Annotated in this window: 47 protein-coding genes and 1 tRNA gene (2 of these 48 only partly in view); 9 read left to right on the forward strand and 39 right to left on the reverse strand. The window is 67.7% G+C overall.

The features are described from left to right. Both AC1C2R_RS17215 and AC1C2R_RS17220 read right to left on the reverse strand, forming a co-directional pair. Window positions 1-199, reverse strand: partial view of an endonuclease domain-containing protein gene (locus AC1C2R_RS17215; protein WP_495380736.1) — the 5' portion only. The gene continues 395 nt to the left of window position 1, outside the view; 199 of the gene's 594 nt are visible here — the first part of the coding sequence; it begins with the start codon at window positions 197-199; its stop codon lies off the left edge, out of view. Window positions 200-629: 430 nt separating this feature from the next. After that, a complete protein-coding gene (locus AC1C2R_RS17220; RefSeq protein ID WP_495353870.1) occupies window positions 630-1,550 on the reverse strand; it encodes a heme o synthase in 921 nt (306 codons plus the stop codon). A 324-nt stretch (window positions 1,551-1,874) separates the two neighbouring features. Here AC1C2R_RS17220 and tkt point away from each other — a divergent pair, with 324 nt between their 5' ends. From tkt to pgl, 6 genes are read left to right on the forward strand one after another with little or no spacing between them, the layout of a single operon-like run. Then, on the forward strand, window positions 1,875-3,968 hold the full coding sequence (gene tkt / locus AC1C2R_RS17225) for a transketolase (protein WP_495380737.1): 2,094 nt from the start codon (window positions 1,875-1,877) through the stop codon (window positions 3,966-3,968). 26 nt (window positions 3,969-3,994) lie between these two features. Then, complete coding sequence (gene tal / locus AC1C2R_RS17230) at window positions 3,995-5,104, forward strand: transaldolase (protein WP_495353868.1); 1,110 nt, start codon at window positions 3,995-3,997, stop codon at window positions 5,102-5,104. Then, window positions 5,101-6,705: a phosphoglucose isomerase-related protein gene (locus tag AC1C2R_RS17235; RefSeq protein ID WP_495380738.1), complete on the forward strand. Its 1,605-nt coding sequence runs from the start codon at window positions 5,101-5,103 to the stop codon at window positions 6,703-6,705. The genes tal and AC1C2R_RS17235 overlap by 4 nt, the downstream gene beginning before the upstream one ends. Before the next feature lie 15 nt (window positions 6,706-6,720). Next, window positions 6,721-8,262 (forward strand): glucose-6-phosphate dehydrogenase, encoded by a 1,542-nt coding sequence (gene zwf, locus AC1C2R_RS17240; protein WP_495353866.1) that lies wholly within the window; start codon window positions 6,721-6,723, stop codon window positions 8,260-8,262. Continuing rightward, window positions 8,259-9,218, forward strand: a complete 960-nt coding sequence (locus tag AC1C2R_RS17245) for a glucose-6-phosphate dehydrogenase assembly protein OpcA (RefSeq protein WP_495353865.1) — start codon at window positions 8,259-8,261, stop codon at window positions 9,216-9,218. Before zwf ends, AC1C2R_RS17245 begins: the two co-directional genes overlap by 4 nt. After that, a complete protein-coding gene (gene pgl / locus AC1C2R_RS17250) occupies window positions 9,215-9,985 on the forward strand; it encodes a 6-phosphogluconolactonase (protein ID WP_495380739.1) in 771 nt (256 codons plus the stop codon). The genes AC1C2R_RS17245 and pgl overlap by 4 nt, the downstream gene beginning before the upstream one ends. Before the next feature lie 61 nt (window positions 9,986-10,046). On the opposite strand, the gene AC1C2R_RS17255 is transcribed toward pgl, so the two are convergent. The 12 genes from AC1C2R_RS17255 to coaE form a co-directional block, all read right to left on the reverse strand. Further along, on the reverse strand, window positions 10,047-10,412 hold the full coding sequence (locus AC1C2R_RS17255; protein WP_495353863.1) for an RNA polymerase-binding protein RbpA: 366 nt from the start codon (window positions 10,410-10,412) through the stop codon (window positions 10,047-10,049). A gap of 13 nt (window positions 10,413-10,425) precedes the next feature. Then, window positions 10,426-10,677 (reverse strand): preprotein translocase subunit SecG, encoded by a 252-nt coding sequence (secG, locus tag AC1C2R_RS17260; protein ID WP_108595410.1) that lies wholly within the window; start codon window positions 10,675-10,677, stop codon window positions 10,426-10,428. A gap of 103 nt (window positions 10,678-10,780) precedes the next feature. After that, window positions 10,781-11,569, reverse strand: a complete 789-nt coding sequence (gene tpiA, locus AC1C2R_RS17265; protein WP_495353862.1) for a triose-phosphate isomerase — start codon at window positions 11,567-11,569, stop codon at window positions 10,781-10,783. Then, on the reverse strand, window positions 11,560-12,774 hold the full coding sequence (locus AC1C2R_RS17270) for a phosphoglycerate kinase (protein ID WP_495380740.1): 1,215 nt from the start codon (window positions 12,772-12,774) through the stop codon (window positions 11,560-11,562). Before AC1C2R_RS17270 ends, tpiA begins: the two co-directional genes overlap by 10 nt. Before the next feature lie 11 nt (window positions 12,775-12,785). Next, window positions 12,786-13,790: a type I glyceraldehyde-3-phosphate dehydrogenase gene (gap, locus tag AC1C2R_RS17275; protein ID WP_495353860.1), complete on the reverse strand. Its 1,005-nt coding sequence runs from the start codon at window positions 13,788-13,790 to the stop codon at window positions 12,786-12,788. A gap of 96 nt (window positions 13,791-13,886) precedes the next feature. Then, complete coding sequence (locus AC1C2R_RS17280) at window positions 13,887-14,513, reverse strand: superoxide dismutase (RefSeq protein WP_495353859.1); 627 nt, start codon at window positions 14,511-14,513, stop codon at window positions 13,887-13,889. A 103-nt stretch (window positions 14,514-14,616) separates the two neighbouring features. Beyond that, window positions 14,617-15,597 (reverse strand): DNA-binding protein WhiA, encoded by a 981-nt coding sequence (gene whiA / locus AC1C2R_RS17285; protein ID WP_495353858.1) that lies wholly within the window; start codon window positions 15,595-15,597, stop codon window positions 14,617-14,619. Between the two features lie 38 nt (window positions 15,598-15,635). Further along, window positions 15,636-16,511, reverse strand: coding sequence for an RNase adapter RapZ (gene rapZ, locus AC1C2R_RS17290; protein WP_495353857.1), 876 nt, complete (start codon window positions 16,509-16,511; stop codon window positions 15,636-15,638). Between the two features lie 37 nt (window positions 16,512-16,548). After that, window positions 16,549-18,507 carry an excinuclease ABC subunit UvrC gene (uvrC, locus tag AC1C2R_RS17295; RefSeq protein ID WP_495380741.1) on the reverse strand — a complete coding sequence of 653 codons (1,959 nt, stop codon included), beginning with the start codon at window positions 18,505-18,507 and terminating at the stop codon, window positions 16,549-16,551. 4 nt (window positions 18,508-18,511) lie between these two features. Further along, window positions 18,512-21,403 (reverse strand): excinuclease ABC subunit UvrA, encoded by a 2,892-nt coding sequence (gene uvrA / locus AC1C2R_RS17300; protein ID WP_495380742.1) that lies wholly within the window; start codon window positions 21,401-21,403, stop codon window positions 18,512-18,514. A gap of 150 nt (window positions 21,404-21,553) precedes the next feature. Next, window positions 21,554-23,620, reverse strand: a complete 2,067-nt coding sequence (gene uvrB / locus AC1C2R_RS17305) for an excinuclease ABC subunit UvrB (RefSeq protein ID WP_495353854.1) — start codon at window positions 23,618-23,620, stop codon at window positions 21,554-21,556. Window positions 23,621-23,683: 63 nt separating this feature from the next. Continuing rightward, complete coding sequence (gene coaE, locus AC1C2R_RS17310; protein ID WP_495380743.1) at window positions 23,684-24,298, reverse strand: dephospho-CoA kinase; 615 nt, start codon at window positions 24,296-24,298, stop codon at window positions 23,684-23,686. A 51-nt stretch (window positions 24,299-24,349) separates the two neighbouring features. Between coaE and AC1C2R_RS17315 the strand changes: the two genes are divergently transcribed. Beyond that, window positions 24,350-24,952 (forward strand): DUF4126 domain-containing protein, encoded by a 603-nt coding sequence (locus tag AC1C2R_RS17315; protein WP_495380744.1) that lies wholly within the window; start codon window positions 24,350-24,352, stop codon window positions 24,950-24,952. A 53-nt stretch (window positions 24,953-25,005) separates the two neighbouring features. Here the strand turns inward: AC1C2R_RS17315 and rpsA are convergent, their stop codons facing one another. From rpsA to polA, 4 genes are all read right to left on the reverse strand, one after another. Next, a complete protein-coding gene (rpsA, locus tag AC1C2R_RS17320) occupies window positions 25,006-26,457 on the reverse strand; it encodes a 30S ribosomal protein S1 (RefSeq protein ID WP_495353850.1) in 1,452 nt (483 codons plus the stop codon). Between the two features lie 153 nt (window positions 26,458-26,610). Then, entirely contained in the window at window positions 26,611-27,603 is a 993-nt protein-coding gene (locus tag AC1C2R_RS17325) for an epimerase (RefSeq protein ID WP_495380745.1), read from the reverse strand. Between the two features lie 26 nt (window positions 27,604-27,629). Next, window positions 27,630-29,303, reverse strand: a complete 1,674-nt coding sequence (locus tag AC1C2R_RS17330) for a DUF885 domain-containing protein (protein WP_495380746.1) — start codon at window positions 29,301-29,303, stop codon at window positions 27,630-27,632. Between the two features lie 145 nt (window positions 29,304-29,448). Further along, the gene (polA, locus tag AC1C2R_RS17335; RefSeq protein WP_495380747.1) at window positions 29,449-32,145 is read right to left on the reverse strand and encodes a DNA polymerase I; all 2,697 of its coding nucleotides are present in this window, start codon (window positions 32,143-32,145) and stop codon (window positions 29,449-29,451) included. A 57-nt stretch (window positions 32,146-32,202) separates the two neighbouring features. Between polA and AC1C2R_RS17340 the strand changes: the two genes are divergently transcribed. Then, window positions 32,203-32,622, forward strand: coding sequence for a hotdog fold thioesterase (locus tag AC1C2R_RS17340; RefSeq protein ID WP_495353846.1), 420 nt, complete (start codon window positions 32,203-32,205; stop codon window positions 32,620-32,622). Window positions 32,623-32,689: 67 nt separating this feature from the next. Here the strand turns inward: AC1C2R_RS17340 and AC1C2R_RS17345 are convergent, their stop codons facing one another. Further along, window positions 32,690-33,295, reverse strand: coding sequence for an ANTAR domain-containing response regulator (locus tag AC1C2R_RS17345; RefSeq protein ID WP_495353845.1), 606 nt, complete (start codon window positions 33,293-33,295; stop codon window positions 32,690-32,692). A 36-nt stretch (window positions 33,296-33,331) separates the two neighbouring features. Here AC1C2R_RS17345 and AC1C2R_RS17350 point away from each other — a divergent pair. Next, window positions 33,332-33,417, forward strand: a tRNA-Leu gene (locus AC1C2R_RS17350). Between the two features lie 602 nt (window positions 33,418-34,019). On the opposite strand, the gene AC1C2R_RS17355 is transcribed toward AC1C2R_RS17350, so the two are convergent. From AC1C2R_RS17355 to metK, 20 genes are all read right to left on the reverse strand, one after another. Then, on the reverse strand, window positions 34,020-35,063 hold the full coding sequence (locus tag AC1C2R_RS17355) for a DUF2776 family protein (RefSeq protein WP_495353843.1): 1,044 nt from the start codon (window positions 35,061-35,063) through the stop codon (window positions 34,020-34,022). 184 nt (window positions 35,064-35,247) lie between these two features. Further along, entirely contained in the window at window positions 35,248-36,663 is a 1,416-nt protein-coding gene (gene pyk, locus AC1C2R_RS17360) for a pyruvate kinase (RefSeq protein ID WP_495353842.1), read from the reverse strand. A gap of 75 nt (window positions 36,664-36,738) precedes the next feature. After that, a complete protein-coding gene (locus AC1C2R_RS17365) occupies window positions 36,739-38,196 on the reverse strand; it encodes a glutamate synthase subunit beta (protein WP_495380748.1) in 1,458 nt (485 codons plus the stop codon). A 175-nt stretch (window positions 38,197-38,371) separates the two neighbouring features. Beyond that, complete coding sequence (gltB, locus tag AC1C2R_RS17370) at window positions 38,372-42,964, reverse strand: glutamate synthase large subunit (protein ID WP_495380749.1); 4,593 nt, start codon at window positions 42,962-42,964, stop codon at window positions 38,372-38,374. A 99-nt stretch (window positions 42,965-43,063) separates the two neighbouring features. Further along, a complete protein-coding gene (gene lgt / locus AC1C2R_RS17375; RefSeq protein ID WP_495353839.1) occupies window positions 43,064-44,053 on the reverse strand; it encodes a prolipoprotein diacylglyceryl transferase in 990 nt (329 codons plus the stop codon). 57 nt (window positions 44,054-44,110) lie between these two features. Continuing rightward, on the reverse strand, window positions 44,111-44,896 hold the full coding sequence (gene trpA / locus AC1C2R_RS17380; RefSeq protein WP_495380750.1) for a tryptophan synthase subunit alpha: 786 nt from the start codon (window positions 44,894-44,896) through the stop codon (window positions 44,111-44,113). Next, window positions 44,893-46,101, reverse strand: a complete 1,209-nt coding sequence (gene trpB / locus AC1C2R_RS17385; protein ID WP_495380751.1) for a tryptophan synthase subunit beta — start codon at window positions 46,099-46,101, stop codon at window positions 44,893-44,895. The genes trpA and trpB overlap by 4 nt, the downstream gene beginning before the upstream one ends. A gap of 1 nt (window position 46,102) precedes the next feature. Beyond that, window positions 46,103-46,876, reverse strand: a complete 774-nt coding sequence (gene trpC, locus AC1C2R_RS17390) for an indole-3-glycerol phosphate synthase TrpC (RefSeq protein WP_495353836.1) — start codon at window positions 46,874-46,876, stop codon at window positions 46,103-46,105. Beyond that, window positions 46,876-47,106: a DUF6704 family protein gene (locus AC1C2R_RS17395; RefSeq protein ID WP_495353835.1), complete on the reverse strand. Its 231-nt coding sequence runs from the start codon at window positions 47,104-47,106 to the stop codon at window positions 46,876-46,878. Before AC1C2R_RS17395 ends, trpC begins: the two co-directional genes overlap by 1 nt. A 34-nt stretch (window positions 47,107-47,140) precedes the next feature. After that, window positions 47,141-47,839: a Trp biosynthesis-associated membrane protein gene (locus tag AC1C2R_RS17400; RefSeq protein WP_495353834.1), complete on the reverse strand. Its 699-nt coding sequence runs from the start codon at window positions 47,837-47,839 to the stop codon at window positions 47,141-47,143. 11 nt (window positions 47,840-47,850) lie between these two features. Continuing rightward, complete coding sequence (locus AC1C2R_RS17405) at window positions 47,851-49,377, reverse strand: anthranilate synthase component I (RefSeq protein ID WP_495353833.1); 1,527 nt, start codon at window positions 49,375-49,377, stop codon at window positions 47,851-47,853. A 15-nt stretch (window positions 49,378-49,392) separates the two neighbouring features. Beyond that, window positions 49,393-49,764, reverse strand: a complete 372-nt coding sequence (hisI, locus tag AC1C2R_RS17410; RefSeq protein ID WP_495380752.1) for a phosphoribosyl-AMP cyclohydrolase — start codon at window positions 49,762-49,764, stop codon at window positions 49,393-49,395. After that, the gene (hisF, locus tag AC1C2R_RS17415) at window positions 49,761-50,522 is read right to left on the reverse strand and encodes an imidazole glycerol phosphate synthase subunit HisF (protein ID WP_495353831.1); all 762 of its coding nucleotides are present in this window, start codon (window positions 50,520-50,522) and stop codon (window positions 49,761-49,763) included. The genes hisI and hisF overlap by 4 nt, the downstream gene beginning before the upstream one ends. Before the next feature lie 7 nt (window positions 50,523-50,529). After that, window positions 50,530-51,369 carry an ATP phosphoribosyltransferase gene (gene hisG / locus AC1C2R_RS17420; RefSeq protein WP_495353830.1) on the reverse strand — a complete coding sequence of 280 codons (840 nt, stop codon included), beginning with the start codon at window positions 51,367-51,369 and terminating at the stop codon, window positions 50,530-50,532. Window positions 51,370-51,430: 61 nt separating this feature from the next. Next, on the reverse strand, window positions 51,431-51,694 hold the full coding sequence (locus AC1C2R_RS17425) for a phosphoribosyl-ATP diphosphatase (RefSeq protein ID WP_495353829.1): 264 nt from the start codon (window positions 51,692-51,694) through the stop codon (window positions 51,431-51,433). Between the two features lie 9 nt (window positions 51,695-51,703). Next, the gene (rpe, locus tag AC1C2R_RS17430) at window positions 51,704-52,375 is read right to left on the reverse strand and encodes a ribulose-phosphate 3-epimerase (RefSeq protein ID WP_495380753.1); all 672 of its coding nucleotides are present in this window, start codon (window positions 52,373-52,375) and stop codon (window positions 51,704-51,706) included. A 9-nt stretch (window positions 52,376-52,384) separates the two neighbouring features. Next, on the reverse strand, window positions 52,385-53,830 hold the full coding sequence (locus tag AC1C2R_RS17435) for an RsmB/NOP family class I SAM-dependent RNA methyltransferase (RefSeq protein WP_495380754.1): 1,446 nt from the start codon (window positions 53,828-53,830) through the stop codon (window positions 52,385-52,387). After that, the gene (gene fmt, locus AC1C2R_RS17440; protein WP_495380755.1) at window positions 53,827-54,762 is read right to left on the reverse strand and encodes a methionyl-tRNA formyltransferase; all 936 of its coding nucleotides are present in this window, start codon (window positions 54,760-54,762) and stop codon (window positions 53,827-53,829) included. Before fmt ends, AC1C2R_RS17435 begins: the two co-directional genes overlap by 4 nt. A 248-nt stretch (window positions 54,763-55,010) precedes the next feature. After that, window positions 55,011-56,969, reverse strand: a complete 1,959-nt coding sequence (locus AC1C2R_RS17445) for a primosomal protein N' family DNA-binding protein (RefSeq protein WP_495380756.1) — start codon at window positions 56,967-56,969, stop codon at window positions 55,011-55,013. 1 nt (window position 56,970) lies between these two features. Continuing rightward, on the reverse strand, window positions 56,971-57,671 hold the 3' portion of the coding sequence (metK, locus tag AC1C2R_RS17450; RefSeq protein WP_495380757.1) for a methionine adenosyltransferase. It continues 493 nt past the right edge of the window; only the last 701 of its 1,194 coding nucleotides appear in the window; its start codon lies beyond the right edge, outside the window — the gene reads right to left on this strand; the stop codon is at window positions 56,971-56,973.

Here is a 57,671-nt window from a genome sequence, read left to right on the forward strand (position 1 = left end):
TCAGGGACGACTCCCACACGGCCAGCGCTGCCTCGAACGGCTGGCACGCGGCGACGAGTGCAAGCGTGTTCTCGATCGGATCCATCAACGAGTCGGGATGTCTCGGCAGCAGCGGCTTCGCCCAATGCACGGTGCCGTGGATCGCCGGCACCGCGGCATGCGGATCGGCCGCGACGTGGATGTGCGGGTGCGAGAGCACCCATAGTCCGAGGCGCCGCGCCTGCGTGATGCAGGTGAGTACGACCCCTGCCTTCGCGGCCGCGATGAGCGGCGTCGGGTAGAGCCAACCAGTTTCGCCTCACCCGAACGACGCGACCTCGATCGATGGCGATTCGGAGGTGATGCCGTGAGAATCCAGCGGCCTGGAGGCTCGTCGCCCTGGCCACTCCTCCGTGACGTCGCAACTGCTGTTCGAGATCATGCATGACGTCGACGATGCCGTCGCCTCGCCTGGCGATGCGCCGTGTGCGCCGAGCTGTGGCGTACCGGCCGGGATCACGCATGTGGAGGAGGAGTCGCCCACGCGCCCAACTTCGGAGATCTGCGCCGGATCGGCCGCAGATCACCGGATCACACCGCTCGGCCGCGATTGTCCGAAATTGCGGCGAGGGTCCGCGCGTCGCGACGGGTCAGAACGGCAGCAGCGGGTCGACGCCGATCGCGAGGAACAGCAGCGACAGGTACGCGATCGAGCCGTGGAAGACGCGCATCGGCGAGACCTGCTCGTGCCGGATCGCCAAGCTGTAGAGACGGTGCGTCTCGTAGATGAACCAGACGCCGGTGACCACTGCGACCGTCGAGTAGACGAGCCCCATGTCGGCGATCGGAATGAGCAGCAGCGAGCAGGCGACGGTGGCCCACGCGTAGAGGATGACCTGGAGACCCACCTGCGCTCGGCCGCGCACGACGGCGAGCATCGGCACGCCGGCGGCGGCGTAGTCGTCTCTGTACTTCATCGAGAGGGGCCAGTAGTGCGGCGGCGTCCAGAGGAAGATGATGAGGAAGAGGATGAACGGCGGCCAGCTGAGATCGCCGGTCACCGCTGCCCATCCGATGAGCACCGGCATGCAGCCGGCCACGCCGCCCCACACGATGTTCTGCGAGGTGCGGCGCTTCAGGATGAGGCTGTAGAACACGACGTAGAGCAGGATGGCGCCGAGCGAGAGCGCAGCCGCCAGCCAGTTGGTGAAGACCCAGAGCCAGACGATCGACGCGAGTCCGAGACCGTAGGCGAAGACGAGCGCTTCACGGTCGGTCAGTTCGCCTGTGACGAGCGGACGTCCCTGGGTGCGCTTCATGACGCGATCGATGTCGCGGTCGATGTAACAGTTGAACGCCCCGGCGGATCCGGCGCTCATGGCGCCGCCGATGAGCGTGGCGATCAGCAGCCAGAGGCCCGGCAACCCCTGCTCTGCAAGGATCATGGTCGGTGCCGTCACGACGAGCAGCAACTCGATGACCCGCGGCTTCGTCAGCGCAACGTACGCGGCGAGCTTGCGTCGTACGGTCATCGCCGGTCGGGTGTCTCGGGTCTGTACGGCTGCCTGCATCGTTCCTCTTCCGGCGCGCGGGCGCGCATCTGCCGCCACGCCCGAGTCCGATTCTATGACAACATGTGTCGCAGGGTTGGGTAAGCGCTTTCCTGCGCCATGCGGCCTCACTTCATCCTCCGAGGCCGGTGATCCTCCCGACACGTTCACGAAACGCGAGGAGTCCATATACTGGCAATGCGCGCCCGACGGCGCGGATTCGAATTGCCGTCCGGTGCGACGACCAACGGGTCATCCGCCGGACAACTCGCGCCGTAGCGAATTCCGCGGTGACGGGACATCGGTTCCCGGCGCCGTCCAATGACCGGAAGGAACGTACACCTCGTGGCAACTCTGCAGTGGGAACCCATCGACGACCAGGCGGTCGACACCGCCCGCGTACTCGCGGCCGACGCCGTCGAGAAGGTCGGCAACGGGCATCCCGGCACCGCGATGAGCCTCGCGCCCGCCGCCTACCTCCTCTTCCAGAAGATCATGCGACGCGACCCGTCCGACCACGCCTGGCTCGGCCGAGACCGCTTCATCCTCTCCGCAGGTCACTCCTCGCTCACCCAATACGTGCAGCTCTATTTCGCCGGTGACGGCCTCGAGCTCTCCGACCTCGAGGCGCTGCGCACCTGGGGCTCGAAGACACCCGGCCACCCCGAGTACGGCCACACCGCCGGCGTCGAGATCACCACCGGACCGCTCGGCCAGGGTCTCGCATCCGCCGTCGGCTTCGCCTACGCGGCGCGCTTCGAGCGCGGCCTCTTCGACCCCGAGGCCGCGGCGGGCACGAGCCCGTTCGACCACTTCGTGTACGTCATCGCGGGTGACGGCGACCTGCAGGAGGGCATCACGAGCGAGGCATCCTCACTCGCCGGCCACCAGCAGCTCGGCAACCTCGTCGTGATCTACGACTCCAACCAGATCTCCATCGAAGACGACACCAACATCGCCTTCACCGAGAACGTGGCCGAGCGCTACGAGGCCTACGGCTGGCACGTGCAGACGGTCGACTGGAAGAAGACCGGCCAGTACGTCGAAGACGTCGCCGAGCTGAACGCGGCCATCCAGGCTGCGAAGGGCGAGTCCTCGAAGCCGTCGATCATCATCCTGAAGACGATCATCGGCTGGCCCTCCCCGGGTAAGCAGAACTCCGGCAAGATCCACGGCTCGGCACTCGGCGCCGCCGAGCTCGCCGCGACGAAAGAGGTACTCGGCTTCGACCCCGAGCAGAGCTTCGTCGTCGCCGCCGAGGTCATCGACCACACGCGACTCGCCATCGAGCGCGGCGCAGCCGAGCACGCCGAATGGCAGCTCGCCTTCGACGCCTGGGCAGCGGCGAACCCCGACCGCAAGGCACTGCTCGACCGGCTCGAGGCCGGCGAGCTCCCCGACGACATCGAATCGGTGCTTCCCGTCTTCGACGGTGGCACCGAGGTGTCCACCCGTGCAGCGTCCGGCAAGGTCATCAACGCCCTCGCCGGCGTGTTGCCCGAGCTCTGGGGCGGTTCGGCCGACCTCGCCGAGTCGAACCTGACCACGATCAATGGCGCGGCCTCATTCATCCCGACCGAGTGGTCGACGCACGAGTTCGCGGGCGACCCCTACGGTCGAGTGCTGCACTTCGGCATCCGCGAGCACGCGATGGGCGCCATCGTCAACGGCATCGTGCTGCACGGCAAGACGCGCGCCTTCGGCGGCACCTTCCTGATCTTCAGCGACTACATGCGACCTGCAGTGCGTCTCGCCGCACTCATGAAGGCGCCCTCGATCTTCGTCTGGACGCACGACTCGGTCGCCCTCGGCGAAGACGGCCCGACACACCAGCCGGTCGAGCAACTCGCAACCCTGCGGGCGATCCCGGGCCTCACGGTCGTGCGGCCCGCCGACGCGAATGAGGTCGCGCACGCCTGGCTCGAGCTCCTGAAGCGCAGTGACGCTCCGGCCGGCATCGCTCTCACCCGTCAGAACATCCCGGTGTTCGAGCGCGGCGACGGCGAGGCATCCGGTGACACCCTCGCCGCTGCGTCGAACGTCTCGAAGGGCGCATACGTGCTCGCAGAGGCGGCCTCGGGCACGCCCGACGTGATCATCATCGCAACCGGCTCCGAGGTGCAGCTCGCCGTGGCCGCACGCGCCACGCTCGCGGCAGAGGGCATCGGCGCTCGCGTCGTCTCGGCGCCATCGCTCGAGTGGTTCGAGGAGCAGTCGGCCGAGTACCGCGAACAGGTGCTGCCCGCGAGCGTGACTGCTCGCGTGTCGGTCGAGGCCGGCCTCGCCCTCTCATGGCAGCGCTACCTCGGCAACCAGGGCCGCGCAGTATCGATCGAGCACTTCGGCGCCTCCGCCGACTACAAGACCCTGTTCCGCGAGTTCGGCATCACGGCCGAGGCCGTCGTCGCCGCCGCGAAGGAATCGCTCGCGTCGGCCTGACGCGCGCCAGAAGAGGAGACACTCCCATGACCAGCTCCCCCACCGCAGCACTCTCAGAGGCGGGCGTCAGCATCTGGCTCGACGACCTCTCGCGTGAACGCATCGCCTCGGGCGACCTCGCACGGCTCATCGCCGAACGCGACGTCGTCGGCGTGACCACCAACCCGACGATCTTCGCCGGCGCCCTCGCCAAGGGCGAGCGCTACGCCGAACAGGTGCACGCCCTCGCTGCAGCCGGCGCCGACGTCGACACCGCAGTCTTCGAGATCACGACCGACGACGTGCGCGACGCCGCCGACGTCTTCCGTCCGGTGTACGACCGCTCCAAGGGCTTCGACGGCCGCGTTTCCATCGAGGTCGCGCCTGGACTCGCACGTGACACCGCCGGCACGATCACCGAAGCCAAAACCCTCTGGGCGAAGGTCGACCGCCCCAACGTCATGATCAAGATCCCGGCGACGGTTGAGGGCCTCGACGCCATCACCGAAGCCATCGGCTCCGGTATCAGCGTCAACGTCACGCTCATCTTCAGCCTCGACAGGTACCGCGAGGTCATCGAGGCATACCTCGCCGGCCTCGAGCAGGCCAAGGCAGCGGGCATCGACCTCTCGACCATCCACTCGGTCGCCTCCTTCTTCGTGTCGCGGGTCGACACCGAGATCGACAAGCGACTCGTGGGCATCGGCACCGACGAGGCGCTCGCCTTGAAAGGCAAGGCCGGCATCGCAAATGCCCGCCTCGCCTACGAGCTCTTCGAGCAGCTGTTCGCGACCGAGCGTGCCGCCGCGCTCCTCGCTGCCGGCGCCAACCGCCAGCGTCCGCTCTGGGCGTCGACCGGCGTGAAGGACCCAGCGCTTCCCGACACCCTCTACGTGACCGAGCTCGTCGCGCCGGGTGTCGTGAACACGATGCCCGAGAAGACCCTCGAGGCGACCTTCGACCACGGGGTCATCGCCGGCGACACCGTCACCGGCGCGTACGCCGAGGCCGGCGCTGTGCTCGACGCGCTCGCGGGCGTGGGCGTCGACTACGACGACGTGACGCTCGTGCTCGAGAACGAGGGCGTCGACAAGTTCATCGTCTCGTGGAACGAACTCCTCGACACCGTCCGCGCAGCGCTGGAGGCAGCACGATGAGCTTCCGCATCTCCGTCAGCGGCGCCGCTGCCGACGCAGTGCGCCGCACCGTTCCCGGGCTCGTCGCCGACTTCGTGGCGAGCGGCATCACCGGTCAGGATGCCGCGCTCTGGGGTGCGGCCGCTGAAGAGGAGTCGGCGAAACGACTCGGTTGGACCGAGGCCGTCGCGGTCTCCCGTCCTCTCGTTCCCGAGATCGAAGCCCTCCGCGAGGAGCTCGAGGCGGCAGGCGTCGACCACATCGTGCTCGCGGGCATGGGCGGTTCATCGCTCGCCCCCGAGGTCATCACGCGAACGACGAACGCCGACCTCACGGTGCTCGACTCGACCGAACCCGGACAGGTTCGCGCCGCCCTCGCCGATCGGCTCGCGACATCCGCCCTCGTCGTTTCATCGAAGTCGGGGTCGACCGTCGAGACCGACAGCCAGCGCCGCATCTACGAGCAGGCGTTCCGCGATGCGGGCATCGACCCCGCCTCGCGCATCATCGTCGTGACCGACCCGGGCTCGCCCCTCGACGAGTCGGCACGCGCCACCGGGTACCGGGTCTTCAACGCTGATCCCAACGTCGGTGGACGCTACTCGGCGCTCACGGCGTTCGGGCTCGTGCCCTCGGGCCTCGCGGGCGTCGACATCGCCGAGGTCCTCGACGAGGCCGAGACGATCGAGCTCTCGCTCGCGATCGACAGCCCCGAGAACCCCGGACTCGTGCTGGGCGCCGCGATCGCGGCCACTCAGCCACTGCGCGACAAGCTCGGCATCATCGCCGACGGCACCCACATCGTCGGCTTCGCCGACTGGGCTGAACAGCTCATCGCCGAATCCACCGGCAAAGAGGGCACAGGGCTGCTTCCCGTCGTCCTCGGCGTTGACGCCCCCGAACTCGGCGAAGACCTCTCCGACCTTCAGATCGTGCGCCTCGTCGACGACGCGGGCGACGAGATCTTCGGCGACGACGGCTCGGGCGAGATCCGGGTCTCGGGCACCCTCGGCGCGCAACTGCTCGTCTGGGAGTACGCGACGGCGGTCGCCGGGCGAATCCTCGGCATCAACCCCTTCGACCAGCCCGACGTCGAATCGGCGAAGATCGCATCACGTGGACTCCTCGACGCCCGCCCCGAACCCGCGCCCGCGGCATTCGTGGAACAGGGCATCGAGGTGCGCGGCACGCCAGAGGTCATCGGCGCCTCCAGCGATCTCGCCTCGGCGATCGACGTACTGCTCGAAGAGCTCCCTGCGAACGGATACCTCTCGATCCAGGCGTATGTCGATCGCGTCGCGCACCCCGAGCTCGAGCGACTCCGCGACCTCCTGGCCGCACGCGCGGGTCGCCCGGTCACGTTCGGCTGGGGTCCCCGGTTCCTGCACTCGACCGGGCAGTTCCACAAGGGCGGTCCCGCGGTCGGCGCATTCCTGCAGATCACGCAGACGCCGGCCAAAGATCTCGCGATCCCCGATCGGCCGTTCACGTTCGGTCAGCTGATCGCCGCGCAGGCTTCGGGCGACGCGAGTGTGCTCGCCGAGCACGGTCGCCCGGTGCTCACCTTGACCCTCACCAACCCGTCGGCTGACACGGCGACCCTGTTCGACGTCGTCGACTGACCTTCCGGAGGAACGATGCAACCGGCCGCGATCACCGCGCAGCACAACCCGCTCCGCTCCCCCAAAGATTATCGACTGAACCGCATCGCGGGTCCGTCGAGCCTGATCATCTTCGGTGTCACCGGCGACCTGTCGCGCAAGAAGTTGATGCCGGCGGTCTACGACCTCGCGAACCGCGGTCTACTGCCGCCGGGCTTCGCCCTCGTCGGGTTCGCCCGACGCGATTGGGACGACCAGGACTTCGAAGCCGTCGTGCACGACTCGGTGAAGCAGTACGCTCGCACCGAGTTCCGCGAAGACGTCTGGAAGCAGCTGGCCCGTGGCATCCGCTTCGTCCAGGGCGACTTCGACGACGACGCCGCATTCGACCGCCTCCGCACGGTCGTCGAAGGGCTCGACCGCGAACGCGGCACGATGGGCAATCATGCGTTCTACCTGTCGATTCCGCCGAAGTCGTTTCCGGTGGTCACCGAGCAGTTGAAGCGATCGGGTCTCACGGAGCAGCACGACAACCAGTGGCGCCGCGTCGTCATCGAGAAGCCCTTCGGCAGCGACCTGAAGACCGCGCGCGAGCTGAACGACGTCGTGGCGTCGGTGTTCCCGCCCGACTCGGTGTTCCGCATCGATCACTACCTCGGCAAGGAGACCGTCCAGAACATCCTGGCGCTCCGCTTCGCGAACCAGCTCTACGAGCCCATCTGGAATGCCAATTACGTCGACCACGTGCAGATCACGATGGCCGAAGACATCGGCGTCGGGGGCCGAGCCGGGTACTACGACGGCATCGGCGCGGCGCGCGACGTCATCCAGAACCACCTGCTGCAGCTGCTCGCCCTCACGGCGATGGAGGAGCCGATCTCCTTCGAGGCCGGCGACCTGCGCGCCGAGAAGGAGAAGATCCTCGCCGCCGTGCGCCTGCCCGACGACCTCGCATCGGGTACCGCCCGCGGCCAGTATTCGGGTGGCTGGCAGGGCGGTGAGAAGGTCATCGGATTCCTCGACGAAGACGGGATGAACCCCGAGTCGACCACCGAGACCTATGCGGCGATGAAGCTCACGATCGGCACCCGCCGTTGGGCCGGTGTTCCGTTCTACCTTCGTGCCGGAAAGCGGCTCGGTCGACGCGTCACCGAGATCGCCGTCGTGTTCAAGCGCGCACCGCAGCAGGTGTTCGCCGACAGCCAGACTTCGCAACTCGGCCAGAATGCGCTCGTGATCCGAGTGCAGCCCGATGAAGGCGTCACGATCCGCTTCGGCTCGAAAGTGCCGGGAGCCGGCATGCAGGTGCGCGATGTCACGATGGACTTCGGCTACGGCCACGCCTTCACCGAGGCGAGCCCCGAAGCCTACGAGCGTCTGATCCTCGACGTGCTGCTCGGCGATCCGCCGCTCTTCCCGCGCCAAGAAGAGGTCGAGCTGTCGTGGAAGATCCTCGATCCGATCGAGGAGTTCTGGGCAACACAGGGTCAACCCGAGCAGTATCGGCCCGGCACGTGGGGGCCTGCCTCCGCCGACGAACTGCTCGAACGCGACGGAAGAAGCTGGAGACGCCCATGATCGTCGATCTGCCCGACACGACGACGAGCAAAGTCTCGAAGACCCTCGTGAAGATTCGTGAAGAGGGAGGCGTCGTCGCCCTCGGCCGCGTGCTCACCCTCGTCATCGCGACGACTCCCGGGGCCGAAGAAGAGGCGATCGAGGCGGCGAACGACGCCTCACGCGAGCATCCGATGCGCGTCATCGTCGTCTCGACCGAGCCCGGCACCGAGAATTCGTCGGTCGCACCGCGGCTCGACGCAGAGATCCGTGTCGGCGGTGACGCCGGCGCGAGCGAGGTGATCGTGTTGCGCGCCTGCGGCGATGCGGCGCTCGACGAAGAGAGCCTCGTGATGGCGCTCCTGCTGCCCGACGCGCCCGTCGTCACCTGGTGGCCGGGTGCTGCACCCGAAGTTCCCGGGCGTTCAGCGCTCGGGCGCATCGCGCACCGAAGAATCACGGATGCTTCGGCGCAGCCCGACCCGCAGGCGGCGCTGCGTGCGTTGGCTTCGAGCTACACTCCGGGTGACGCCGACTTCGCCTGGACGCGACTGACCCTGTGGCGGGCTCAACTCGCCGCAGTGCTCGACCAACCGCCGTACGAGCCCGTCACGGCCGTAGAGGTCTCCGGGGCGATCGACTCGCCCTCGACCACGCTGCTCGCCGCATGGCTTCGGCTGGAGCTCAACGCCCCGACCGAGTACGACCTCACGGGCGTCGAAGCAGGATCCCATGGCATCCACGGCGTACGGCTGGTGCGCGACGGCGGTGCCATCGAACTGATCCGCGACATTCCCGGCATCGCGACGCTTCGTCAGCCGGGTCAACCGGTGCACGACCTGGCACTGCCTCGCCGCAGCCTCCGCGACTGTCTCGCCGACGAGCTTCGCCGGCTCGACCCCGATGAGTTGTACGGTGAAGTGATCACGAGCGGGCTCGAGCTCCTCGGCGCCGGCGACAAGGGAGACGTGGCATGACCAACGAACGACGCGTGCTCGTGCACCCCGACAAGGCCTCGCTGTCGGGCTCGGTCGCTGCCCGGTTCATCACGAAGCTCCTCGACATCCTCGACACGCAAGCGGTCGCCCACATCGTCCTCACCGGAGGATCGATGGGCGCGGCGGTGCTCGAGGCGGTCGGCGCGTCGCCTGCACACACTTCCATCGACTGGTCCCGGGTGCACTTCTGGTGGGGCGACGAGCGATGGGTTCCGGCGGGCGACACCGAACGCAACGATGAACAGGCGCGCGTCGCGCTCCTCGGCGAACTCGACCTGCCCGCCGAGAACCTGCACCCGTTCCCCGCCGCCGACTCCGGGCTCGAGCTCGACGTCGCAGCAGACGTGTATGCCGCGGAGCTCTCGTCGCACGGTGTCGACGGGCTGCTGCATCCGATCTTCGACATCACCTTCCTCGGGGTCGGTCCCGACGGCCACATCGCGTCGCTCTTTCCCCACCGCTCCGGCATCCAGGTGACCGATCGCACCGTGATCGCCGTTCGCAACTCGCCCAAGCCGCCGCCCGAGCGGCTGAGCCTGACGCGCCCGGTCATCAACGCCTCGCAGCGCGTCTGGCTCGTGCTCGCGGGCGCCGACAAGGCATCGGCCCTGGGGCTCGCTCTGGCCGGCGCGAGTCGTGATGAGGTTCCCGTGGCGGGCATCAAGGGCCGGCGCCGTACCGTCTTCTTCGTCGACGCCGACGCAGCATCCGAGGTTCCCGAGTCGCTCATCGCCCGCGACTACTGAACTCCAGCCATAAAGAAAGGCCGGCCCTGAGGCCGACCCCTTCTTCATGCTGCCTGTCGCGTCAGTCTTTCGGAGCCTGACCGCGACGCGTGCGAAGCTGGGTGAGTGCGTCGTCGAGGAGCGCGGCCGCCTCTTCGTCGGTGCGACGCTCTTTCACATAGGCGAGGTGGGTCTTGTACGGCTCGAGCTTCGAGACCGACGGCGGGTTCTCTCGGTCACGCCCCGCCGGCAGACCGGTCGACGGGCTGTCGATGGTCTCGGGGATCTCCTCTTCGGGCAGGCTTGCCGCGAAGTGCCGCACGGTCTCGTTGCCGTGCGCATCCCAGTAGCTGATCGCGACGCGATCGGCGTGGAACCCGCGGTCTTGTTCGCCCATTGGTCCCGCTCCGACGCGTGAACCGCGGATGGCGCTGTTTCCTGATGCCATGATCGTGCTCCCGTCAGATTCCGGCGTCGAACTTGGTGATGAGGCCCAGCACGACGATGCAGGTGACCCATACGAGCCCGAGGATGACCGTGATGCGGTTCAGGTTGCGCTCGGCAACCCCGGATGCACCGAGGCTCGACGTGACGCCGCCACCGAACATGTCGGACAGACCGCCGCCACGACCCTTGTGCAGCAGGATGAGCAGTGTCAGCAGGAGGCTCGTGAGACCGAGCAGCACCTGCAGGACGACCTGGAGAATCTCCACTGGTGAACCTTTCCGGGCACGACAGATGAGTCGGGCCGACAATCGAGTATAGCTGGAAGCGCCAGTGTGCCCGGGATCCCGAGCGACCCCGGGCACGGAGAGTTCAGGCGCCGACGTGCTTCTTGAACCGCACGATGCTCGAGAACTCGTCGATGTCGAGGCTCGCACCGCCGACGAGCGCGCCGTCGACATTCGGCTCGCGCAGGAAGGACGCGATGTTCGAGGCCTTCACGGAGCCGCCGTAGAGCACCCTCGTCGATTGCGCGACGTCTTCACCGACGAGCTCGACGAGGAGTGCACGGAGTGCGGCAGCCACCTGCTCGGCCTGTGCCGGAGTGGCGGCCTGGCCTGAACCGATCGCCCAGACCGGCTCGTACGCGACGACGAGGCCTTTCGCTCCGTCGACGCCCTCGAGAGCTGCGCGCAACTGCGCGACCGGGACTGCACTCGGACCGTGCGTCTCAAGGTCTTCGGCGGTCTCGCCGATGCAGACCACCGGCACGAGGCCGTGGCGGTGCGCGGCCTTCACCTTCGCGTTGACCTCGGCATCGGACTCAGCGTGCAACTGACGTCGCTCCGAATGCCCGATGATCACATAGCGGCAGTCGAGCTGCGCGAGGAACGCGCCCGAGATCTCGCCGGTGTACGCGCCGGAGTCATGCGCAGAGAGATCCTGCGCCCCGTATCCGATGGGCAGCGAGTCCGCCGCGACGAGCGTCTGCACCGAACGCAGATCGGTGAACGGCGGGAACACGGCGACCTCGGCATCGGCGAAGTCGTGCTTCGCGTCGGCGAGGGCCCACGCCAGCTTCTGCACGAATGCGATCGCCTGCAGGTGGTCGAGGTTCATCTTCCAGTTGCCTGCGATGAACGGGGTGCGCTTCACTGCCATCCGAGGACCTCCAGTCCGGGGAGCTTCTTGCCCTCGAGGAACTCGAGACTCGCGCCCCCGCCAGTTGAAATGTGACCGAACTGGTCATCGGCGAAGCCGAGTTGGCGAACGGCGGCTGCCGAATCACCACCGCCGACGACACTGAGTCCGTCGACCTGGGTGAGCGCCTCGGCGACCACACGGGTGCCCGCAGCGAACGGTTCGAGTTCGAACACGCCCATGGGGCCGTTCCAGAACACCGTCTTCGATGCGCGAATGTGTTCGGCGAACGCGGCGGCGGTCTCAGGCCCGATGTCGAGACCGAGTCCGGATGCCCCGAACGGCGTCTGTTCGATCGCATCGGCGGGTGCAATGACATGGTCGGCTTCCGCCGAGAACGATGCGGCCACCACGACGTCGGTCGGCAGCACGATGTCGACGCCGCGCTCGGCCGCCTCGGCGAGGTACCCCTTGACCGTGTCGATCTGGTCGGCTTCGAGCAGGCTCGAACCGACCTTGTGCCCTTGGGCGGCGAGGAAGGTGAAGAGCATGCCGCCGCCGATCAGCAGCGCATCGACCCGCGGAAGCAGGTGGGCGATGACGCCGAGCTTGTCGGAGACTTTGGAACCGCCGAGCACAACCGTGTACGGACGTTCCGGTGTCTCGGTGAGACGGTCGAGCACGTCGAGCTCGGCGGCGATCAGGAGACCGGCCGCGCTCGGGCGCAACTGCTCGAGCTCGTAAACGCTCGCCTGCTTTCGGTGCACCACGCCGAATCCGTCGGAGACGACGGCGTCGGCGAACTCCGCGAGTTTCCCGGCGAACGCCGTGCGCTCCCCCTCGTTCTTCGAGGTCTCCCCGGGGTTGAACCGCAGGTTCTCGAGTACGAGCACCTCGCCGTCGCCGAGGGCATCGACCTTCGCCGCGGCATCCGAACCGACCGTGTCGTTCGCGAAGGCCACCGGCGCTTCGATCAGCTCGCCGAGACGAGTCGCCACCGGTGCCAGGCTGTACTTCGGGTCGGGTGCGCCCTCTGGGCGCCCCAAGTGGGACACCACGATGACGCGGGCTCCCTGAGCGACGAGCGCCGTCAGGGTGGGGACCGATGCCCGCACACGGCCGTCGTCCGTGATGGCCCCGTCCCGCAGGGGGACGTTCAGGTCACAACGGACGACGACGCGCTTGCCGGCGAGCGGACCGAGGGAATCGATCGTTCGCAGGGTCACAGGGGCTCGATTCAGAGACGTTCGGCGACGTACTCGGTGAGGTCGACGAGACGGTTGGAGTAGCCCCACTCGTTGTCGTACCAGCTCGAGAGCTTCACCTGATCGCCCAGCACGCGAAGGAGACCGGCGTCGAAGATCGACGAGTGCGGGTCGCCGACGATGTCGCTCGAGACGATCTCGTCTTCGGTGTACTTGAGGATGCCCTTCATCGGCCCCTCGGCGGCCGCCTTGTACGCGGCCTTGACCTCGTCGACGGTCACCGGGCGCGAAGAGGTGACCGTGAGGTCGGTGATCGAGCCGGTGGGAACGGGCACGCGCAGTGCGAAACCGTCGAGCTTGCCGACGAGCTCGGGCAGCACGAGGCCGAGGGCCTTCGCTGCACCGGTCGAGGTCGGCACGATGTTGATCGCGGCGGCGCGGGCGCGGCGCAGGTCTTTGTGCGGGCCGTCTTGCAGGTTCTGGTCGGCGGTGTACGCGTGGACCGTCGTCATGAGACCGCGCTCGATGCCGAATGCGTCGTTGAACACCTTGGCGAGCGGTGCGAGGCAGTTCGTGGTGCAGGAGGCGTTCGAGATGATGTGGTGCTTCTCGGGGTCGTAGTCGTGCTCGTTCACGCCGATGACGAACGTCGCGTCTTCATCGGTCGCGGGCGCCGAGATGAGCACCTTCTTCGCGCCGGCCTCGATGTGCTTGCGCGCGTCGGTGGCTTTCGTGAAGAAACCGGTCGACTCGATGACGATGTCGACACCCAACTCGCCCCACGGCAAGTTGGCGGGGTCGCGCTCGGCGAACGCCTTGATCGCCTTGCCGTCGACGATGATGTGGTCGTCGTCGTAGTCGACCGTCGCGTCCAGTCGACCCGCGATGGAGTCGTACTTCAGAAGGTGAGCGAGCGTCTTGTTGTCGGTGAGGTCGTTCACGGCGACGATCTCGAGGTCGGCGCCCTGGGCGAGGGCGGCACGGAAGTAGTTGCGGCCGATGCGGCCGAAGCCGTTGATGCCGATCTTTACAGACACAGATGTCTCCTGATTGACGATGGCGCGAACGCGCTCTTTCACTGGTGAACTGGTCGGACGGCGGTGTCCTCGGACATGCCCGAGGACACCATCCGTTTACGACAGTAGCAGCAGCCCTGAGGTCTTCTCACCGGCGGTCTGGAACCGCTTCTGGACGTTCTCCCAGTTCGTGATGGCCCAGAACGCCTTCACATAGTCGGCACGCACGTTCTTGTAGTCGAGGTAGTAGGCGTGCTCCCAGACATCGAGCATGAGCAGCGGCACGATGCCGGCAGGCAGATTGCCCTGCTGGTCGAAGAACTGCGCGATGATCAGGCGTTCTCCGATCGAATCCCACGCGAGCACGGCCCAGCCGGAGCCTTGAACGCCAAGCGCCGTCGCGGTGAAGTGCGCCTGGAACTTATCGAACGATCCGAAGTGATCGTCGATCGCCGAGGCGAGCTCGCCCGTGGGCTTGTCGCCGCCGTCGGGTGAGAGGTTGGTCCAGAAGATCGAGTGGTTGACGTGGCCGCCGAGATTGAACGCCAGGTCTTTCTCGAGCTTGTTGACGTTCGCGAGATTGCCCGAGTCGCGGGCCTCTGCGAGCTGGGCGAGCGCAGTGTTGGCGCCCGTCACATACGCCTGGTGGTGCTTCGAGTGGTGCAGCTCCATGATCGTGGCGCTGATCGACGGCTCGAGCGCCGAGTAGTCGTAAGGCAGATCGGGCAGGGTGTAGTCGGCCATTGCTTCTCCTTGTCAGATGCGCCGGGCCTCCGGGCGACCCCCGAGGTTCCGCGGCTGCCTTTCGAGTCTATGCCCGTCGCGAGGCTCGCTGCCGGGGCATCCGTCACACCTCGTCGAGATCTGCAGGCAGGCTCGCTTCGGTACCGGGCACGCCGAGATCGGCGGCCCGCTTGTCGGCCATCGCGAGGAGGCGGCGGATGCGACCCGCGACGGCGTCTTTGGTCATCGGCGGGTCGGCGTAGTGGCCGAGCTCGTCGAGGCTCGCCTCACGGTGGGACAGGCGCAACTCACCCGCGTACTTCAGATGTTCGGGGATGCCGTCGCCCAGCAGTTCCATCGCCCGATCGACACGAGCACACGCCGCAACGGCAGCCTGTGCCGAACGGCGCAGATTGGCGTCGTCGAAGTTCACGAGGCGATTCGCCGTCGCCCGCACCTCTCGCCGCTGGCGCAACTCCTCCCAGTTGCGCACCGTGTCGGTGGCGCCCATCACGGCGAGCATCGCGCTGATCGCCTCGCCATCGCGAATCACGACACGATGCACACCGCGCACCTCCCGCGCCTTCGCCGAGATCCCGAGCCGACCAGCGGCGCCCACGAGGGCCATCGCGGCCTCGTTTCCGGGGCAGATGACCTCGAGCGCGGCCGAGCGGCCCGGATCGGTCAGGCTCCCCTTGGCGAGGAACGCGCCGCGCCAGATCGCCGCCACCTCGTCACGGGAACCGGTCGTCAGTTTGTTCGGCAACCCTCGAACCGGGCGCCGCCGAGCATCGAGCAGGCCGGTCTGGCGCGCGAGGGTCTCTCCGCCGTCGAGCACGCGCACGAGGTACTGGTTGGAGCGTCGCACGCCCGTCGGCGAGATCACCGAGACGTCGGGCCGAACACCGTAGATCTCAGCGAGATCCCGAGTCACACGTCGCACGAGCGTCGGCGAGTCGAGCTCGGCCTCGATCGCGATGCGGTTCGAGATGATGTGGAGCCCGCCCGCGAACCGCAGGATGGACGCCAGTTCTGCGACTCTGACGCCCGTTTTCGACACCTCGACACGCGCCAATTCTTCTTTCACGTCAGCGGTCAGTGCCACCTCAAGTCCCATCTCTCATCATGTCGCCTGGCCGTCGATCACTCGCGGCCGAGATCCCGGTCTTTCACGCTGACGACGACTCCGGGCAGCGCTGCGATGCGCGAGCTCAGTTCGCGCACCAGGGCGACCGAGCGGTGCTTGCCCCCGGTGCATCCGATTGCGATCGTGGCATGTCGTTTGTTCTCGCGCTGGTAGCCCGCGAGCACGGGCTCGAGCGCCTTCGCGTACGCGTCGAGGAACTCGCGCGCGCCGGGCTGGCTCAGCACGTACTCCGAAACTGCGGCGTCGTTGCCGGTGAGGTGGCGAAGCTCGGGGATCCAGAATGGATTGGGAAGGAACCTCGCATCGGCGACGAGATCGGCGTCGGCAGGCACCCCGTACTTGAATCCGAAACTCTGCATGGTGATGCGAAGCCCGGCGTGACCTTCTTCGGCGAATGTCTCGGTGACGAGGGTCGCGAGCTGGTGGATGTTGAGATCGGACGTGTCGACGACGATGTCGCTCGCTTCGCGCAACTCGGCCAGCCGCGCGCGCTCCGCGCCGATGCCGTCGAGAAGCGTGCCATTGCCCTGCAGCGGGTGCGGGCGACGCACCGACTCGAAGCGGCGCACGAGCACGGCGTCGGTCGCGTCGAGGAAGACGACGCGCACGCTGATGCCCGTGCGCAGCGCCTGGATGATCTCACGCAGCTCGGAGAAGAAGCCCCCGCCACGGATGTCGACGATCGCGGCGATGCGCGGCAGCGACGTGCCCGCCCGCTCGACGAGCTCCACGAGGGGGCGCAGCATCTGCGGTGGCAGGTTGTCGACCACATACCAGCCGAGGTCTTCGAGCGCATTGCCGACGGTCGAACGCCCCGCACCGGACATGCCCGTCACGATCAGCATCTCTTGTTGCTCGGAATCAGCGGTCATCACGTCGAGGCCCCCTTCCGCGTGTCGACACCCCAGCCTATCGGGGTGCGGGCGCGCCATCGGCGTGCAGGGCTCGGTGCACGGTCGCCGCGAGCGTCGGCCCGATGCCCTTCACCTCGGCGATCTCGGGCTCGGATGCCGCGCGCAACCGCGCGACCGATCCGAAGTGTCGCAGCAACTCCTTCACGCGCGACGGCCCGAGCCCGGCAATCTCGGAGAGCACGCTGCCGATGTCGCGCTTGCGGCGTTGCCGTTGGTGAGTGATCGCGAACCGGTGGGCCTCATCGCGCACCCGCTGGAAGAGGAAGAGCGCGTCGCTGTTTCGCGGCAGGATCACCGGGAAATCGCCATCAGGCGTCCAGATCTCTTCAAGACGCTTGGCGATTCCGCAGAGGTAGATGCCCTCGACACCGGACTCCTCGAGCGCTCGGGCGGCCGCTGCGACCTGCGGCTGCCCGCCGTCGACCACCAGCAGATTCGGCCGATAGGCGAATCTCTTCCGGCGCTCGGATGCCGCGGCATCCGTCTCGCCGTGGGCCTCCGCGTCTTCACGGGTCGCCGCCGAGTCCGGCTCGACCGGCGAACCGATCGAATCGGGCGTCTTCAGGTAGGCGAGGCGGCGCGTGAGCACCTGATGGATCGAGTCGGTGTCGTCGGTGGAGTGCGGAATCGTGAATCGGCGGTATTCGTCTTTGCGCGGAAGTCCGTCTTCGAAGACGACCATCGAGGCGACGATGTTGGTGCCGCTGAGGTGGCTGACGTCGTAGCATTCGATGCGCAGCGGGGCGTCGGCCATTCCGAGCGCCTCCTGGATGTCTTCGAGAGCGCGGGAACGGGTCGTGAAGTCCGCGCTCCGCCGTGTCTTGTAGAGCATCAGCGTCTGCTTGGCGTTCTGCGTCGCGGTCGCGAGCAGAGCCGCCTTGTCGCCGCGTTGCGCGGCGCGCAGTCGCACCTTTCGCCCGGAGAGGTCGCCGAGCCAGGTCTCGAGAGCCGGAGCATCGTCGGGAAGTTCGGGCACGACGACTTCGACCGGTGGTCGGCTCCCGTCACCGTAGGCGTTCTGCACCACCGAGTCGACGAGTTCGCCGAACGGCACATCGAGCTCTTTGTCGACGGTCCACGAACGGACACCGCGAATGCGACCGCCGCGAACGATGAACTGCTGCACGGCCGCAGCGAGCTCATCGTGGTCGATTCCGAACACGTCGATGTCGACCTTCTCGCCGAGCACCACCGCACTCTTCTCGAAGAACGACGTCGCGGCCTGCAGCCGGTCGCGCAGACGCGCAGCAGATTCGTAGTCTTGCGCTGCGGCGGCCGTACGCATGCGTTGCGTGAGCTCGCCGATGATGCGCCGGTCTTGGCTCGCCATGAAGGAGACGAAGCGGTCGACGTTCTCACGATGCTCTTCGATGCCCACGCGACCCGAGCACGGACCGAAACAGCGTCCGATCTGCCCGGCGAAACACGGCTTGCCGCTGGCCATTGCCCGGCGGTAGTCGGAGTCTTTGCACGTGCGGATGGGGAAGAGCTTGAGCAGGATCTCGAGTGTCTCGTTGACGGCCCAGACCTTGGGGTAGGGGCCGAAATAGCGGGCACCGCGAATGTTGCGGTTGCGGGTGACCAGCGCACGCGGCGCCTCGTCGGCGAGCGTCACTGCGAGGTACGGGTAGGACTTGTCATCTTTGAACTGCACGTTGAACGGCGGGTCGAACTCGTTGATCCACGTGAACTCGAGCTGCAGCGCCTCGACTTCGTTGGCGACGACCGTCCACTCCACCGAGGCCGCGGTGGTGACCATCCGGCGGGTGCGCTCGTGCAGGGTGCGAAGGGGTGCGAAGTAGTTCGACAGACGTGCGCGCAGATTCTTCGCCTTGCCGACGTACAGCACACGCCGATCGGCGTCACGGAATCGGTAGACGCCGGGAGTCGTCGGAATCTCGCCCGTCTTCGGGCGGTACGGGACGCCCTGCTTGCTCGACAGTGCGGTGTTCATCGCCTCAGCTGGCAACTTCGGCTCGCACCGACGCCGCGTCGAGCATCTCGCGCAGGAAGTAACCGGTATGACTCTCGGACATGTTCGCGACCTGTTCGGGCGTGCCGGTCGCCACGATCTGGCCACCGCCCGAGCCGCCTTCGGGCCCGAGGTCGATGATCCAGTCGGCCGACTTGATGACGTCGAGGCTGTGTTCGATCACGATCACCGTGTTGCCCTTGTCGACGAGCTTGCCGAGCACCTTGAGCAACTTCTGCACGTCTTCGAAGTGCAGGCCGGTGGTGGGCTCATCGAGCACGTACACGCTGCGGCCGTTGGAGCGGCGCTGCAGCTCGGTCGCGAGCTTCACCCGCTGCGCCTCACCGCCCGAGAGCGTCGTGGCGCTCTGTCCGAGCTGCACGTAACCGAGGCCGACATCGACGAGCGTCTTCAGATAGCGGTGGATCGCCGAGATGGGCTCGAAGAACTCGGCCGCCTCACTGATCGGCATCTCGAGCACCTCGGCGATGTTCTTGCCCTTGTAGTTCACTTGAAGAGTCTCGCGGTTGTACCGCTTGCCACCGCACACCTCGCACGCGACGTAGACGTCGGGCAGGAAGTTCATCTCGATCTTGATCGTGCCGTCACCCGAGCATGCCTCGCATCGGCCGCCCTTGACGTTGAAGCTGAACCGCCCGGGGAGGTAGCCACGGGCCTTCGACTCGGTCGTCTCGGAGAAGAGCGTGCGGATGCGGTCGAAGACACCGGTGTAGGTGGCGGGGTTGGAGCGAGGAGTACGCCCGATCGGCGCCTGATCGACGTGCACGACCTTGTCGAGCTGGTCGAGCCCGGTGACGCGACGGTGCTTGCCCGCGACCTTTCGGGCGCCGTTGAGACGGTTCGCGAGCACCCGGTACAGGATGTCGTTCACGAGCGACGACTTGCCCGAGCCGCTCACGCCGGTCACGGCGGTCAGGATGCCGAGCGGGAACTCGACGTCGACGCCGCGCAGGTTGTTGGCTTCTGCGCCCTGCACGGTGATCGTGCGCTCGGGGTCGACGGGGCGGCGCGTCTCGGGAATCGGAATCGCCTTGCGACCCGACAGGTAGTCGCCGGTGAGTGAACGCGTGTTCTTCACGAGATCGGCGTAGCTGCCGGAGTGCACGACGGTGCCGCCGTTCACGCCCGCGCCCGGTCCGATGTCGACGATCCAGTCGGCCGTGCGAATCGTGTCTTCATCGTGTTCGACGACGATGAGGGTGTTGCCGAGATCGCGAAGCGCGATCAGGGTGTCGATGAGTCGACGGTTGTCGCGCTGGTGGAGGCCGATGCTCGGCTCGTCGAGCACGTAGAGCACGCCGGTGAGACCCGAACCGATCTGCGTCGCCAGACGGATGCGCTGCGCTTCTCCACCGGAGAGGGTCGCCGCCGCTCGCGAGAGGTCGAGATAGCTGAGCCCGACACGGATCAGGAAGTCGAGACGCAGCTTGATCTCGCGCAGCACCTGCGCGGCGATGGCTTGTTCGCGATCACTGAGCTCGAGGCGATCCATGAATGCACGGGCATCGGTGAGACTCAGCAGGCCCACGTCGGCGATGCTCGCATCGTGGATGAGCACCGACAGCACCTCGGGCTTCAGGCGCTTGCCGCCGCAGACCGGGCACGGCACCTCTCGCAGGTATTCCGACCAGCGCGCACGCTGCACATCGGTCTCGGCCTGCAGGTACTGGCGCTCGATGTAGGGCACGACGCCCTCGAAGCCGGAGGTGTAGCTCATCTCGCGGCCGTAGCGGTTGCGCCACTTCACCTTGACCTCGAAGTTGTCACCACGGAGCACTGCCTGGCGAGCCGCCTCGTCGAGCTCTTCCCACGGGGTATCGAGCGAGAACTCGAGATCTCGGGCGAGCCCGCCGAGGAGCTTCTCGTAGTAGTTGTAGAGGCTCTTGCCCTGGGAGGTCCACGGAATGATGACGCCCTCGGCGATGCTGAGGCTCGGATCGCCGAGCAGTAGTGCATCGTCGACCGACATGCGCGTGCCGAGCCCCGAGCACTCGGGGCAGGCGCCGAACGGCGCGTTGAACGAGAACGTACGCGGTTCGATCTCGGTCAGCTGGATCGGGTGCTGATTCGGGCAGGAGAGCTTCTCGGAGAACGTCGCCCACGCGGCCGGTCCGGTCTCATCGATGTAGTTGATCTGCACGAGGCCGTCGGTCAGGCGCAGTGCGGTCTCGAGGGAGTCGGTGAGCCGGCCGAGCATGTCGGGGCTTGCGACGAGCCGGTCGATCACCACGGAGATGTCGTGCTTGACCTGCTTCTTCAGCGTCGGTGGTTCATCGAGCCTGATGATGTCACCGTCGACGACCGCGCGGGTGTAGCCCTGGGCGGCGAGGTCACGGAAGAGGTCGACGAACTCGCCCTTCTTCTTCGACACGACCGGACTCACGACCTGGTAACGGGTGCCCTCGGCCAGCTCCATGAGCTGGTCGGCGATCTGCTGCACCGTCTGTCGCTGGATGCGCTCACCGCAGACCGGGCAGTGCGGCACACCGATGCGTGCCCACAGGAGGCGCATGTAGTCGTAGATCTCGGTGATCGTGCCGACGGTCGAGCGCGGGTTCCGGTTCGTCGACTTCTGGTCGATCGAGACCGCAGGGCTCAGCCCCTCGATGAAATCGACATCGGGGCGGTCGACCTGCCCCAGGAATTGACGAGCGTAGGCCGAGAGCGACTCGACGTAGCGCCGCTGCCCTTCAGCGAAGATCGTGTCGAACGCGAGCGAGGACTTGCCCGAACCAGAGAGGCCCGTGAACACCACCATCGCGTCACGCGGGATCTCGACGTCGACGTTCTGCAGGTTGTGCACGCGGGCACCGCGAACACTCAGGTGCGAATGGGCATCGAGACGTGAAACTGGCACTCTTCGAGTTTAGAGAGCACCACCGACACGGATGCCTCGTGCACACGCGCTCTGAGCGAACATACGTTCGAATCGGGCCGAGATCATTGCTCGCTCCGCCTGACCGCGACCGGATCGAACGATGCGATTCGGACGGTTGTCAGCGCCTCGTCAGCCGAGGTGGCCGGCCTTCTCCATCTGGCGGAGTTCACGCTTGAGATCGGAGACCTCGTCACGCAAGCGCGCGGCGAGTTCGAATTTCAACTCGCCGGCCGCGACGAGCATCTGCTCGTTGAGATCGCGGATGAGGTCTTCGAGGTCGTTGGCGCCGGCCGCAGCGATGCCCTCGCGCCGGAGGTTCGGCACCGGCGCCTTCTTCTTCGCATCGCGACCGGCGAGGAGGGCCGCGGTGTCGGCCCCTTCGCGCGCGAGCACTTGGGTGATGTCGGCGATGCGTTTGCGGAGCGGTTGCGGGTCGATGCCGTTGACGCGGTTGTACTCGAGCTGACGATCTCGTCGTCTCGTCGTCTCGTCGATCGCCGACTTCATCGAATCGGTGAGCACATCGGCATACATGTGCACCTCGCCCGAGACGTTTCGTGCGGCGCGACCGATCGTCTGGATGAGTGACGTCGACGACCGCAGGAACCCCTCTTTGTCAGCGTCGAGGATCGCGACGAGGGACACCTCGGGCAGGTCGAGCCCTTCACGGAGGAGGTTGATGCCGACCAGGACGTCGTACACGCCCGCCCGGAGTTCGGTCAGCAGCTCGACGCGGCGCAGCGTGTCGACATCTGAGTGGAGATAGCGCACCCGCACCCCCGCCTCGGAGAGGAAGTCGGTGAGCTCTTCGGCCATCTTCTTGGTGAGGGTCGTAACGAGCACGCGTTCGTTTCGCTCGGCGCGAGTGCGGATCTCGTCGAGCAGATCGTCGATCTGGCCCTTCGACGGCTTCACGATGATCTGTGGGTCGACGAGTCCTGTCGGACGGATGATCTGCTCCACCACGCCGTCGGCGATGCCCATCTCGTAGCGGCCGGGGGTGGCCGAGAGGTACACGGCCTGGCCGACGCGCGCCTTGAACTCATCCCACTTCAGCGGGCGGTTGTCGAGCGCGCTCGGCAGGCGGAATCCGTGCTCGACGAGGGTGCGCTTGCGGGAGGAGTCTCCCTCGTACATCGCACCGATCTGGGGAACCGTGACGTGCGACTCGTCGATCACCACGAGGAAGTCGTCGGCGAAGTAATCGAGGAGGCAATGCGGAGCCTCCCCCGCCTGTCGGCCGTCGATGTGCCTCGAGTAGTTCTCGATGCCGGAGCAGAAGCCGATCTGCTCCATCATCTCGAGATCGAACGTCGTGCGCATGCGCAGCCGCTGCGCCTCGAGCAGCTTGCCCTCGCGCTCGAGCTCGGCGAGTCGCTCTTCGAGCTCGATGCGGATGGTGCCGATCGCCCGCTGCATCACCTCTGTGCTCGCCACGTAGTGCGACCCTGGGAAGACCGGCACCGAGTCGAGTTTGGCAACCACCTGCCCGGTCAGCGGATGCAGGCTGTACAGCGCCTCGATCTCATCACCGAACATCTCGATGCGGATCGCCAGCTCTTCGTAGATCGGGATGATCTCGATCGTGTCGCCGCGCACTCGGAAGTTGCCGCGAGAGAAGTCGACATCGTTGCGCTGGTACTGCATCGAGACGAACTTGCGGATGAGCCAGTCGCGATCGACCCGCTGGCCGACCTGCAGCGGCATCATGGCACCGAGGTACTCCTCGGGCGTGCCAAGGCCGTAGATGCACGAAACAGAGGAGACGACCACGACGTCGCGCCGGCTCAGCAGTGAGTTCGTGGTGGAGTGCCGGAGCCGTTCGACTTCGGCGTTGACCGACGAGTCCTTCTCGATGAAGGTGTCGGTCTGCGGCACGTACGCCTCGGGCTGGTAGTAGTCGTAGTACGAGACGAAGTACTCGACCGCGTTGTTGGGCATGAGTTCGCGGAACTCGTTGGCCAGTTGCGCGGCCAACGTCTTGTTGTGTGCGAGCACGAGCGTGGGCCGCTGCACCTGTTCGATGAGCCAGGCGGTGGTCGCCGACTTGCCCGTGCCGGTCGCACCCAGCAGCACGACGTCGGTCTCGCCCGCGTTGATGCGGCCTGCGAGTTCGGCGATCGCCGCCGGCTGGTCGCCGCTCGGAACATACTCGCTGATGACCTCGAATGGTCGAACGGATCGTGTGGCCTGCATGCTCTCCAGTCTAGGATCGCCCGCCGACACCGCACCTGGGAGCGTTCTCGGACTGGCAGCACGCTACCCCTTGGAGGCGCGCTCCTCGACGATGCGCCGCCAGAGTGCGTCGGTCTGGCTCATCGTGTGCGCGAGCGACCCATCGGTGTCGATCACGACGTCGGCGATTGCGAGGCGCGCGGTGTTGTCGACCTGGGCGTCGACGCGCGCCTCGGCCTGGATCGGGTCGAACCCGCGATCCTGCACGAGCCGTTCCACCTGGGTGCGCCGCGGCGCGTTGGTCACGACGATGAGATCGAAGGGGTGATCGACGGATGCCTCGACGAGGAGTGGAACGTCGTAGACGACGACGGCATCGGGCTTCTCCTGTTCGGCCTTCGCGAAGAGCCTGGCCGAGAGTTCGCGTACGGCGGGATGCACGATCGCGTTGAGCTTCGCGAGCGCCTCCGAGTCGCCGAACACGCGCTCACCGAGTTTCGCCCGATCGAGAGACCCGTCGCGGCGCAGCACGTCGTCGCCGAACTCGGCGACGATCGCCTCGAGTGCGGGCGTTCCGGGCTCCACCACCCGCCGTGCGAGCTGGTCGGCATCGATGTGCACGGCGCCATGCTCGTAGAGCCGACGTGCGACGGTGGACTTTCCTGAGGCGATGCCGCCCGTGAGACCGATCAGATACACGCCACCACTCTAACCGTGCGACACTCGACGCGACGGCACACGGAGGCGGGCATGCTGGAGTTGTTGACGGGAACCGGGCTCGCCCTCGCTGCCGGATTGAACGCTTGGATCCCCCTCGTGGTGATCGGCGCTCTCGACCGTTTCACCGGTCTCATCGAGCTTCCACCGCAGTGGTCATGGCTCTCGAATGAATGGGTGCTCCTCATCCTCGTGGTGTTGCTCATCGTCGAGTTCATCGCCGATAAGGTTCCCGGCCTCGACTCGATGAACGACATCGTGCAGACCGTCGTACGGCCGACGGCCGGCGGTCTCGCGTTCGGCTCCGGCGTGAGTGCCACGACCGGAGCAGTGACCGACCCCGAAGTGTTCTTCACCTCGCAGCAATGGGTGCCCATCGCGGTGGGCGTCGTGCTCGCGTTACTCGTGCATCTCGCCAAGGCGATGACTCGCCCTGTGGTCAACGTCGCGACGGCGGGCGTCGGCGCCCCGGTGGCGAGCACCGCCGAGGATGCCGGCTCGTTCGCGCTCGCGTTCGCCGCGATCCTCGCACCGCTGCTCGTCGTGGTCGGCATCGTGGTGATCGTCGTGCTCGTCATCGTGGTGGTGCGCCGGCGTCGAGCGCGACGCAGGCAGCATCCGTCGACCGCGCCATGAACGCCGGAAGGCCGGCTCCCGAGGGAGCCGGCCTTCCGTATCGCGGTCAGCGACTAGTTGTTGCTCGAGAGCTTCTCGCGCAGCGCCGCGAGCGACGCATCGTCGGCGAGGGTACCCGCGCCGGCGGAGTCGCCCGTGAACGACGGAGCACTCGAGGTGAACGAGTCGTCGGCGGCAGCAGCAATGCTCGCCTGCGCGACCTGCTTCTTGTGCGCCTCCCAACGAGCCTGGGCGGCAGCGTAGTCCTGCTCCCACTTCTCGCGCTGGGTGTCGAAGCCCTCGCGCCACTCGTTGGTCTCGGGGTCGAACCCCTCGGGGTACTTGTAGTTGCCCGCCTCGTCGTACTCGGTGAGCATGCCGTAGAGCGCCGGGTCGAACTCGGTGCTCTCGGGGTCGACGCCCTCGTTCGCCTGCTTCAGCGAGAGCGAGATGCGGCGACGCTCGAGGTCGATGTCGATGACCTTGACGAAGACCTCTTCGCCGACCGACACGACCTGCTCGGCGAGCTCGACGTGCTTGCCCGACAGCTCGGAGATGTGGACGAGGCCCTCGATGCCATCGGCGACGCGAACGAACGCACCGAACGGAACGAGCTTCGTGACCTTACCCGGCGCGACCTGACCGATCGCGTGGGTACGGGCGAAGACCTGCCACGGGTCCTCCTGCGTCGCCTTGAGCGACAGCGAGACGCGCTCACGGTCGAGCTCGACGGAGAGCACCTCGACGGTGACCTCCTGGCCGACCTCGACGACCTCGCTGGCGTGCTCAATGTGCTTCCACGAGAGCTCGGAGACGTGGACGAGACCGTCCACGCCGCCCAGGTCGACGAACGCACCGAAGTTGACGATCGACGAGATGACGCCCTTGCGGATCTGGCCCGGGTGGAGGTTCGCGAGGAACGTCGAACGCGACTCGGACTGCGTCTGCTCGAGCAGCGCGCGGCGCGAGAGCACCACGTTGTTGCGGTTCTTGTCGAGCTCGAGGATCTTCGCCTCGATCTCCTGGCCGAGGTACGGCGTGAGGTCGCGCACACGGCGGAGTTCGATGAGCGAGGCCGGAAGGAAGCCGCGAAGGCCGATGTCGACGATCAGGCCGCCCTTGACGACCTCGATGACCGAACCGGTCACGACGCCATCGGCTTCCTTGATCTTCTCCACGTCGCCCCATGCGCGCTCGTACTGCGCACGCTTCTTCGACAGGATGAGGCGGCCTTCTTTGTCTTCCTTCTGAAGAACGAGCGCCTCGACGGTGTCGCCGACGCCGACGACCTCGCTGGGGTCGACATCGTGCTTGATGGAAAGCTCACGCGAGGGGATGACACCCTCGGTCTTGTAGCCGACGTCGAGGAGTACCTCGTCGCGGTCGATCTTCACGACGGTGCCCTCGATGAGGTCGCCGTCGTTGAAGAACTTCAAAGTCTTCTCGACCGCGGCGAGGAAATCGTCAGCAGATCCGATGTCGTTGATCGCGACCTGCTTGGGTGCCTTGGTCGTTGCGGTTGTCATGTAGTGAATGCTCCGTAAAGGACAAAATCGAGCCCATCGCGCGGGAGAGCGTTATGTTGGTTCCGCGATGGGCATGCGGACAGGGATGTCACACGAGTGACACTCAATCCTAACGGAATCACTCCCCCATGGGCAAACGAGGGGGTTCTGGCGTCACACGAGACGTCGCTCGCCCGATTCTTCGGTGAGTGGAGCGGGCCGAAGGATGCTCAGCAACGCCGGCTCGAGGTCTGGATATTCGAACGCGTACCCGGCATCGAGCAGCCGCTCGGGTACGACCCACCTGCTCTTCAGCACGAGCTCGGTCTCGGTGCGGATGACCGCCGATCCGAGCTCGAGCATCCATCGCCACGCGGGAACGCCGATCGGTACTCCGAGGATCCGGCGGATCGTTCGCATGAGCGTGCGATTGTCGCTCGGGTTCGGCGAACTCACGTTCACGATCCCGTCGATATCGGCTCGATCACGCAGAAAGTCGATCACGCCGGCGATGTCATCGATGTGCACCCAGCTGAAGCGCTGACGCCCGCCCCGCACGCGGAACACATGCTGCGTGCCCGCGGCCAGGCGTGCCTTCGTCGACGGCCATCTGCCGTCGAGTTGCGCGCCGCCGAGCCCGATCCGTGCAAGCCACGTGAGCGGCCGCATGGCGCTGCCGTCACCGAGCACGATCGCGATGCGGAGTGCCACCCGACGCGTCGCGGGCAGCGTGCCCTCGAAGAACTCGTGCTCCCACGCCCGGGCCACGTCGACGGAGAACCCCGCGCCGAGCTCACCGTTCGACTCGGTCATCGGCCGGTCTTCCGCATGCCGGTAGATCGTCGCCGTCGAGGAGTTGAACCACACGGCAGGGGGCGCGGCAACGGATGCCACGGCGTCGTGCAGCACCGCGGTCGTCTCGAGCCTCGACCGGAAGATCTCGGCGCGGTTCGCCGGCGTGTACCGACAATTCACATTCCTGCCTGCGAGGTTCACGAGCACGTCGGCGCCGTCGACCAGTTGCTGGATCGCAGCAAGATCGCCCCACGACGCATCCGCTTCAGCACCGCGGCCGATCGTCGCGACCTCGGCGCCCTCGGCACGGAAGTGCGACACCAGATGCCGGCCGATGAAGCCGGACGCCCCAGCAATGACGATGCGCGTCATGCGTCTTCCTCGACGTGCGTGCGGAGTCAGGCGAGCAGCGACGAACGGAGCGTGTCGAGGCCGACCCCACCCAGGCCGAGCGCCTTGCGGTGGAACTCGCGGATGTCGAACGACGCACCCTCTCGACGCGCCACCTCGTCGCGCAACTGCTCCCAGATGCGCTGCCCGACCTTGTACGACGGCGCCTGCCCCGGCCAGCCGAGGTAGCGGTTCACTTCGAAGCGCACGAAACCGTCGTTCATGTTGACGTTCTGCCCGAGGAACTCGAACGCGTAGTCGCCGGTCCACACGCCATTGCCGTCGGGGCGCTGCTTGCCGAGGTGCACGCCGATGTCGAGCACCACGCGCGCCGCGCGCATGCGCTGGCCGTCGAGCATGCCGAGACGGTCGGCCGGATCGTCGAGGTATCCGAGGCCCTGCATGAGTCGCTCCGCGTAGAGCGCCCAGCCTTCGGCATGGCCCGACGTGCCCGCGAGCTGGCGGCGCCAGGTGTTCAGCTGACCGCGATTCACGACCGCCTGGCCGATCTGCAGGTGGTGACCGGGTACGCCCTCGTGGTACACCGTCGTGAGTTCGCGCCACGTGTCGAACTCGGTGACGCCTTCGGGTACCGACCACCACATGCGCCCCGCGCGCGAGAAGTCGTCGCTCGGCCCGGTGTAGTAGATGCCGCCCTCTTGCGTCGGCGCGATCATGCACTCGAGCGTGCGGATCTCGGCGGGAATGTCGAATTGGGTGCCGGCGAGCTCGGAGACCGCGCGGTCGCTCGTCTCCTGCATCCACCGCTGCAGGGCGTCGGTACCGTGCAGCTTGCGCGACGGGTCGTTGTCGAGGAACGCGATCGCTTCGGCGACGGATGCCCCGGGCACGATCTCGTTCGCAATCGACTCCTGCTCGGCGACCATGCGGGCGAGCTCTTCGATGCCCCATTCGTAGGTCTCGTCGAGGTCGATCACCGCACCGAGGAACTGGCGCGACTGCAGGGCGTAGATATCGCGGCCCACGGCGTCGCGCTCGCCGGCGACGGGCTGCAGTTCGTTCTCGAGGAACTCGGCGAGCCGGGCGTATGAGGCGGTGGCGGCCGCAGCACCGCTGCCGAGCTGGCTCGTCACCGACGACGGCAGTTCTGCGTCACCGGCCTTCGCGGATGCGGCGAAAGTGCCGAAGAACCCATCGGGCTGCGCAATACGACGCGCCTGCGCGGCGACCTCTCGCACCTGACGAGCCGCGGGCACGATGCCTCGCGCGATGCCCTCGCGCAACGTTTCGACGTAGCCGTCGATCGCACGCGGAACCGCTTCGAGGCGGGTCGCGATGCGGTCCCAGTCCTCTGGAGCGTCGGTGGGCATGAGGTCGAACACCTCGCGGATCTCTTGTGCGGGGCTCGCGATGACGTTGAGGTCGCGCAGGTGGAGGCCTGCATCGTGCCGCTCGAGTGCGAGCTCGAGTTCGCTGCCGAGGTCGGCGACGGTGATCCGGTCGACGTCGTCGACCGGGCTCGCCCCACGGAGCGCGGCGAGTGCCTCCCGCGTGGCCGCGATCGAGCGCTCGTGACCTTCGGGAGAGAAGTCGGCGAGTCGGCCGTCGTGCGTCGTACGCCCGATGTAGGTGCCGACGCCCGGGTCCAGCTCGACGAGTGTGTCGACCCACCCCTCTGCGATGCGATCGACGTCGGTCGGGGTGCGCTCACTCGATGCCATGCTGCGAGCCTATGACAGCGAGCCGACATCGCGCTCGCTTCCGGTGACCCGGCAGAATTCGCACGCGAACTCCCCGGCGTGCGAGTTTCACCGTGCGCACGAGCAGTATCCGGTCGTGGGCGCTCCCACCACCGCGGCGCCACGATCAGTGCGCGGCGTCCTCCCAGTTCGCGCCTCGGCCGATCTGCACGTCGAGCGGCACGAGCAGCTCGGCGGCGTGCGCCATGCGGTCGCGGACGACGGCCTCGAGCACCTCGGACTCCCCCGCGGCGACCTCGAAGATGAGCTCGTCGTGCACAGTCAGGAGCATGCGGCTGCCGAGCCCCTGTGCGGCGATGTCGGCCTCGACCTTCGACATCGCGATCTTGATGATGTCGGCGGCCGAACCCTGGATCGGCGAGTTCAACGCAGCGCGCTCCGCGTTCTCACGGTGCACCCGGTTGGGGCTGTTCAGGTCGGGGAACGGGCGCCGGCGGCCGAAGATCGTCTCGGTGTATCCGTCGATCTTCGCCTGCTCGACGACGCTGCGCAGGTAGTCGCGTACGGCGCCGAACCGCTCGAAGTACTCCTTCATGAGCTGCGTGGCCTCGGCACGATCGATGCGGAGCTGCTTCGAGAGGCCGAATGCGCTCAGCCCGTAGGCGAGCCCGTACGACATCGCCTTCACCTTCGTGCGCATCACCGGGGTGACCTCGGCAGGATCGACCGAGAACACTCGCGCACCGACGAATCGGTGGAGGTCTTCGCCGGCATTGAACGCTTCGATCAGGGCGGGGTCGCCCGAGAGGTGTGCCATGATGCGCATCTCGATCTGCGAGTAGTCGGCGGTGAGGAGCTCGGTGTATTCGGGGCCGTGACGGAACGCCTTGCGGATGCGCCGGCCGTCTTCGGTGCGGATCGGGATGTTCTGCAGGTTCGGGTCGTTCGAGGACATGCGGCCGGTCGCCGCGCCGATCTGCCCGTAGCTCGTGTGGATGCGCCCGTCATCTGCGATCGACTTGTCGAGGGACTCGACGATCTGCCGCAGCTTCGTGGCGTCACGGTGCTCGAGCAGGTAGCCGAGGAAGGGGTGCGGGTTCGACTCCTGCAGGTCGGCCAGCGCACTCGCGTCGGTCGTGTAACCCGTCTTCGTCGCCCGGGTCTTCGGCATGCCGAGCTGGTCGAAGAGCACCTCTTGCAGTTGCTTCGGTGAACCGAGGTTGACCTCCCGGCCGATCTCCGCGAACGCCGCCTCGGCAAGGCCCGCTGCGCGAGTGCCGAGCTCGGAGGAGAGTTCGGCGAGCTCGGCGTGGTCGACGGTCACACCGCGCACCTCCATCGCCGCAAGCACCGACACCAGCGGCATCTCGATGTCGGCGAGCAGCTGCCGCGAGCTCTCGGGGAGGGCTCGGAGCACGACGGGGGCGACCCGGAGCGAATACCAGGCGTACTCGGGGGCGCCTGCGTCGCTGCCTTCTTCGGGCACGAGCTGAGCGGGATCCGCCTGCGGCACGGTCTCACCGAGGTAGCGCTCGACGAGGTCGGCGAGCGTCTTCTCGGCGAGGATCGGTCGCACGAGCCATCCGGCGACGAGGGTATCGACGACGAGCCCGTTGAATGCGAGCCCCGATCGCATGAGCGCCTTCAACTGCGGCTTCGCATCGGTCATGATCTTCGGTGCGTCGCTCGCGAGCCATGCCTCGAACGGCGCGTAGTCGGATCGCCCCGCCTGCCACGGCAGCTGTACGGTCTCGTCGGCGGTCGCGATGCCCGCGCCGATCACGAGGCCGTCGAGCACTTCGACGCTGAGGCCGAGGCCCGCCGGCTCTGCGGCGACGGCGCGCTCGATCCAGACGGCGAGCTCTTCATCGAGGAGGCGGCGCGGGTTGGGCGCTACGGGGGCGGCGGGCGCGTCTGCGGCCGGGGTCGCAGGCGCAGCGGATGTCGCGGCCGCGCCGTTGCCATTGCCGTTGCCCGCCGCGATCTTCTTCATGCGTTCGAACAGCGTGCGGAACTCCAGCCGCTCGAACAGCGGCTGTACCGCCTCGATGTCGATCGGCTTCGCCTCGAGCTCGTCGAGCTCGACCTCGAGCTCGACATCGGTGACGAGCCGGTTGAGCCGCCGATTGCGGATCGCGTTCTCTTTCTCGTCGCGCAGGTTCTGCCCGACGACGCCCTTGATCTCGTCGGCGTGCTCGAGGATGCCGTCGAGGGAGCCGTAGAGGCCGAGCCACTTGACTGCGGTCTTCTCGCCGACCTTCGTGATGCCGATGAGGTTGTCGCTCGTCTCACCGACGAGTGCCGCGATGTCGGGGTACTGCTCGGGGCGGATGCCGTAGCGCTCGATCACCGCATCGGTGTCGTACCGCTTCAGCTGCGAGACGCCCTGCGTGTTCGGGTAGAGCAGCGTGACGTCGTCATTGACGAGCTGGATGGTGTCGCGGTCGCCCGAGACCAGCAGCACCCGGTAGCCCTCGGCGCGGCCGCGCGCCGCGAGCGTCGCGAGGATGTCGTCGGCTTCGAAGTCTTCTTTCTCGAGGGTGCGAATGCCCATCGCCTTCAGCGCATCTTGCAGGAGCGGCACCTGCCCCTTGAACTCCACCGGTGTCTCACCGCGCGTGCCCTTGTACTCGGGGTACTCGCGCGTGCGGAACGATGCGCGTGAGATGTCGAAGGCGACCGCGAGGTGCGTCGGCTTCTCGTTCTGCAGCAGCAGGAGCAGCATCGACAGGAAGCCGTGGATGGCATTCGTGTGCTGACCATCGCGAGTGGTGAAGCTGTCGACGGGGAGGGCGTAGAAGGCCCGGAAGGCCAGCGAATGGCCGTCGACGACGAGGAGGGTAGGCTTTTCTGCGTCCGACACCCCCCAAGACTACAAGCGGCCGACGACACTGCCCGACGGCCCATCTCGAAGGCGAGCATGACCCAGACGAGTGACCCGATCGACTACCTGCAGGCGCGCGGAACCGGCGCCCTGGCCGAGAAGATGGGCATCGAGTTCCTCGAGTTCTCGGTCGATCGTTCGGTCGCGAGAATGCCGGTCGAGGGCAACACGCAGCCCGCCATGCTGCTGCACGGCGGCGCCTACGTCGTGCTCGGCGAGTCGCTCGGCTCGATGGCCGCGAATCTCTGGGCCGGTGCCGGCCGGCTCGCCGTCGGCATCGAGATCAACGCTACGCACACGCGTTCCGCGACGAACGGCTGGGTCACCGGCGTCTGTACGCCGATCCACCTCGGCCGCACCCTCACGACGCACGAGATCGCCATCACCGACGACGCGGGCCGACGCTGTTCGACGATCCGCATCACGAACCTGATCAAAGATCTGCCGGCGACCTGAGCAGGTACGAGAACAGCGGATGCCGCGGCAGGTCGCCGCGGCATCCGCTGTTCTGAAACGGTGTTGCCTACTTCTTCGCCGAAAGCTGCTCGATGATCGCCTGCGAGACGTCTTTCATCGTGAGACGGCGGTCCATCGATGCCTTCTGGATCCACCGGAACGCCTCGGGCTCGGTGAGCCCCATCTTCTCGTTGAGCAGGCCCTTCGCTCGATCGACGAGCTTTCGGGTCTCGAAACGCTCGACGAGGTCGCCGACCTCGGCCTCGAGCGCGATGATCTGCGCGTGGCGCGCGAGGGCGATCTCGATCGCGGGCAGCAGGTCGTTGGGAGTGAACGGCTTCACAACGTATGCGAGCGCGCCCGCCTCGCTGGCCCGCTCGACGAGCTCTTTCTGGCTGAACGCCGTGAGAAGCACGACCGGCGCGATGTGACCCTTCGAGAGTCGTTCGGCGGCCGAGATGCCGTCGAGTTGGGGCATCTTGACGTCCATGATGACGAGATCGGGCCGAAGCTCGGTCGCGAGCGCGACCGCGGTCTCGCCGTCTCCGGCCTCTCCGACGACCTCGAAGCCGTTGTCGCGCAGGATCTCGACGATGTCGAGGCGGATGAGCGACTCATCTTCGGCTACGACGACGCGGCGCGGTGCCGGCTGGGTTGATTCTGTGTCTGTCACGCAGGAAAGCCTACGGTATCCTGAGCGAGGCCCTTGGCCGGTGTGGCGGAATGGCAGACGCGGAGCACTCAAAATGCTTTGCCCGAAAGGGCGTGTGGGTTCGACCCCCACCACCGGCACCAGTTGACCGAACCCGGAGTTCACTCACCGGGCGGCGCCGCGAGAAACGCGCCGCGTCGCTCGATGAGACGACGAAGGTACGGGGGCCGAGCACGAGCTCGGCGATTCGTCCGAACGGGCCGAGCGGCGCGGCGAATGCCACTCGATCGATCATGAGCGTGCCGCCACCCTCAGCCGCCTCGAACCGATGCTCGTGCCGGAACCACGAGAACGGCCCCCGCACTTGTTCGTCGACGAACGAGTTCGGCCGGCTGAGCTGCGTGATGCGACTCGTCATGCGGAGCGGCAGGCCGAGGTGCCACGCGCGCCAGGTGACCTCCTCGCCGAGACCGATCACGCCCGAGGTCACTCCGTCGACCGCACGCTCTCGTGTCGCCGACATCGAGGCCGTGTGCGCGTCGACATCGAGCGACCGGTCGAACGCCGTCTCGACGTCGATCGGCAAGCGGGTACGACACTCGAACGCTACGGCCACGCACGCATTCTCGCATGCACGATGGGACGGATGCCGCGGCATCCGTTGCCCGCTCTGAGAACGCCCAAGGAGCCGGCCCGACCGGCCCGGCGCCTTCTGCCGGGCTCGGGCCGCGCTGAGGCGTCCGAGCTACTTCGACGTCCCGGCCTCGAGGATCGACACGATCGAGAACAGCGTGAAGCAGACCGCGCCGAGACCCACCAGGACGTGCGCGCCGACGAAGAAGCCCGACTCGGTCATGGTCGCCTCGAAGAGGAACGCGGCGAAGAACAGGCATGCGAGCGCCGTGCCAACCGGGATGATCGGAATCCGGTTGGCGAGGGCGAAGACCCGGCGCCACACGAGCGCGAGCAGCAGCACCTTGGACAGGATGCTGAAGCAGATGAGACCCAGACCGATGAGCACTGTCCCGGGAGCGAGGCGCGCCGGATCGTCCGAGCCGAACAGCACCACGAACCCGAGGACCACGTTGATGGTTCCCATCGCGACGACCCACCACGACCAGCGGTAGCGCTCGGCGTCGCCGAACTCGTTGCGGACCTGTCGCACGATGCTCGCGACGAGCGCGACGAGCGCGGAGCAGATCAGCGACAGGCCGACCAAGACATGCCCCGCGACCAGCGCGGCGTCGCCGCCCCTCGCGTAGAGGGTCACCGCGACCACGAGCCCGACGAGTGCGAGCAGCGCGGGGATCGCGATCAGCATGGCACCGACACCACGTGAGTAGGCACCCTCCGGCGCACCGCCCCCGACGGGACGCGCAGCGCTCTTCTGGATGAGTACGAACTTGGTCGATGCTGTCGCCACGGTGCTCACGCATCCCGCGATGAACCCGATGCCGAGTACCACATGACCGGCCACGACGAACGGCGAGTCGTCGCCCCGCCCGATGATCGTGATGCCCCAGATCACTGTCGCGAGGGCGACCGCGTATCCGAGCACCGGCAGCGCGACGACCCAGAACCGGCCGTACCGGTGGACGAGCTGGCGAATGATCGTCGCGGCGGTCGTGAAGAGCGCGATGCAGATCGCGGTCAGGGCGATGTTGACGTGGCCTGCGACGAAGTGGTTCGCCTCGTCACCGCCCGACAGGACGTAGAGCCCGAACGCGAGGCATACCGCCCCCATCACCAACGGGATCGCACGGAAGAGAACGCTGATCGATCGGTTCATGCTCACTCCTCAGGCGGACGAGGTGCTGCGAATCCATGCTAGCAAACCACCGAATTCCGGCCTGTCGCCCTGCCGACTACCCACGCATTCCGACACGCAGCGCAGCGGATGCCGCGACATCCGCTACCCGCCTGTGAGCGCGCGGAGGCGGCCCTCACGGGACCGACCCCTCGCGGGCTGACGGCTAGAGCACCTCGCCGACGACGTGCACACGCACGTCGTTCGTGGTGCCGGGGATTCCGGGAGGGGACCCGGAGATGATGATGACCTTCTCGCCCTTGACGGCCTTGCCGGTCTTGGCGAGCACCTCGTCGACCTGGCCGACCATTTGGTCAGTATGCGTGACGCGGGCGACAACGTAGCACTCGACGCCCCAGTTGAGCGCCAGGCGACGTCGGATCGCCGGGTCGGGCGTGAACGCGAGGATCGGGATCTTCGAGCGCAGACGCGTCATGCGACGCACCGACTCCCCGGACTCGGTGAAGACGCAGAGGTACTTCGCCTCGACGAAGTCGGCGACCTCGACGGCTGCGGCCGTGATCGCGCCGGCCTGAGTGCGCGGCTTCGTGCCGAGCGGCAGAATGCGGTCGAGCCCGTGCTGCTCGGTCGACTCGACGATGCGGGCCATCGTCTGCACGGTGATGACGGGGTACTCTCCCACGCTCGTCTCGCCCGAGAGCATGACGGCGTCGGCTCCGTCGAGCACGGCGTTCGCGACGTCGGAGGTCTCGGCACGCGTCGGCACCGGGCTGTGGATCATCGACTCGAGCATCTGCGTGGCCACGATCACGGGCTTCGCGAGACGACGCGCGATCTCGACGGCGCGCTTCTGCACGATCGGCACCGCCTCGAGTGGCAGTTCGACGCCGAGGTCACCGCGGGCGACCATGATCGCATCGAACGCCTCGGTGATCTCTTCGAGCGCGTCGACTGCCTGCGGCTTCTCGATCTTCGCGACGACGGGCACGCGTCGCCCCATCTCGTCCATGATCTCGTGCACGCGAGTGATGTCAGAGGCGTCGCGGACGAAGGAGAGTGCGATGAGGTCGGCGCCGAGCTCGAGACCCCAGCGGAGGTCGGCCTCGTCTTTGTCGGAGAGCGCGGGCACATTCACCGCGACGCCGGGCAGGTTGATGCCCTTGTTGTTCGACACCGGCCCGGCGACGATGACCCGGGTCGTGACGACGGTGCCATCGGTCTCGACGACCTCGACGCGCACCTTGCCGTCGTCGATGAGCAGGAAGTCGCCCGGCTTCACGTCGTCGGGCAGGCCCTTGTACGTCGTGCTGACGAGCTCTTGCGTGCCGAGCACGTCGTCGGTGGTGATCTTGAAGATGTCACCCTCAGCGAGCTCGTGCGGCCCATCGGCGAATTTGCCGAGCCTGATCTTGGGGCCCTGCAGGTCGACGAGCACGGCGATCGCCCGACCGGAGTCGTTCGCCGCCTTGCGCACGTTCTGGTAAACGCCCTCGTGCACGTCGTAGCTGCCGTGGCTGAGGTTCATCCGTGCAACGTCGATGCCTGCATCGATGATCGCCCGGATCTGCTCATAGCTCGATGTCGCCGGCCCGAGGGTGGCGACGATCTTCGCTCGTCTCATGTGGTGTGTGCTCCCGATATTCTGCGCAAAGCGCTGGGTTGTGTTGGTCGAAGCGCGCCGTGCGGCGCGCAGTGGTCAGATGGAGAACGCCTGTGCCGTCGAGGGGATCGGTGCGGGCAGCAGGGTCTCGCCTTCAAGGTAGCGGTCGACAGCAGACGCCGCAGCACGGCCTTCCGCGATGGCCCACACGATCAGGGACTGTCCGCGGCCGGCGTCCCCGGCGACGAACACGCCCGGCTGGGCCGTCGCATAGTCGCCTTCGCGCGCGATGTTGCCACGGTCGGTGACCGGCAGCCGCATCTGCTCGTCGAGCGCTGCGGTCTCGGGGCCGGTGAATCCGAGCGCGAGCAGCACGAGGTCGGCAGGAATCTCCCGCTCGGTGCCGGCCATCGGAACTCGGCGCCCGTCGAGGTACTCGGTCTCGGCCACGCGGATGGCGCGGACCTCGCCGGCGTCGTTCGCGAGGAACTCGACCGTCGAGGCGAGGAACTGCCGGTTGCCGCCCTCTTCGTGCGCGGTCTGCACCTCGAACAGCGTCGGATGCATCGGCCACGGCTGGTGCTCGGGACGGCTCGCGCCCGGCTCCTTGCCGATCGCGAGATTGGTGACCGACAGGGCGCCCTGTCGGTGCGCGGTGCCGATGCAGTCGGCGCCGGTGTCGCCGCCACCGAGGACGACGACGTGCTTGCCCTCTGCGGTGATCTGATCGAACACCTGGTCACCGGCGAGGTGGCGGTTGGACTGGGTCAGGTAGTCCATGGCGAAGTGCACGCCCGGCAGGTCTCGCCCCGGAATGGGCAGGTCACGCGGCACGATCGCGCCGGTCGCGACCACGACGGCGTCGTAGCGCTCGCGGAGCTGGGGCCACGTGATATCGACCCCGATGTTCACGCCGGCACGGAAGCGGGTGCCCTCTGCGGTCATCTGCGCGAGGCGCAGGTCGAGGTGCTTCTTCTCCATCTTGAAGTCGGGGATGCCGTAGCGAAGCAGACCCCCGATGCGGTCGTCGCGCTCGAAGACGGCGACCGTGTGACCTGCACGCGTCAACTGCTGTGCGGCAGCCAGGCCGGCGGGGCCGGAGCCGACGACCGCAACGGTCTTGCCCGTGAGCCGACCGGGCGGTTGCGGCTGCACCCATCCGCTTCCGAACGCCTGGTCGATGATCGAGACCTCGACCTGCTTGATGGTCACCGCGGGCTGGTTGATGCCGAGCACGCATGACGACTCGCAGGGGGCGGGGCAGAGCCGGCCCGTGAACTCGGGGAAGTTGTTCGTGGCGTGGAGGCGGTCTGCTGCCGCCCGACCTTCGCCGCGGTACATGAGGTCGTTCCACTCGGGGATCAGGTTGCCGAGCGGGCAGCCCTGATGGCAGAACGGAATGCCGCAGTCCATGCAGCGGCCGGCCTGGCGGCGGAGCTGGGCGGGGTCGCCCTGTTCGTAGACCTCTTTGAAGTCCATGATGCGCACCGGAACGGGTCGCCGCTTGGGCAGCTCGCGCTCGGTGACCTTCAGAAAGCCCTTCGGGTCAGCCATTCGTCACCTCGAGCGTGTTCATGGGCGCAGCCTCGTCCGGTGTCTGGATCGTCTCAGCCATTCGTCACCTCGAGCGTGTTCATGGGCGCAGCCTCGTCCGGTGTCTGGATCGTCTCAGCCATTCGTCACCTCGAGCGTGTTCATGGGCGCAGCCTCGTCCAGGGTCTGGATCGTCTCAGCCATTCGTCACCTCCAGAATTCTCGTCCAAACCACGTCTCCGTCGGGGTCGAGCCCCTCGTCGACCGCGCTCTGACGGGTGCGGAGCACTGCGGCGTAGTCGCGCGGCAGCACCTTGGTGAACCGGTCGAACGCGGCGTCGCCGGCAGCGAGGAGTGCCGCGGCGACTGCGGAATCGGTGTTCGCGACGTGCTGTTCGAGCAGGTCGCGCACGATCTCGCGGTCGGCACTGCCGAGTGACGTCAGCTCGAGTTCTCCGGTGGTCAGGGACTCGCGGTTGACTCGTCCCTCGCGGAGCCCGAGCACGTAGGCGGTGCCGCCCGACATGCCGGCGCCGAGGTTGCGGCCCGTCTCGCCGAGAATCAGCGCGAGACCACCGGTCATGTACTCGAGCGCGTGATCGCCGACGCCTTCGACGACCGCGGTCGCCCCCGAATTGCGCACGAGGAACCGTTCACCCACGATGCCGCGGATGAACATGCTGCCCTGTGTCGCGCCGTAGCCGATCACGTTGCCGGCGATCACGTTGCGTTCGGCCACGAAACCGCTGTCGCTCGACGGACGGACGACGATCTGGCCGCCGGAGAGGCCCTTGCCCACGTAGTCGTTCGAGTCGCCCTCGAGCCGCAGCGTGATGCCGCTCGGCAGGAACGCACCGAGCGACTGCCCGGCCGAGCCGGTGAGCGTGACGTCGATCGATCCGGCAGGGAGGCCGTGCTCGCCGCGACGCGCGGTGACCTCGTGTCCGAGCATCGTGCCGACGGCACGCTCGGTATTGCGAATCGGCAAGGCGATCTCGACCCTGCCGCCCCGCTCGAGCACGAGTTTGCTGCGGCGGATGAGCTCGTTGTCGAAGTGCTTGTCGAGTTCGTGGTCTTGCGCACGAGCGTTGCGCCGCGGCTCGGCCTCGGCGAAGTCGGGGCCGACGAGCACCGGAGAGAGGTCGAGGCCCGACGCCTTCCAGTGATCGACGGCACGGTCGACATCGAGCAGTTCGCGTCGACCGATGATCTCGTCGATCGATCGGTAGCCGAGCTCGGCGAGGTACTCCCGCACCTCTTGGGCGATGAACTCGAAGAAGTTGACGACGAACTCGGGCTTGCCCGAGAAGCGCTTGCGCAGCTCGGGATTCTGGGTCGCGACGCCGACCGGGCAGGTGTCGAGGTGGCAGACGCGCATCATGACGCAGCCCTGCACGACGAGCGGTGCGGTGGCGAAGCCGAACTCCTCGGCTCCGAGGAGCGCACCGATCACGACGTCTCGGCCGGTTTTCAGCTGCCCGTCGACCTGCACCACGACGCGGTCGCGCATGCCGTTCAGCATGAGGGTCTGCTGGGTCTCGGCGAGGCCGAGCTCCCACGGCGTGCCGGCGTGCTTCAGCGAGTTCAACGGGCTCGCCCCGGTGCCGCCATCGTGTCCTGAGACGAGGATCACGTCGGCGAGGGCCTTGGCCGTGCCGGCGGCGACCGCGCCGATGCCCGACTGGCTCACGAGCTTCACGTGCACGCGAGCCTTCGGATTCGCGCGCTTCAAGTCGAAGATCAGCTGCTTGAGGTCTTCGATGGAGTAGATGTCGTGGTGCGGCGGCGGCGAGATCAGCCCGACTCCGGCGGTCGCGTGCCTGGTGCGCGCCACCCACGGGTACACCTTCGTCGGCGGCAACTGACCGCCCTCGCCGGGCTTGGCGCCCTGGGCGAGCTTGATCTGGATGTCGTCGGCGTGCGTGAGGTACATGCTCGTGACGCCGAACCGGCCCGATGCGACCTGCTTGATCGCGCTGCGTCGCTCGGGGTCGAGCAGCCGGTCGAGGTCTTCGCCGCCTTCGCCCGTGTTGGACTTGGCGCCGAGACGGTTCATCGCGATCGCGAGCGACTCGTGCGCCTCTTTGGAGATGGAGCCGTAGCTCATCGCACCGGTCGAGAACCGCTTGACGATCGACTCGATGGATTCGACCTCATCGATCGGCACTGCCGGCCGAGTGCCGGTTCGCAGCGCGAACATGCCGCGCAGCGTCATCAGCTCTTCAGCCTGCGAGTCGACGAGCGAGGTGTACTCGCGGAACACGTCGTACCGCCGGTTCCTCGTGGAGTGCTGCAGGCGGAAGACCGTCTCGGGGTTGAAGAGGTGAGGCGAGCCGTCGCGGCGCCACTGGTACTCGCCGCCCGTGCTCAGACGCTCGTGGGCGCGGACAGCGGCGTCTTGCGGGTACGCCTGGGTGTGCCGGTCGAGGTTCTCGACCGCGATCGCATCGATGCCCACTCCGCCGAGCTTCGACGTCGTACCCGTGAAGAATTCGTCGATGAAGCCCTGCGCCAGGCCGATGGCCTCGAAGGCCTGCGCACCCGCATACGAGGAGATGGTCGAGATGCCCATCTTCGACATGATCTTCAGCACGCCCTTGCCGAGCGCCTTGATGACGTTGCGCACCGCTTCTTCGGGCGTCACACCGGTGATCACGCCCGAACGCACGAGGTCTTCGCACGTCTCCATCGCGAGGTAGGGGTTCACAGCGGATGCCCCGTAGCCGATGAGCAGCGCGACGTGATGCACTTCGCGAACATCGCCCGCCTCGACGACGAGGCCGACCTTCATGCGGTTCTCGGAACGGATGAGGTGGTGATGCACCGCCGAGAGCATGAGCAGCGACGGAATCGGCGCCAGGTCTTTGTTGGAGTCCCGATCGCTCAGCACGATGAAGGCGGCTCCGGCCTCGATGGCCTCATCGACCTCACCGCAGATCGCCGTGAGACGGTTGCGCATCGCGTCGGCGCCCTCGTCGAAGCGGTAGAGGCCGCGCACCGTGACCGTCGTACGGCGCCCGGGCGTCGGGTCGATGTGCACGATCTTCGCGAGCTCGTCGTTGTCGATCACGGGGAACGTGAGCGAGACCTGCCGGGCGTGCTCGGGGCCTGCGTCGAGCAGGTTGCGCTCGGGGCCGAGGGAGGTGCCGAGCGAGGTGACGACTGCCTCGCGGATCGAGTCGAGCGGTGGGTTGGTGACCTGCGCGAACTGCTGCGTGAAGTAGTCGAAGAGCAGTCGTGGGCGCTCGGAGAGCACCGCGATCGGCGTGTCGGCGCCCATCGCACCGAGGGGTTCCGCCGCAGTGCGCGCCATCGGCGCGAGCAGGATCCTCACCTCTTCCTCGGTGTAGCCGAAGGTGCGCTGACGCCGATTGACGGATGCCGGCGGGTGCACGATGTGCTCGCGCTCGGGCAGCTCCGCCAACTGGATGCGACCCTGCTCGAGCCAATCTCCCCACGGCTCCGCTGCGGCGAGCTCGGCCTTGATCTCGTCGTCTTCGATGAGGCGACCCGCCTCGGTGTCGACGAGGAACATGCGCCCCGGCTGCAGCCGGCCCTTGCGCACGATGCGACTCTGATCGATGTCGAGCACGCCGATCTCGCTCGCGAGCACGACGAGTCCGTCGTCGGTCACGACGTATCGGCCCGGGCGCAGTCCGTTGCGGTCGAGGGTCGCGCCGACGAGCGCGCCATCGGTGAAGACGATCGCCGCGGGGCCGTCCCACGGCTCCATGAGCATCGAGTGGTACTCGTAGAACGCGCGACGCTCGGCGTCGATCTCGGTCTGGTTCTCCCATGCCTCGGGCACCATCATCATGACCGCGTGCGGCAGGCTGCGGCCGGCGAGCGTCAGGAGCTCGACGACCTCGTCGAAGGAGGCGGAGTCGCTCGCTCCCGGTGTGACGATCGGCCGGATCGGCGCGAGGTCGCCGAGGAGCTCCGACTCGAGCTGCGACTGGCGCGCCCGCATCCAGTTGCGGTTGCCCTGAATGGTGTTGATCTCGCCGTTGTGCGCGATCATGCGGAACGGCTGGGCGAGCGGCCACGACGGGAAGGTGTTCGTCGAGTAGCGCGAGTGCACGAGCGCGAGCTTCGATGCGAAGCGCTCATCGGAGAGGTCGGGATAGAAGGGCTCGAGCTGCAGGGTCGTGACCATGCCCTTGTAGACGAGAGTGCGGCTGGAGAGCGAGGCGAAGTAGAGTTCGAGCTCGCGTTCGGCGCGCTTGCGCAACCGGAAGGTGAGCCGGTCGAGCTCGATGCCTGACACGGACGCACCGGTCGACGAGGTGGCGACGGCGTGCACGAACAGCTGCTGCACGACCGGCATGGCTGCACGGGCGAGAGTACCGAGCTCATCGGGTCGCACGGGCACTTCGCGCCATCCGATCACCGAAAGGCCTTCGGATGCCGCAAGTCCGACCAGTGCCTGCTTGACCCTGCTGCGCGCGGTGGGGTCGACGGGCAGGAAGGCGTTGCCGACGGCGTACGCCCCGGCGGCCGGAAGCGCGAATGCGGTGACCGCGCGGAGGAATTCGTCGGGCACCTGCGTCACGATGCCCGCCCCGTCGCCGGTGCCGGCGTCGGAGCCGACGGCACCGCGGTGCTCGAGGTTGCGCAGGGCGTCGAGTGCCACGGTGATGATGTCGTGCCCGGCCGTGCCACGCAGGGTCGCGACCATCGCGAGGCCGCAGGCGTCTTTCTCGTCGGCAGGGTCGTACATGCCCTGGGCAGCGGGAACAGTACCGAACCTCGAGAAGGGTGGGGTGAGCGACACGTGAACCGTCCTCATCAACTAAGTGTGCAGCGGGGGACGTCGTCGGCCCATCAAGGGAGATGTCGCAACGCGTGATGCGGCGTCGCTTTCGGAGAACGCGGTGTTGGGGCGTACCTACTTCGAGGTGGATCGGCTGGGGCTTGTGGCCGCCGGTTCGCCCGATTCGCTCGCGCCCTCGACCTCATCGTCGAGAGAGTCGGAGTCGGACTCGGTGTCTTCGGAGTCTACCTCAGCATCGGGAGCGCTCCATTCACGCCCCGGCACGTACGGACTCGGCTCGTCGCCGGTGTGGCGGCGGCGCTGCACGAGGATCAGGACGATGCCGATGACGATCGCCGCGAATGACGCCCAGACGTTCACCCGGATACCGAGGAACATCTCGCTCGGGTCGACGCGGATGGACTCGAAGAACGAACGGCCTGCGCCGTACCAGATGAGGTAGACGCCGAAGGCCTTGCCCCAGCGCAGGTTGAACTTGCGCTCGAGCAGGATGATGACCGCGGCACCCGCGAGGTTCCAGATGAGTTCGTAGAGGAACGTGGGGTGGAAGAGCGTGCCTTCGGCCAGACCGGCCGGGAAAGCGGCGTTGTCGGAAGAGATCTCGAGGCCCCAGGGCAGGTCTGTCGGCGAACCGAAGAGCTCGTGGTTGAACCAGTTGCCGAGGCGGCCGACCGCTTGCGCGACGAGCAGGCCGGGCGCAAGTGCGTCGGCGAACGACCAGAAACGGATGCCCGTGAACCTGCACCCGATGATCACGCCGACTGCGCCGCCGATGAGGGCGCCGTAGATCGCGTTGCCGCCCTCCCAGATGGCGAAGACGGTCCACCATTCCTGCCCCGCGAAGTAATCGGCGGGGTGCGTGAACACGTGGTAGAACCGAGCGCCGATGATGCCGAGGGGCACGGCCCAGAGTGCGATGTCGAGCACGATGCCGGGCTCTGCGCCGCGCTTGGTCAGCCGGCGCGAGGTGATGATGACGGCGAGGATGATGCCGACGAGGATGCAGAGCGCGTACGTGTTGATGACGAGCACGCCCCAAGGCACGGGGATCTCGAATGCGCGCCACGCGGGGTCTGGGCTCGGGATGCTGAACGGTGCGATCACGCCGGCTTGTGCCTTTCCTCAGTTGCGTCGGCCGCTGACGGCCTCAATGAGCGTACTTCACTCCGCGCGGGTTCCGCGCGCGAGTTCCGCGGCGAGCTCGCCGACGGCCGGCACACCGCCGGTCGCAAGTGCGTTCACGAGCGCCGAGCCCACGATCGCGCCCTCTGCGTACTCGAGCACCTCGGCGACCTGCGCGGCCGTGGAGATGCCCACACCGACGCAGCTCGCGGGCGCACCCGCTTCGGTCAGCCGCTCGACGAGCGTGCGAGCGGCTCGGTCGACGTCGCTGCGGGCGCCCGTGATACCCATCGTCGACACGGCGTAGACGAAGCCACGGCTCGCCTCGATGGCCTGCCTGATGCGAACGTCGCTCGACGTCGGCGCGGCGAGGAACACCCGGTCGAGACCCGTGCGCTCGGATGCCGCGATCCACGCCGCAGCCTCATCGGGGATGAGATCCGGGGTGATGAGCCCCGCTCCCCCGGCAGCTGCGAGATCGTCGGCGAAGCGGTCGACGCCGTACTGCACGACGGGGTTCCAATAGGTCATGATCAGCACCGGGGCATCCACCCGCTCGGTGATGCGCCGGACCGCCTCGAAGCTGTCGGCGAGACGGAAGCCGTTCGCAAGGGCCTGCTGGGTCGCCGCCTGAATGACGGGGCCGTCCATGACGGGGTCCGAATAGGGCAATCCCAGTTCGATGGCATCGACACCGTGCTCGACCATGGCGACCGCCGCTTCGACGCTCTCGTCGAACGTCGGGAACCCGACCGGCAGATAGCCGATGAGGGCGCCGCGCGCGTCGTCGTTCCGCCGGCGGATGACGGGACCGACCGTGTTCATTCGGCGTTCTCCTGGTCGTAGAGCTCGAAGTAACGTGCGGCAGTGTCCATGTCTTTGTCGCCGCGCCCCGAAAGATTCACGAGGATCGTGGCCTCGGTGCCGAGTTCACGGCCGAGTTCGAGTGTGCCGGCGAGGGCATGAGCCGATTCGATGGCCGGGATGATGCCCTCGGTGAGGGTGAGCAGGCGGAGCGCCTCCATGGCCGCGGCGTCGGTGACCGGGCGGTAGCTCGCCCGGCCGAGTGCAGCGAGCCACGAGTGCTCGGGGCCGACGCCCGGATAGTCGAGGCCCGCAGAGATCGAATGCGACTCGATCGTCTGGCCGTCATCGTCTTGCAACAGGTAGCTGCGTGCACCGTGAAGCACACCAGGGCGCCCCTTCGTGATGGTCGCCGCGTGCCGCTCGGTCTCGACACCGTCACCGCCCGCCTCGAAGCCGTACAGCGCGACATCGGTGTCGTCGAGGAAGGCGTGGAAGATGCCGATCGCGTTCGAGCCGCCACCGACGCACGCCGTGACCGCGGTCGGCAGCGCGCCCGTGAGATCGAGCACCTGCTGGCGGGCCTCTTCGCCGATGATCTTCTGGAAGTCGCGCACCATCTCGGGGAACGGGTGCGGGCCCGCGACCGTGCCGAAGATGTAGTTGGTCGTCTCGACATTGGTGACCCAGTCGCGCATCGCTTCGTTGATGGCGTCTTTCAGCGTGCGCGAGCCCGCCTTCACCGCGATGACCTCGGCCCCGAGCAATCGCATTCGGGCGACGTTCAGCGCCTGCCGTTCGGTGTCGACCTCGCCCATGTAGATCACGCAGTCGAGCCCGAAGAGCGCCGCAGCAGTGGCCGTCGCGACGCCGTGCTGACCCGCACCCGTCTCGGCGATCACGCGCGACTTGCCGATTCGCTTCGTCAACAGCGCTTGACCGAGCACGTTGTTGATCTTGTGGGAACCCGTGTGGTTGAGGTCCTCGCGCTTCAGGATGACCCGGGCGCCGCCGGCGTGCGCAGCGAACCGCGGCACCTCGGTGATGATCGAGGGTCGACCCGTGTAGCTGCGGCCGAGTTCGGCGAGTTCGGCGCCGAACGCCGGATCGAGCTTCGCGAGATCGTAGGCTTCGCCGAGCTCATCGAGGGCGGCGATGAGCGACTCGGGCACGAAGCGCCCGCCGAATTCGCCGAAATACGGACCGGTCTGCGCTCTGAGCGCCATGTCACACCGCCAGGAAAGCTGAGAGGTTGGCAATCGGGTCGCCGCCCGTGACGAGCGCCTCGCCGACGAGCACGACGTCGGCGCCCGATGAGCGGTAGTGCGCGACATCCGCAGCCGACAGCACCGCGGACTCCGCGACGCGGATCGCGCCCTCGGGGAATCGAGGGGCGAGTCGGCCGAAGAGGTCGCGGTCGAGCTCGAAGGTCGAGAGGTCGCGGGCGTTCACGCCGATGAGGCGAGCACCGAGTGCGGCAGCTCGCTCGAGCTCTGCGGCCGAATGGGTCTCGATGAGCGGCGTCATGCCGAGTTCGACGATGAGATCGTGGAGCTCGCGCAGCAGGGTGTCGTCGAGCGCGGCGACGATGAGCAGCACGAGGTCGGCGCCCGCGGCGCGGGCCTCGAACACCTGATACGGCGTCGCGATGAAGTCCTTGCGAAGCACCGGCAAGGCGACGGCACGACGCACGGTCTCGAGGTCTGCGAGGGAGCCGCCGAACTTGCGCCCCTCGGTGAGCACGCTGATCGCGCTCGCACCACCCAACTCGTAGCTCCGGGCGAGCGCAGCAGGGTCTTCGATCGACGCGAGCGGGCCGCGCGAAGGGCTCGACCGCTTGATCTCGGCGATGATCTTCACGTGGGCCGCCGGCCGGAGCGCCTCGAGGGCGTCGAGGGCGGCCGGACGCGCGAGCGCGGCTGCCTCGACTTCGGCGAGCGTCGTGCTCTCGCGGCGCGCCAGAGCGTCGGCGACAGCGTTCGCCGTCAACTCATCGAGCATCAGTGCACCTTTTCGGCGACCTTCGAGCCGCCGACGCCGTAGCCGGCACGCGTGAGCACCCAGCCGACGAGAAGGCCGACGATGAGGAGCCCTGCCGAAGCCCAGACGAGCCACTGCAGCTCGAAAAAGAAGGCGACGGTGCCGATGATGAACGCGATGAGCATGATCGTGACGGCGGTCCATGCCGCGGGCGAGTGTCCGTGGCCGGGATCTGCGGTCTCAATGCTCATGATGCTCCTTCGTGCGGGGTTTTCGTCGGTCAGTCTAGCGGTTCGGACCGCTGGGGCTCTCGTCATGGTTCGGGTCGGCGGCCTCGCCGTCGCTCGGATCGCCGATCGGGTCGCCGGTCGGATCGTCGGCGGGATCGCCGGTGGGGTCGTCGCCACGGCTCAAGCCGTCCCAGTCGTCGATCGCGCGATCCGAGGCAGGGCGTTCCCCGTCGCCGGATCCCGCATTCGACGCTCGCGCGCCACCGTAGCGCCGCGACGAGCCCGGCCAGCGGCCGCCGGTCACGAGCACCGCTAGGCCCGCGAGCACCATGAGCGCTCCGCCCACGATCGCGATCACCGGCCACAGCGTCGGGGATGCGGACGCCACGAGCTCGGCCGTCGGCGCGGCACCGGCGACGCCCGTGGCCTCGGTGACCGCGGGAGAAACTGCGGCGATCGGATCGGCCAGCGAAATGCCCGCGGCGAGCAGCACGCACCCGCCGAGCACGATCTCGAGCACGCCGAGCACGACACGGATGCCCGGGCCCGCGATCGCCAGAGCGGCCACGAGGGCGAGTCCGGCGAGTCCGAGCGCGGCGAGTGCCGGTGAGGCGACGCTGCCTGCGACGGCGACCGGCTCACCGGAACCGGCGACGGTGCTCGCCTCGATCACGAGTTCGAACCAGGTCTGGCTCCAGGAGAGCAGCACGAGCCCCGATGCGACGATCGTCGCGAGGATCGTCGGCAGCTTCATGCGCGCCGGCTTCATGACTCCACCCGTCTCATCGCGTTGGCGACCGCAACGGCGCGAAGCGGTGCAGCAGCCTTGTTGCGCGACTCCTGGTACTCGGACTCGGGATCGGAATCGGCGACGAGACCGCCGCCGGCCTGCACCCGGGCGACGCCGCCCGAGATGGTCGCCGTGCGGATCGCGATGGCGAGGTCGGCGTCGCCGCCGAATCCGAAGTAGCCGACGACTCCCCCGTAGAGACCGCGCTGCGCCGGCTCGAGCTCATCGATGATCTCGAGTGCCCTCGGCTTCGGTGCGCCGGAGAGCGTGCCCGCGGGGAACGTCGCACGGAACACGTCGATCGCGTTCGCCCCCGGCACGAGATCACCCTCGACGGAGGAGACGAGGTGCATGATGTGGCTGAAGCGCTCGACGCGCATGAACTCGGTCACCTCGACCGAGCCCGCGATGCAGACCTTCGCGAGGTCGTTGCGGGCGAGGTCGACGAGCATCAGGTGCTCGGCCTGCTCCTTCGGGTCGGCGATGAGCTCCGCCTCGAGGTCGGCATCCGCTTCGGGAGTCGCGCCTCGCGGCTTCGACCCGGCGATCGGATGCGTGAACACCCGGCTCTGCTGCACCTTCACGAGTGCCTCGGGCGAAGACCCGACGATCCAGTACGGCTGCCCCGCCATGTCTTCGAGATGCAGGAGGTACATGTACGGACTCGGGTTCAGGCTGCGAAGCACGCGGTACACATCGATCGGATGCGCCGTCGCCTGCTGCTCGAACCGCTGCGAGATGACCACCTGGAAGATGTCGCCGTCGCGGATGTACTCCTTCGAGCGATCGACGGCGGCGAGGAAGTCGGACTTCTCGGTGCGGTGCACCGGATCGGCGGCGCGTGTGAGGTCGATCTCGGCGAGCCACGCCTCGGTGGGCTGCGCGAGACCGCGCTGCATGCGGTCGAGCCTCGTCTGCGCGTCGTTCCAGAGTGCACCGGCGTCTTCGCCACGGTCGTTCAACACCGATGCGATGAGCTGCACAGTGCCCGTGCGATGGTCGATCACCACGAGCTCGGAGACGAACGCGAACGCTTGTCCGGGCATTTGGAACTCCGACGGCGGGCGATTCGGCAACCGCTCGATCTGTCGGATCGCCTCCCAGCCGATGAACCCGACGAGGCCGCCCGTGAGCGGCGGTGCGCCAGGCACGTCTTCGGTGCGCCACCGTTCGAACAAGGCCTCGAGCGCGGCCAGAGGGGCCAGGCCCGCGGCGTCGCCGAGCGCGCGTTCGGCGCTGAGGCCGTAGTCCTGCCACCGCACCCGGTCGTCGGCCTCGGTGATCACGCCGTACGACGAGACCCCGACGAAGGAGTACCGCGACCAGATGCCGCCCTGCTCCGCCGACTCGAGCAGGAACGTGCCCGGCCGGCCGCCCGCGAGCTTGCGGTAGATGCCCACCGGTGTCTCACCGTCGGCGAAGAGTTCGCGCACGACGGGCACGACGCGGCGCCCCGCGCGCAGTGCGGTGAACTCGTCGAACGTGGTCGTGGCGTCGGCCAACGTGTGCTCCTCAAGTCAGTCGGCTGGTGGGAACCCCGGGGTCACGGCGATCGGGTCGCCGTCGAAGCAGGTGCGGGTGCCGGTGTGGCACGCGGCGCCGAGCTGCTCGACCTTCACCAGCAGGGTGTCGGCGTCGCAGTCGAGGGCGGCCGAGCGCACGTACTGCACGTGGCCCGAGGTGTCGCCCTTGCGCCAGTACTCCCGCCGCGATCGCGACCAGAACGTCACTCGGCCCTCGGTCAGGGTGCGGCGGAGCGCCTCGCGATCCATCCAACCGAGCATCAGCATCTCACCGCTGTCCCACTGCTGGATGACGGCGGGCAGTAGGCCGTCGGCGTTGAAGACTGCACGCTCGAGCGCCTCATCGACCGTCGATTCCGTGGTCATCGCACGATCCTCCCATCGGCCGCCAGTGCGGCCTTCACTTCGCCGATCGTCAGCTCGCCGTTGTGGAACACGGATGCCGCGAGCACGGCATCGGCTCCCGCCGCGATGGCGGGCGGGAAATCGGCGACCGCGCCCGCTCCACCCGAGGCGATGACGGGCACGGTCGAGAGCTCGTGCATGAGCGCGGTGAGTTCGAGGTCGAAGCCGGCCTTCGTGCCGTCGGCGTCGATCGAGTTGACGAGCAATTCCCCCGCGCCGAGTTCGATGCCCCGGCGCGCCCATTCGAGCGCATCGAGGTCGGTCTCGGTGCGGCCGCCATGGGTCGTCACCACGAAGCCCGACGGGGTGCGACCCGAGCGCTTGACGTCGAGCGAGAGCACGAGCACCTGGGCGCCGAACCGGTCGGCGATCTCGTCGATGAGCGCGGGGCGGGCGATGGCCGCGCTGTTGACGCCGATCTTGTCGGCGCCGTGACCCTGCAGCCGGGCGACGTCTTCGGTCGAGCGGATGCCGCCGCCGACCGTGAGTGGGATGAAGACCTGTTCGGCCACCCGCTGCACCATGTCGTAGGTCGTCGATCGAGCGTCGACCGTCGCGGTGACGTCGAGGAACGTGAGTTCGTCAGCGCCCTGTTCGGCGTAACGGGCCGCGAGCTCGACGGGGTCACCCGCATCGCGCAGGTTCTGGAAGTTGACGCCCTTCACCACGCGGCCTGCGGCCACGTCGAGGCACGGAATCACACGGACGGCGAGAGACACTCCGGCCTCACAACCGCGCCGCGTGGATGGCGCTCACGAGGATCGCCCGTGCACCCAACTCGTAGAGCTCGTCCATGACGTGGTTCATCTCGGCGCGAGGGATCATGACGCGCACCGCGACCCACTCGGGGTCGTGCAGCGGCGACACCGTCGGCGATTCGAATCCCGGAGCGGCAGCGGTCGCGCGCTCGAGGTGCTCCACCGGCACGTCGTAGTCGAGCAGCACGTACTGGCGCGCGACGAGCACTCCCTGCAGCCGTCGCAGCAACGTCGATGCGCCGGGCTTGTCGACCCCCGACCCGATGAGCACGGCCTCGGAGTCGAGAATGACGGGGCCGAAGATCTCGAGGCCGGCCGCGCGAAGCGTCGAGCCCGTGGAGACGACATCGGCGACGGCGTCCGCGACGCCGAGCCGCACAGCGGACTCGACCGCACCGTCGAGCTTCACGAGCTTGGCGGTGACACCGTGACCGGCGAGGAACGCCCCCACGAGACCCGGGTAGCTCGTGGCCACGCGAACGCCGTCGAGCTCGGAGAGCTCGACGAAGCCGCCAGCCGGCCCGGCGAAGCGGAAGGTCGAGTCGCCGAATCCGAGCGGCGCGATCTCTACGGCATCCGACCCCGAATCGAGCAGGAGGTCGCGACCCGTGATGCCGACGTCGAGCGCGCCGGAACCCACGTACGTCGCGATATCGCGCGGGCGGAGGTAGAAGAACTCGACCCCGTTGCGAGGGTCGGCGGTGTGCAGGTCGCGCGGGTCGCGGCGACCGGTGTACCCGGCCTCCCACAACATCTGCGCGGCGGTTTCAGCGAGCGAGCCCTTGTTGGGCACGGCGATTCGGAGCATGTTCTGTCTCTGGTTCTCGGCAATACTGCCGTGTCGACGGTTCTGAGCAGCCATGGACGTTTCAGAGATGTCGGTACACGTCGGCGGGCGAGAGCCCCTTCGCGAGCATCAGCACCTGCAGGTGGTAGAGGAGCTGCGAGATCTCTTCAGCCGTCTCGTCATCGCTCTGGTACTCGGCGGCCATCCACACCTCGGCCGCCTCCTCGACGATCTTCTTGCCGATGGCGTGCACGCCGGCGTCGAGCTCGCGCACCGTGCCGGAACCCTCTGGTCGGGTTCGGGCTTTGTCTGCGAGCTCGACGAAGAGTTCGTCGAAGGTCTTCACACTTCTAGGCTACCGGTGCGTGTGGGTGTGCGCCGACGCGGCGTCACGAAGCTCGGCGATGCGCTCGGCCGGCACCTCGGCCCCGAAAACCGCCGAACCCGCGACGAAGGTGTTCGCGCCGGCCGCGGCGGCGATGCCGATCGTCTCGAGCGAGATGCCGCCGTCGACCTGCAACCACACGTCGAGGCCGGTCTCGCGCACCGTACTCGCGAGCCTGGTGAGCTTCGGCATCGTTTCGGACATGAACGACTGACCGCCGAAGCCGGGCTCGACGGTCATCACGAGCACCTGGTCGAACTCTGGCAGCAGTTCGAGGTAGGGATCGACATCAGTGCCGGGCTTGAGAGCGATGCCCGCGCGGGCGCCGATCTCACGGAGTCGCCGCGCAAGTGCCACGGGGTCGGAGGCGGCCTCGGCATGGAACGTCACCGAGAACGCACCCGTCTCGGCGTAGCCGGGCGCCCAGCGATCGGGATCGTCGATCATGAGGTGCACATCGAGCGGAATCGGGCTCACCTCTTGCAACCGCCCGACCATCTGCAGGCCGAAGGTGAGGTTCGGCACGAAATGGTTGTCCATCACGTCGACGTGCACGAGGTCGGCACTCGCGATGCGCCCGAGCTCGCGCTCGAGGTTCGCGAAGTCGGCAGCGAGGATGCTCGGGTTGATCCGCGTCGTCATGCAGCCACCCTACCGATCGGTGCCCGCGGGTGAGGGGGCATCGTGCTGCTTCTGCACGAGGGCGATGAACATCGCGTCGGTGCCGTGCCGGTGGGGCCAGAGCTGCACCGTCTCGGCCTCGCCGGCGAGGTCGAGCGGATGCCGCGACAGCCCCTCGACCACAGCGCGCGTGTCGAGCTGACGAGCCGACGTGCCTGCTCGTCGAAGCGCGGCGGCGAGCGTGCCCTGCGTCTCGGCGGTATGCGGCGAGCACGTGACGTACGCGAGGATCCCGCCGGGCGCGAGCGCGGCGAACGCGCTGTCGAACAGTTCGCCCTGGAGTTTCGTCAACTCGGCGACATCCGATGGGGCCTTGCGCCATCTCGCCTCGGGGCGGCGGCGGAGCGCGCCGAGCCCCGTGCACGGCGCGTCGAGCAAGATGCGATCGAAGCCGGCAGGCGCGCCGAGCGCCTCGAGGTCGAGGTCACGGCCGTCGCCGACGTGAACATCGACGGAGAGCGGCACCCCCGCGATCGCCTTGCGCACGAGCTCCGCCCGAACCGGCACGGTCTCCGTCGCCGACAGCACTGCCCCACCCGTCAGCGCCTCCGCGGCGAGCACCGCGGTCTTGCCGCCCGGGCCGGCGCAGAGGTCGAGCCAGTGCTCGCCCGCACGCACGGGCATGGCACGACTGAGCGCGAGTGCCGCGAGCTGGGAGCCCTCGTCTTGCACGCGGATGCGGCCGCCGGAGCCCTCGGCAGCGGCGATCGGGTCGTCGGCGACCGCGCCGATCGGCGAGAACCGATCGGGTTCGAATCCCTCGATGCCAGCGGTGTCGACATCGAGCCCCGGCAACACGGCGAGGTTCACGCGGGGCGAGGCATTGTCAGCGTCGAGGAGCGATTCCAGCTCATCGGCGCGACCCTCGCGCTCGAGCGCGGTGCGGAGCGCTCGCACGATCCACTCGGGATGGCTCGCCACCGCGGCAAGGCGGGCATCTTCGCCGGCAGCGCCCTCGGCGACGAGCTCTCGCCATGTTTCGGGTGACGATCGCGAGATCGTGCGCAGCACCGCGTTCACGAACCCGGCGGCCTTCGGCGCCGCCCTCCGCGCGAGCTCGACCTGCTCGTTGACGGCAGCGTGCGTCGCGACCCTGGTTGCGAGCAACTGGTGCGCGCCGAGCCGCAGCACATCGAGCACCGCTGGGTCGATGGCGCCGACGGGGCGATTCGCTGCGAGTTCGATGACGCGATCGTAGAACCCCTGCATGCGCAGCGTGCCGTAGGTCAACTCGGTCGCGAAGGCCGCGTCGGCGCGACTCAGGCCGGCGCGGCGGATGCGAGCAGGCAGGAGGAGGTTCGCGTAGGCCTCATCGGTTCGCACCGCTTCGAGTACGTCGACGGCGACGAGGCGTGCGGGTGAGATCCGAGCACCGGTGCCGCCGCCGGCGCTGCGCTGCGGGCCAGTACCACTCATCGGGCCACCCCCGCGGTCTGGGCGGCGCCGCGCCACCAGTCGCCTGCGTCCATCGCCGGCTTGCCTGCGGGTTGCACCCGCCGCAGCTCCAGCGGCCTCGTGGCCGTGCCGATCAGCAGGCGTCGTGCAACACGGGCGATCTCGCCGGGCGCGAGCGCCGGGACATCCGCAGCATCGTCGACGCCGTCGAGCCCCAGTATCTTGACTCGCTGTCCGTCGACCGTCGTCCATGCGCCCGGCTCGGGCGTCACTCCGAGGTAGCGCGCTCGCACCTCCGACGCGGGGAGCGACCAGTCGAGGCGCGCATCGTCGATCGTGAGTTTCGACGCGAACGTCGGTTCACCGCGCTGGGGCACGGCGTGCGCCGCACCCTCGGCGATGCCGTCGACCACGCCGGCCAACAGCTGCGCCCCCGAGACGGCGAGTTCATCGAGCAACTCCCCCGCCGTCTCATCACCACCGAGCGGTCGTTCCTGCATCGCGAAGACGTCACCCGCATCGAGTTCAGGCACGAGCTGGAACACGGATGCCCCTGCGACGGTGTCTCCGGCGATGAGCGAATGCTGCACGGGCGCGGCCCCTCGCCAGGCGGGTAGGAGGGAGAAGTGCAGGTTGATCCAGCCATGCTGAGGCGTTGAGAGCAGCGGCTCGCGCACCAGCCCGCCGTAGGCCACGATGACGCCGAGATCGGGTGCGAGCTCGACGATGCGAGCAGTGGCCTCGGCGTCGAGTCGATTGGTCTCGATGAGCGGTAGCTTCAAGCGCGCCGCCGCCTGTGCGACCGGCGACGGGGTCAGCACGCGCTTGCGGCCGAGCGGCGCCGGTCGCCGTGTCACGACGCCGACGAGATCATGGTCGCTCGCCGAGAGGCGCTCGAGAGACGGGACAGCCGCGGCAGGAGTGCCGGCGAAGATGATGCGGAGCTTCTGCACACTCCATTGTCGCCGACGAACGAGCGGTAACGGGACCCGGGGCCCGAGCTCAGAGCGAGATCGGCTCGACGTCCCGGAGAAACGGATGAGTCTCGTCCTTGCCCGATAGAACGGCGTCACCGAGCGGGATCGGCCAGTCCACCGAACGTCGCAAACCCGCGAGTCGCTTGACCAACCGCGAGAACCCCCCACGATAGCGCCCCGAAGTCATGCCGATTCGACGCACCGAACGCTGAAGACCCCGCCGGCTACGGGGCCTCGGGATCGTCGAAGCGCACCCGGAGCACCGACGGCCGCTTCGGTGGCCTGCCCGTGACCGGCCGCCGCCGCTCGGTGGCGACTCGGATCATCTCGGCGCGCAGCGCCTTCGCGACCGCACCGCCGGCCGCGTAGTCGAATCGCACGATCGCCCGCTCGAGCCCTTCGCCGGCGGGCACCGGGCCGAGCGCATCGACGCCATCGGCGGCGGCCCGTGCCGCCGTGAGCGCCTGGGCGACCAAGGCGGGCGCAGCCGTCACGCTCGCCACGCGCACGGCGGGAGGGAAACGCAGCGCCCGGCGAGCGGCGAGCTCACCGCTCGCCCACTCGGGCTGCCGCCACGACGCCAGCGCGGTCGCCAGCGCTCCGGCAACCCCGACGAGAAAGACCGGCGAACCGGGTGCCGCGAGCGCCGCGGCATTCGACCACCATCGCAAACAGTCTTCGGCGACGCGGAGGGATTCACGCAGCAGCATCCGCTCGCCGTCGAGGAGGAGCACGGCGCGGTAGCCGCCGTCGGCAATCGGCTCGGCACCGCGCGTCGCGACCACCAGGGCCGGCTCGGCAGTCACCCGGAGCACCGGACGCTCTCCGTCGGAGAGGATGACCCGGGATGTCGGGAACGCGCGACCGAGCTCTTCCGCCGTGCGGCTCGCGCCGACGGTGACAGCACGCAGCTTCACGCCCTCGCAGACCGGGCAGCGCCACGTGCTCCCGCTCGTGCCGCAGAGCACGCAGCGCGGGTCGCCGCCGCTGCGCGGCACGACCAGGGCGCCGCCGCACGCGGTGCATCGCGCAGGCTCACGGCAACGATCGCAGCTGAGCAGCGGCGCGTGGCCGGGACGTGCGACCTGCACGAGCACCGGCCCTTCGAGGATCGCCTGCTGCGCCGCACGCCACGCACTCGAAGGGATGCGCGCCGAACCGGGGTCGGGTGCCGACTGCTGCTCGGTCGGGATGACACGGGGTCGAACATGCTTGACGGCAGTCACCTCGTGCGCCCAACCGATCTCGACGAGCCGCTCGACCTCGACGCTGCGCGTGTGACCGAGGAACACGAGGGCCGCACCCGACTGCTCCTGCCGGATGAGCGCGGCATCGCGAGGGTGCACACCCGGGGCGAGCTGCTCGTTCTGCAACGAGTCGCCGTCATCCCACATGGCGATGAGGCCGAGCCTGGTCGCGGGTGCGTACACCGTCGAACGGTTGCCGATGATCACGCGCGCATCGGGCGCCGTCGCGTCGAGGAAGGCGCGGAAGCGCTCCCCGCCCGTCTGCCGCGCGTCGGTGCGCAGCACACGTCGAGGGTCGACGCGATCGGCCAGGGCGGCCTGGAGCTGCTCCTGGTCGCGGTAATCGGGCACGATGATGAGGCTCGACCGATCGGATGCGAGCGTGTGGGCGGCCGCGGCCGCGAGCGTCGCCGCCCACGCACCGACCCACTCGCCCGAGCCGAGCCGCACCGGCCGAGGGTCGGCGACGAGCGCCATCCGCTCGCCCGCGTCGATGCCGGTCTCGAGACGGCCCCGGTCGTAGCCGGGAATCGCGGGCGGCGGGGCCGGCAGCTCACCGCGATCGGGTTCTGCTGCACGCCACGCCCGCTCGGCTCGCACATACCGGCTGGGGATCGCCAGGCGAAGGATATCACCGGCGTTGCCGGCAGCGCGATCCGCGGCCGAGCGGGCCAGCGCCCACACTTCGGGCATGAGCAACGGCACCTCGGAGACGACGTCTTCGAGTTCGCTCAGGCGACCGGCGAACTCGCTCGTCTCCGAGAGTTCGACCAACCAGCCGTTGGCGATGCGCCCGCCCGATCGCAGCGGCACCCGCACTCGCACCCCGGCAACGGCCGCCTCACGGAGGCGTTCGGGCACCGCGTAGTCGAAGAGCTGGTCGAGCTGGGGCAGGGGCGAGTCGACGAGCACACGGGCGACGGAGCCGCCGGTCACGTCAGATCCTGGCAGTGGCGCGGAGATCGTCGACGCGGTCGAGGCGCTCCCACGTGAAATCGGGCAGTTCTCGGCCGAAGTGGCCGTAGCTCGCGGTCTGCGCGTAGATCGGCCGAAGCAGATCGAGATCGCGGATGATCGCCGCCGGACGCAGGTCGAACACCTCACGGATCGCGGCGATGATCTGCTCGTCTGGGAGTTTTCCGGTGCCGAAGGTCTCGACGTAGAGGCCCACGGGCCCCGCCTTGCCGATGGCGTAGGCGACCTGCAGTTCGAGCCGGTCGGCGAGGCCTGCGGCGACCGCGTTCTTGGCGACCCAGCGCATGGCGTAGGCCGCCGAACGGTCGACCTTCGAAGGGTCTTTTCCGCTGAAGGCGCCGCCCCCATGCCGGCTCGCGCCGCCGTAGGTGTCGATGATGATCTTGCGCCCGGTCAGCCCGGCGTCACCCTGCGGCCCGCCGATCTCGAAGCGGCCGGTGGGGTTGATGAGCACGTTGAGTTCGGGGCGCGCGAGTTCGACCAGGTCGAGCACCGGACGGATCACGAGCTCTTCGACCTCGACCCGGAGCTGCTCGGTCGAGACGGCACGAGTGTGCTGCGTCGAGAGCACCACGGTCTCGATCGTCTTGGGCACCTGCCCGTCGTAGCCGACCGTGACCTGGGTCTTGCCGTCGGGGCGCAGGTACTCGAGTTCGCCGTTCT

Source organism: Agromyces sp. Y182 (assembly GCF_059445385.1).

Bases quoted from the DNA above. Each gene is read 5' to 3' on its own strand.
- uvrB (WP_495353854.1), bottom strand. From the start codon at position 23,620: ATGCAGGCCACACGATCCGTTCGACCATTCGAGGTCATCAGCGAGTAT.
- AC1C2R_RS17255 (WP_495353863.1), bottom strand. From the start codon at position 10,412: ATGGCATCAGGAAACAGCGCCATCCGCGGTTCACGCGTCGGAGCGGGA.
- AC1C2R_RS17315 (WP_495380744.1), top strand. From the start codon at position 24,350: ATGCTGGAGTTGTTGACGGGAACCGGGCTCGCCCTCGCTGCCGGATTG.
- hisI (WP_495380752.1), bottom strand. From the start codon at position 49,764: ATGACCACGGAATCGACGGTCGATGAGGCGCTCGAGCGTGCAGTCTTC.
- zwf (WP_495353866.1), top strand. From the start codon at position 6,721: ATGCAACCGGCCGCGATCACCGCGCAGCACAACCCGCTCCGCTCCCCC.
- trpB (WP_495380751.1), bottom strand. From the start codon at position 46,101: ATGGCGCTCAGAGCGCAGACCGGTCCGTATTTCGGCGAATTCGGCGGG.
- rpsA (WP_495353850.1), bottom strand. From the start codon at position 26,457: ATGACAACCGCAACGACCAAGGCACCCAAGCAGGTCGCGATCAACGAC.
- AC1C2R_RS17280 (WP_495353859.1), bottom strand. From the start codon at position 14,513: ATGGCCGACTACACCCTGCCCGATCTGCCTTACGACTACTCGGCGCTC.
- AC1C2R_RS17355 (WP_495353843.1), bottom strand. From the start codon at position 35,063: ATGAACCGATCGATCAGCGTTCTCTTCCGTGCGATCCCGTTGGTGATG.
- AC1C2R_RS17435 (WP_495380754.1), bottom strand. From the start codon at position 53,830: ATGAGTGGTACTGGCCCGCAGCGCAGCGCCGGCGGCGGCACCGGTGCT.
- rpe (WP_495380753.1), bottom strand. From the start codon at position 52,375: ATGACGACGCGGATCAACCCGAGCATCCTCGCTGCCGACTTCGCGAAC.
- tpiA (WP_495353862.1), bottom strand. From the start codon at position 11,569: ATGGCAGTGAAGCGCACCCCGTTCATCGCAGGCAACTGGAAGATGAAC.
- tal (WP_495353868.1), top strand. From the start codon at position 3,995: ATGACCAGCTCCCCCACCGCAGCACTCTCAGAGGCGGGCGTCAGCATC.
- trpC (WP_495353836.1), bottom strand. From the start codon at position 46,876: ATGCTCGATGAGTTGACGGCGAACGCTGTCGCCGACGCTCTGGCGCGC.
- AC1C2R_RS17245 (WP_495353865.1), top strand. From the start codon at position 8,259: ATGATCGTCGATCTGCCCGACACGACGACGAGCAAAGTCTCGAAGACC.
- AC1C2R_RS17395 (WP_495353835.1), bottom strand. From the start codon at position 47,106: ATGAGCATTGAGACCGCAGATCCCGGCCACGGACACTCGCCCGCGGCA.
- AC1C2R_RS17235 (WP_495380738.1), top strand. From the start codon at position 5,101: ATGAGCTTCCGCATCTCCGTCAGCGGCGCCGCTGCCGACGCAGTGCGC.
- AC1C2R_RS17400 (WP_495353834.1), bottom strand. From the start codon at position 47,839: ATGAAGCTGCCGACGATCCTCGCGACGATCGTCGCATCGGGGCTCGTG.
- AC1C2R_RS17325 (WP_495380745.1), bottom strand. From the start codon at position 27,603: ATGACGCGCATCGTCATTGCTGGGGCGTCCGGCTTCATCGGCCGGCAT.
- uvrC (WP_495380741.1), bottom strand. From the start codon at position 18,507: ATGAACACCGCACTGTCGAGCAAGCAGGGCGTCCCGTACCGCCCGAAG.
- hisG (WP_495353830.1), bottom strand. From the start codon at position 51,369: ATGCTCCGAATCGCCGTGCCCAACAAGGGCTCGCTCGCTGAAACCGCC.
- AC1C2R_RS17340 (WP_495353846.1), top strand. From the start codon at position 32,203: ATGACCCAGACGAGTGACCCGATCGACTACCTGCAGGCGCGCGGAACC.
- pgl (WP_495380739.1), top strand. From the start codon at position 9,215: ATGACCAACGAACGACGCGTGCTCGTGCACCCCGACAAGGCCTCGCTG.
- trpA (WP_495380750.1), bottom strand. From the start codon at position 44,896: ATGAACACGGTCGGTCCCGTCATCCGCCGGCGGAACGACGACGCGCGC.
- pyk (WP_495353842.1), bottom strand. From the start codon at position 36,663: ATGAGACGAGCGAAGATCGTCGCCACCCTCGGGCCGGCGACATCGAGC.
- AC1C2R_RS17220 (WP_495353870.1), bottom strand. From the start codon at position 1,550: ATGCAGGCAGCCGTACAGACCCGAGACACCCGACCGGCGATGACCGTA.
- rapZ (WP_495353857.1), bottom strand. From the start codon at position 16,511: ATGACCGCTGATTCCGAGCAACAAGAGATGCTGATCGTGACGGGCATG.
- AC1C2R_RS17330 (WP_495380746.1), bottom strand. From the start codon at position 29,303: ATGGCATCGAGTGAGCGCACCCCGACCGACGTCGATCGCATCGCAGAG.
- gltB (WP_495380749.1), bottom strand. From the start codon at position 42,964: ATGAGGACGGTTCACGTGTCGCTCACCCCACCCTTCTCGAGGTTCGGT.
- AC1C2R_RS17365 (WP_495380748.1), bottom strand. From the start codon at position 38,196: ATGGCTGACCCGAAGGGCTTTCTGAAGGTCACCGAGCGCGAGCTGCCC.